This window comes from Streptomyces sp. rh34, from assembly GCF_002551245.1.
In the GTDB taxonomy this organism is placed as follows: Bacteria; Actinomycetota; Actinomycetes; order Streptomycetales; family Streptomycetaceae; genus Streptomyces.
Genome location: NZ_NTGZ01000023.1, coordinates 1 through 50,192, shown reverse-complemented (window position 1 = coordinate 50,192; position 50,192 = coordinate 1). Strand labels below are relative to the sequence as shown.

Sequence of the window (50,192 nt, the reverse complement as noted above, 5' to 3'; positions counted from 1 at the left end):
AGACAGCGCAGGTCCCGGCGCAGCGGCACGCCCGCCCGGTCGTCCGTCTTGGCGAGGACGAGGGCGGCGACGGGCAGCAGCAGCGCGCCGAGGAGCATCAGGGTGAACGCGGCCCCGCCGTGGGCGAAGACGAAGTCGCCGGCGACCAGGCGGTGCCGCCCGATCGCGGCGGCCAGCAGGGGGCCCGCGACCGCGCCGAGCGCGACGAGCACCCGGACGACGGCCTGGAGGTGCTCGGTGGTCCGGGCCTGCCGGAACGCCTCGGTCTCCTGGTCGATCAGGGTGTGCCCGGTGTTCGCGGCGACCCCGGCGGCGTAACCGGCGAGCAGGGCGATGGCGATCCCGGTCGCGGTGTCCGGCACCAGGCCGAGCGCGAGAAGCGCGAGGCCGGTGACGGCGGTGGCCAGCGCCAGCAGACGGCGGCGCGACAGGGTGGGCAGCACGTGGCGCGCGGTGCGGATGCCAAGGGCGGTGCCGCCGGTCAGTCCGAGGACCAGCAGCGCGAACGTCGCGGGCCCGCCGCCGAGGTCGTAGGCGTGCAGTACGGCGACGGCCGCGGCCGCGGCGACGGCTCCGGCGAGGGCCGCGCAGACCGCGACCAGCAGGGGAACGGCGCCGGTGCGGCCCTTGTCGGGGCCGTTGCCGGTGGCCGGGCGGCGCAGGCCCTCCAGCGGGGAGCGCGGCCGGGGCGTCTGCGTGGCCGGGAACTGCAGGAAGTACAGGATGGAGATGGAGGCGGAGAAGAGCCCTGCCGCGACATAGGACCCCAGGGCCGCCTGGTGGAAGGAGAACCACTCCAGGCCCGAGCCGAGGAGGTTGCCGACCAACGTGGCGGCCAGCAGGGCCACCGCGGCGGCGGGCACGGCGAGGAAGTTCGTACGCAGCGAGAGGCGGCGCAGGGCGTCGAGGTGGTCGGGCAGGGGGCGTACGGCCGCGCCTTCGAGGGGCGGGGCGGGCAGCAGTGCCGGGGCGGCGCTGTCCTTGGCCACGGCCCACAGGCGCTCAGCGGCGCCGGTCACGAAGACGGTGATGAGGATCATCATGAGCGCCTTGTCGGGCGTCCAGTCGATCCACAGCGGGGCGACGACCAGGAGCGCCAGGCGCAGCCCGTCCACCCCGATCATCAGCCATCGCCGGTCCAGCTTTCCGCCGGGCCCCGTGAGGGACGTCAGAGGCCCCAGGAGTACGGCTCCGAAGAACAGGGTGGAAAGGATCCGGGCACCGAAGACGGCGGCGACGGCGAAGGCCGCCCCGCGGTATCCGGTGCCGAATGAGCCCTCAAGGACCGCCGCTTGCAGCGACAGCAGCACCAGCACGAGAAGGGCGAGTGCATCGCCGATACCGCCGACGAGCTGGGCGCTCCACAACCGCTTCAGCGGGGGAATACGCAACAGGGCCCGTACGGCGCGCTCGCGTGAGTCTGCGGCAAGTGTGTCGGAGGTGGGGCTCACGACCGTTGGCTGCTCGGCTCGCGTCATCCGCCCAGCCTATCGGCAGCGGCGCGGTCGCTGTCGGCCCGTCCGAACATATGGACGCAGACAGCTTCCGGCCATCGTGCGCGAGCCCCTCTTACGCGCCGCCGCCGCGTACGCCTGCGCACCACCTCCCGGCACGCCTGCGCGCCACGCCTGCGCACGACTTCCCGGCATGCCTGCGCACCACCGCCCGGCACCTGGATCACTGGGATCGGGGTGCCGGGCGGCTGGGTGCGATCAGCGCGATGCCGGGGTCAGTCGTCCGACGGGGCGGAGGTGGCGGCCGAAGCCGTCTTCTTCGCCGTCGCCGTCTTCTTGGCGGCCGTCTTGGCGGGCGTCGCCTTCTTGGCCGTCGTCGTCTTCTTCGCCGCGGTCTTCTTGGCGGCCGTGGTCTTGGTGGCCGTCGTCTTCTTCGCGGCCGTCTTCTTGGCCGTCGCCTTCTTCGCCGGGGCCTTCTTGGCCGTCTTCTTCTTGGCGGGCCCCTTGGCGCGCTTCTCGGCGAGCAGCTCGTAGCCGCGCTCCGGCGTGATGTCCTCGACGCTGTCGTCGGTCCGCAGCGTCGCGTTCGTCTCGCCGTCGGTGACGTACGCGCCGAAGCGGCCGTCCTTCACCACGACCGGCGCACCGCTGACCGGGTCGGTGCCCAGCTCCTTCAGCGGCGGCTTGGCCGCGGCCCGGCCGCGCTGCTTGGGCTGCGCGTAGATCGCGAGGGCCTCTTCGAGGGTGATGTCGAAGAGCTGGTCCTCGGAGGTCAACGACCGGGAGTCGGTGCCCTTCTTCAGATACGGGCCGTAGCGGCCGTTCTGCGCGGTGATCTCGACGCCCTCGGCGTCCTCGCCGACGACGCGCGGCAGCGACATCAGCTTGAGGGCGTCGGCGAGGGTGACCGTGTCCAGGGACATGGACTTGAAGAGGGAGGCGGTCCGCGGCTTCACCGCGTTCTTGCCGGTCTTCGGCGTCCCCTCGGGCAGCACCTCGGTGACGTACGGGCCGTAGCGGCCGTCCTTGGCGATGATCTGGTTGCCGCTGACCGGGTCGGCGCCCAGCTCGAAGTCGCCGCTGGGCTTCGCCAGCAGCTCCTCCGCGAGCTCCACGGTCAGCTCGTCGGGTGCCAGGTCCTCGGGCACGTCGGCACGCTGGTGGCCCTCGGCACCCTTCTCGCCCCGCTCGATGTACGGGCCGTAGCGGCCGACACGGAGCTTGATGTCGTTGCCGACCGGGAAGGAGGAGATCTCCCGGGCGTCGATCGCGCCGAGGTCGGTGACCAGGGCCTTCAGGCCGCCGAGGTGGTCGCCGTCGCCGTTGCCCGCGTCGGAGGCCGCTCCGACCGCGGCGGTGTCGTCACCGGGCTGGACCCCGAAGTAGAAGCGCTTGAGCCACGGCACGGACTGGGCCTCACCCCGCGAGATGCGGTCGAGGTCGTCCTCCATGCGGGCGGTGAAGTCGTAGTCGACGAGCCGGCCGAAGTGCTTCTCCAGCAGGTTGACCACGGCGAAGGACAGGAAGGACGGGACGAGCGCCGTGCCCTTCTTGAAGACGTAACCGCGGTCCAGGATCGTCCCGATGATCGAGGCGTACGTGGAGGGGCGGCCGATCTCTCGCTCTTCGAGCTCCTTGACCAGCGAGGCCTCGGTGTACCGGGCCGGGGGCTTGGTGGCGTGCCCGTCGACCGTGATCTCGTCGGCGGACAGCGCGTCGCCCTCGGCCACCTGCGGCAGCCGGCGCTCGCGGTCGTCCAGCTCGGCGTTCGGGTCGTCGGCGCCCTCGACGTACGCCTTCATGAAGCCGTGGAAGGTGATCGTCTTGCCGGACGCGGAGAACTCGGCGTCCCGGCCGTCGCTCGCCCGGCCACCGATCTTGACGGTGACGGAGTTGCCGACGGCGTCCTTCATCTGGGAGGCGACGGTCCGCTTCCAGATCAGCTCGTAGAGCCGGAACTGGTCGCCGGTGAGCCCGGTCTCGGCAGGGGTGCGGAAGCGGTCGCCGGAGGGTCGGATCGCCTCGTGCGCCTCCTGCGCGTTCTTGACCTTCCCGGCGTACGTACGCGGCTTCTCGGGGAGGTAGCTCGCCCCGTACAACTGCGTGACCTGGGCCCGGGCCGCGGAGATCGCGGTGTCGGAGAGGGTCGTGGAGTCCGTACGCATATAGGTGATGAAGCCGTTCTCGTACAGCTTCTGCGCCACCTGCATGGTCGCCTTCGCCCCGAAGCCCAGCTTGCGGCTCGCCTCCTGCTGGAGGGTCGTGGTCCGGAAGGGGGCGTACGGGGAGCGCCGGTACGGCTTCGACTCGACGGACCGGACCGCGAAGGAGGAGTCGGCGAGCGCGGCGGCCAGGGCGCGGGCGTTCGTCTCGTCCAGGTGCAGGGTCTGGGCGGAGCCGGCCTTCAGCTGCCCGTCGGGGCCGAAGTCGCGGCCCTGGGCGATCCGGCGGCCGTCGACCGCGCTGAGGCGTGCGGTGAGGGTCGAGGGGTCGGAGGCGTCACCGGTGCGGCCGGTGGCGAACTTTCCGGTCAGGTCCCAGTACTCGGCGGAGCGGAAGGCGATGCGCTCGCGCTCCCGCTCGACGACGAGCCGGGTGGCGACGGACTGGACGCGGCCCGCCGAGAGCTTCGGCATGACCTTCTTCCACAGGACCGGCGAGACCTCGTAGCCGTAGAGGCGGTCGAGGATGCGGCGGGTCTCCTGGGCGTCGACCATGCGCTGGTTGAGCTCGCGCGGGTTGGCGACGGCGGCCCGGATCGCGTCCTTGGTGATCTCGTGGAAGACCATCCGGTGGACCGGGACCTTGGGCCTGAGCACTTCCTGGAGGTGCCACGCGATGGCTTCGCCCTCGCGGTCCTCATCGGTGGCGAGGAAGAGTTCGTCGGACTCGGCCAGCAGCTGCTTGAGCTTCCTGACCTGGGCCTTCTTATCGGCGTTGACGACATAGATGGGCTGGAAGTCGTGTTCGACGTCCACCCCGAGGCGGCGTACCTCGCCGGTGTACTCGTCCGGGACCTCGGCCGCGCCGTTCGGGAGGTCGCGGATGTGCCCGACGCTCGCCTCGACGACGTATCCGGGGCCGAGATAGCCCTTGATCGTCTTCGCCTTGGCAGGCGACTCGACGATGACGAGTCGGCGGCCGCCCTGTGCGGTCTCGCTGGTCGGGGACAACTTCGCTCTTCTCTCCGGTCGACACTCGATGGGCATCCGGGCAGCGTCATGACGCTGCCAGGGTGCTGTCGCTGCGGAGTGTGACGGTACAACCCGCCCCCGTGTCAAACGGCAAAAGCCCGCAACGGCCACTCGAACGGTAACCCGACTTCCGCCATTCCTGCCGCCCGGACCGCCGGGTCCGGGCCACGCGGAGGCTTGGCCGGTGCCTTTTCGGAGGTGGTCGCGGTGTCCGCCGGGCGTCCTGTCGGCCCGGGCGCCGCCCCGCCGGGGGCGGGGATCAGACGAGCGTGAAGCACCACACGCCGAGGCCGAGGAAAACGAGGCCGAAGAGCGTCGTGAGTGCGGTGGAGGCGACGGGGCTCACACCGTGCGCCACCGGCGCGCGGTGCAGGGCTCGCGCCCCTGTCCAGAGCAGGAGGGCGGCGCCGAACAGCGCCAGGGCCGTACCGGCGAAGACTGCTGAGACGCTCTCCATGTCGTACTCCTGGACCGTCGTGGCGAACCGCCCGGGACCGGCCGGCCGGTCCCGGAGCCGGACCTCGACGGCCCGGCACGGGGAGGTTGTCACCCCGGGGCATCGCCCACACGAACCCGGGATGAACAGCACTCCCCCGCCGACCAGCGGAACACCATCGGCCGCATACGGAGCACGCGGCGGCCGTACACGACCGGAATGCGTGGTCCGGGCGCGCCGGAGAGCGCGCCGCGCCGGAACGCACTGGCGACAGGGGCGACACCGCCCGACCGGGGAGCGTCCCCACTCCGTACCGGAAGGCGGTCACGGTCACGGTCGCAGGGCGCGGACTCCAGGTCGCCGGTCGCCGTACCTCCGCGCACTCCGCGGTCTACCGGCCCCGCGGCACGACGTCGGGCGCCGGCTCCAGGAAGCCCTCCTCGACCAGCAGCCGGATCGCCTGCGGGGTGCGGTCGCGCAGGAGCACCGGATCTTCCGCCATCAACTGCGCGATGGCGTCCAGGATCCGCCCGGCGGGCAGCGAGCCGTCGCACACGCCCGCGAACCCTGCGGCCACCGCGTCGACCTTGGTCGCCCGCATCATGCCGCGGTGCTGACGCAGCACCACATGCTCGGGATCCTCCGCGCCCGGCAGACCGACCTGCTCCTGCACGACCTCGGCGGCGAGAGCGAAGTGCCCGGCGAGCAGCGCCGCGTCGTCCTGGTCGCGGAGGTAGTCCTGGCGGGCGAAGTGCTCCTGGACGGCCTGTCCGAGCGGCTGCTGCACCGCGTGCGGCCATTCCTCGACGACGATCGAGGGGTTCCCGGCCGCCGCGGCGGCGGATTTGCGCAGGGTGATCCAGCCGAATCCGACGGCCGTGGCGCCCCGCGCCTCGAACGCGTCGAGCCACGCCTCGTACCGCTCGGCGTACTCGGCGGGGTCGCCACGGTGGTCGCCGCTGTCGCGCAGCCACAGCTCGGCGTACTGCGTGACGTCCTGGACCTCGCGCTGGACGATCCAGGCATCACAGCCGAACGGCACCCAGGAGCGCAGCCGGTCCTGCCACTCCTCGCCCTCCACGTGCTGCCAGTTGGCGAGGAACTGGGCGTAACCCCCCTCGTTCAGATGGTCGCCGGACTGCTGCACCAGCGTGCGGCACAGGTCGTCGCCGCCCATGCCGCCGTCCCGGTAGGTGAGGCGGGCGCCGGGCGAGATGACGAAAGGCGGGTTGGAGACGATCAGGTCGAACGTGTCGGAGCCCACCGGCTCGAAGAGGGAGCCCTCGCGCAGGTCGGCGGGGGCGGCGCCGGACAGGGCGAGGGTGAGCCGGGTGAACTCCAGGGCACGGGGGTTGAGGTCGGTGGCGGCGACCCGGGTCGCGTGCTGGGCGGCGTGCAGCGCCTGGATGCCGGAGCCCGTACCGAGGTCGAGGGCCGAGGCGACCGGCGCCCGGACGGTGATCCCGGCGAGGGTGGTGGAGGCCCCGCCGACCCCGAGGACCACGCCCTCCTCGCGCGAGCCGATCCCGCCCGCACCGCCGACCGCGCACCCGAGGTCGGACACGATGAACCAGTCCTCCCCGTCCGGCCCCCCGTACGGCCGTACGTCGACGCCCGCGCGGACCGTCCCGTCGGCGTGGCTCACCCAGCCGTCCGCGACGCACTCGGCGAGCGGCAGGGCGGCACGGGCCCGCTCCTCGGCGACGGGACGCTGCAGAAGGAAGAGCCGCACCAGCGTGTCGAGCGGGGCGTCGCCCCGGGTGGCCCGCAGGGCGGGGACCGTCTCGCTGCGGGCGAGGGCGGCATAGGCGGGCGCGCCGAGGCGGTCGAGGAGCCCGTCCGCGGTGAAGTCCGCGGCGAGCAGGGCCTCACGGAGGGCGGCGGCGTGGTCGGGTGCGGGAAGGCTGCTCTTACTCACCCACCCATTGTGTCCGCTCCCACCGACAACGGCAGCGGCCCGGGCACCCACCGGGTGTCCGGGCCGGGAGAACGGCGCTCAGTCCTTCTTCTCCGAGGAGTCCTTGTCCGCGGACTCCTTCTCCGTCGAGTCCTTCTCCGTCGAGTCCTTCTTGTCGGGGGCCGTGCCCTCCGGGGCCGCGTCGGAGCCGGCCGCCCCGGAGCCGGAGGGACCGGTCGAGGCAGTCGGCTTCTGGCAGCCCTTCTGCTTCGACATCGCGACGCCGACCTCGCCGGACTGGAGCTTCTTCAGAGCCTGGTCACCGCTGGTGCTGATCTTGTTCAGCTCGTCGGCGATGCCCTTCAGTCCGTCGGCGAACTTCGCCTGGTCCTTGGTGTCGAGCGCGTCGACCTCGGTCTTGAGGTCGGCGTACGCCTTGGAGGAGGCGTTGAGCTCCTTCACCGCTTCCTTCTGCGTGGTCTCACCGTCGTCGACCGGCGGCGGGCCGGCCGAGTCCACGGCGGTGCCCAGCGACTTGTACGCCTGGGAGATCTGCTGGAAGGCGGCCGAGTCGGTCTTCTGGACGTCGGCGGGCTTGCTGTTGTCCGCGGTCTGCTGCTGGATGGAGGCGTTGGCGTTGGCGATCTTCTGCAGTTGCGGCTGAACCTGGTCGCAGACCTTCTTGGCCCAGTCGTTGACCTTGTTGTCGCTGTCGTCGCTGCAGCCCGACAGCGTCAGTACGAGTACCGCACCGCCGGACAGTGCGGCTGCGAGCTTCTTGTTCACCGGATTGGTCCCTTCCAATGCTCTCGGCCCCGGAACTTACACGCCGAGGGGGCGACAGCCGGGTGCCGGTCATCCGGTGTGCATGCTTTTGAAGCCATTTGCACCAAGGGAAATGAGGGAGATGCCACTCGCACAGAGAATCGGACACACGATCGGTCACTCACGCGATCGGGCACTCATCCGAAAGGCTGCTCCGCATCATCACCTCCCATCGCCCCGCACTGATCCACACCGATCCCACCGATCCCACCGACGCAGGCGACGCCGGACGAGGACGGAAGGGGGGCGCTCGAGGAGGGCGGAGGAGGGCGATGAAGAAGCAGACGAAGCAGACGAAGGCGGACGGCACGTCAGCACGCACCGTCCGCCCACTCCTTGATCACACGTCACGTCGGCCGACGCCGGGCGCTCCTCCCTCCCGCGTGCGTCTCACGGAGCCGCCGTACAGACGACCCACGGGCCCGCATGCAGGTACGGACCCGGATCACGGGGCCACCGCGGGATCCGGCGCGGGGACCGAGGGACCGCCGTCCCCCGGGGTGTCGTCGTCGCCCACGGCGATGCCGCGCCGCTTGGAGACGTAGACCGCGGCGACGATGACGCCGATGGCGATGACGGCCACCAGCGCCCGCACCCAGGGATTCGCGTCCGCTCCGTAGCTGAACTGCACGATCGCCGGGGCGATGAGCAGGGCGACCAGGTTCATCACCTTGAGCAGCGGGTTGATCGCCGGGCCCGCCGTGTCCTTGAACGGGTCGCCGACCGTGTCCCCGATGACAGTCGCGGCATGGGCCTCGCTGCCCTTGCCGCCGTGGTGGCCGTCCTCGACGAGTTTCTTGGCGTTGTCCCAGGCGCCGCCGGAGTTGGCGAGGAACACGGCCATCAGTGTGCCCGTGGCGATCGCGCCGGCGAGGTACGAGCCGAGGGCGCCGACGCCGAGGGTGAAGCCGACCGCGATCGGCGCCAGCACCGCCAGCAGTCCCGGCGTGGCCAGTTCGCGCAGGGCGTCCCGGGTGCAGATGTCGACGACGCGCCCGTACTCGGGCTTCTCCGAGTAGTCCATGATCCCGGGATGCTCGCGGAACTGCCGCCTGACCTCGTAGACCACCGCTCCGGCCGACCGGGACACGGCGTTGATGGCCAGCCCGGAGAACAGGAACACGACCGCGGCGCCCAGGATCAGGCCGACGAGGTTGTTGGGCTGCGAGATGTCCAGGCTCAGCCCCAGCTCGCCCGCCCCGGCCCCGACCTCGTCGACCGCCGTGGCGATGGCGTCGCGGTAGGACCCGAAGAGGGCCGCCGCCGCCAGGACGGCGGTGGCGATGGCGATGCCCTTGGTGATGGCCTTGGTCGTGTTGCCGACCGCGTCCAGGTCGGTGAGCACCTGGGCGCCGGCCCCCGTGACGTCCCCGGACATCTCGGCGATGCCCTGGGCGTTGTCCGAGACCGGCCCGAAGGTGTCCATGGCCACGATGACGCCCACCGTGGTGAGGAGCCCCGTCCCGGCGAGCGCGACCGCGAAGAGCGCCAGCATGATCGACGTACCGCCCAGCAGGAACGCCCCGTAGACGCCGAGGCTGATCAGCAGCGCGGTGTACACGGCCGATTCCAGGCCGATGGAGATGCCCGCCAGCACCACGGTGGCCGGGCCGGTGAGCGCGGACTTCCCGATGTCCCTGACCGGGCGGCGGTTGGTCTCGGTGAAGTAGCCGGTGAGCTGCTGGATGAGCGCGGCCAGGGCGATACCGATGGCCACCGCGACCAGGGCGAAGATGCGCGGATCGCCGCCGTGTCCGGCGATCGCCTCGTCGGTGACCCCGTCCAGCTCCGCGTACGAGGAGGGCAGATAGGCGAAGGCGGCGACGGCCACCAGGGCGAGCGAGATCACCGCGGAGATGAAGAAGCCGCGGTTGATCGCGGTCATCCCGCTGCGGTCGGCGCGGCGCGGGGCCACCGCGAAGATCCCGATCATCGCGGTGACGACGCCGATCGCCGGGACCATCAAGGGGAAGGCGAGACCGGAGTCGCCGAACGCGGCCGTACCGAGGATGAGCGCCGCGACGAGCGTCACGGCGTACGACTCGAAGAGATCGGCCGCCATGCCCGCGCAGTCACCGACGTTGTCGCCCACGTTGTCGGCGATGGTGGCGGCGTTGCGCGGATCGTCCTCCGGAATGCCCTGCTCCACCTTGCCCACCAGGTCGGCGCCCACGTCCGCCGCCTTGGTGAAGATCCCGCCGCCGACCCTCATGAACATGGCGATCAGCGCCGCGCCGAGACCGAACCCCTCCAGTACCTTGGGCGCGTCGGCGGCATAGACGAGCACCACGCAGGAGGCCCCGAGCAGACCGAGCCCCACCGTGATCATTCCGACCACACCACCGGTACGGAAAGCGATCTTCATCGCTTTGTGCGAGACAGCGGTGAGATCCTTTTCCGGTTCTCCTTCCGCTGGAGTCGCCTCACGCGCGGCCGCGGCCACCCGCACATTGCTCCGCACGGCGAGCCGCATACCGATGTATCCGGTCGCCGCCGAGAAAAGCGCACCCACCAGGAAGAAGAGGGAACGCCCCGCGCGTTGCGACCAGTTGTCGGCCGGCAGCAGGAACAACAGGAAGAACACGACGACGGAGAAGACACCGACCGTGCGCAGTTGTCGGGCCAGATAGGCGTTCGCGCCTTCCTGCACCGCCGCGGCGATCTCCTTCATGCGCTCGGTGCCCTCGCCGGCCGCCAGGACCTGGCGTACGAGCAGCTGGGCGACGATCAGCGCGGCGACGGCGACGACCGCCACCACGATGACGATCAGCCGGTTGCCGTCGGTGAGTACCGCCGCCGCGAGGGAGACGGGTCGGTCGGAAAGTGCGGATTCTTGCGTCAGTACTGCCATGGGGGTGGTGAAGAACTCCGCCATACGTCCTCCTTGACGCTCAGCGCTCAAGTCGTGGACGGATTGTAGGGAGCGGAACCTGATCAGAACAGTGGATGGGAAGAGAATTGATCGCTCTCCCCCCAACGCCGAGAGATCAGCGGAGAGATTCTGCTCGAATGCAGTAATGAGGCAGGCGGATTACACGAAGAGAATCAAGAAAAAAGGCCCTGCTCAGCAGGGCCCGGGGAAACCAAACATCGCTCGTGCGCCTCATAACCCACGGTTCTCAACGCCTCGGGACCGCAGGAAGGTCCCCAGCGCCTCAGACGCAGTCCTCAGCACCTGGAATCACGGACAGAGGCACCGGGGGCCCGGGCACACTCCGCGAACACGCACAGAGGCGCGGAGTACGGGCTCAGGCGCGGAAGCAGCAGATGCAGCACGGGTGCGGGGAGCAGCAGATGCAGGCACAGGCGCAGCTGCCGGGAGCAGCAGGCGCAGGAAGCAGCAGGTCCAGGCCCTCAGGGGCGTACCGCGGCGTCCGCCGTCGGCCAGCTCATGCGGATCACTCCGCCGCCCGCACCGGAGCGGACCTCCACGTCGTCGACGAGACCGCTGATGACCGCGAGGCCCATCTCGTCCTCGCCCTCAGCACCGTCCATCTCGGAGTCGGGGCGGTCCGGCCCCGCTCCGGAAGCGTGGGAGCCGTCACGCGCCCCGGACGCGGCGGAATCCCCGCCGGGGCCGGGAACGCTGTCCCCGACCTCGATGGAGAACGCCTTCTCCTCCTCGGTCAACGCGACGCTGACCGGCTCGGTGATGCCGTGGCTGCGGTGCAGCCCGACCGCGCGGCTGCACGCCTCTCCGACGGCGAGCCTGACCTCGTCGAGCACCGCCTCGTCGACGCCGGCCCTGCGCGCCACGGCGGCCGCCACCAGGCGGGCCGTCCTGACATGTTCAGGCTGAGCGCTGAAGCGGAGTTCAACGGTGGCCATGCCATCCCCCTCGAACGTTCGGGCGTACGCCTCAGAGGCCCCGGGCGTGTCGCCCGGCACCCCTGCTCTCCTTCTCCGGAAGCCGACAAAGCCGACAGCCGACCCTAGGGTCGACCGCCTGCCCGTCGCGGCCCACGCGCTGCCGCTGTCGGCCTGTTCACTGCCTGCCGACCGGCCCGGGGGCCGGTCCGCTCCGACCTCAGTCGGTGGCGGCGACAGCCTCGTCGACCGTGGTGTGAATCGGGAACACCTTGGTCAGACCTGTGATCCGGAAGATCTTGAGAATGCGCTCCTGGTTGCAGACCAGGCGCAACGAGCCCTCATGGGCCCGCACACGCTTCAAGCCGCCCACGAGCACGCCGAGGCCGGTGGAGTCGAGAAAGTCGACGCCTTCCATGTCGACAACCAAGTGATAGCTGCCGTCATTCACCAACTCGACCAACTGCTCGCGCAGCTTGGGCGCGGTATACACATCAATCTCGCCACCGACCTCGACGACCGTACGGTCGCCACCAGGGCCGGACACATTGCGAGTCGACAGGGACAGGTCCACGGATCCTCCAGCACCTTGCTATCGAGCGGTCGCCCCTCGCTCTCCCCGACGGAGGCCAGGGGACGGATCGCCAGCCGCGATGGCATTCAATCACTTACCAGCAGCCATGCACGACGCCTTGGGACCATTGTCCGTCACGCCAGTGACACACTCGGTGCCGATGGCCAAGAATCACCGTCCCGGACGACCACCCGAGAGTGGGGACATGCGCCCCTCTCCCGCCATGATCCTCGACCGGCTCGCCGCAGGGGCGGGCCGGGCCGCGCGCATCACTCATACGGAGCACCTGCCCCCGCGATCGGGAACCCATGCCATCTGGCCGGATCGCATCCGGCCAGAAGTGATCTCGGCGATCGAGAAGGCCGGGATCGCCCATCCGTGGGCGCACCAGGCGGCCGCGGCCGAGCACGCGCTGGACGGCGAATCGGTCGTGATCGCCACCGGTACGGCCTCCGGGAAGTCCCTCGCGTACCTCGCGCCGGTCCTGAGCACCCTCCTGGACGGCTCCGAGGCCCCCAACGGCCGCGGGGCCACCGCCCTGTACCTCGCCCCCACCAAGGCCCTGGCGGCCGACCAGCGGCGCTCGGTGAAGGCGCTCGCGGCACCGCTCGGCAACGCCATCAGGCCGGCGGTCTACGACGGCGACACCCCGGTCGAGGAACGCGAATGGGTGCGGCAGTACGCCAACTACGTCCTGACCAACCCCGACATGCTGCACCGCGGGATCCTGCCGTCCCACCCCCGCTGGGCGTCCTTCCTGCGTGCCCTGCGGTTCGTCGTGATCGACGAGTGCCACACCTACCGGGGTGTCTTTGGCTCCCACGTCGCCCAGGTCCTGCGCCGCCTACGCCGCCTGTGCGCCCGCTACGGGGCCGATCCGGTCTTCCTGCTGGCGTCGGCCACGGCGGCGGATCCCGCGGTCGCAGCCGGGCGTCTGACGGGCCTGCCGGTCCGGGAGGTGTCGGACGACGCCTCCCCGCGCGGCGAGCTGGTCTTCGCCCTGTGGGAGCCCCCGCTGACCGACCTGCACGGCGAGAAGGGCGCACCCGTTCGCCGGACCGCGACGGCCGAGACCGCCGACCTGCTCACCGACCTGACCCTCCAGGGCGTCCGCTCGGTCGCCTTCGTACGCTCCCGGCGCGGCGCGGAACTGATCTCGGTGATCGCCAAGGAACGCCTCGCGGAGGTCGACCCCTCGCTGCCGAAGCGGGTCGCCGCCTATCGAGGGGGTTACCTCCCCGAGGAGCGCCGGGCCCTGGAGCGAGCGCTGCACTCCGGGGAACTGCTCGGCCTCGCGGCCACCACCGCCCTGGAGCTGGGCATCGACGTCTCCGGCCTCGGCGCGGTCGTCATCTCCGGCTACCCGGGCACACGGGCGTCCCTCTGGCAACAGGCGGGCCGCGCCGGCCGCTCGGGCCAGGGCGCCCTGGCCGTTCTCGTGGCCCGGGACGACCCGCTGGACACGTATCTGGTCCACCACCCCGAGGCGCTCTTCCAGCAGCCCGTCGAGTCGACGGTGCTGGACCCGGACAACCCCTACGTCCTCGCCCCCCACCTCTGCGCCGCGGCCGCCGAGCTGCCCCTCACCGAGCCCGACATCGCCCTCTTCGGCCCGGCCGTGCCCGAGCTGCTGCCCCAACTGGAGGCGGCGAAGCTGCTGCGCAGACGGGCGTCGGGCTGGCACTGGACCCGGCGCGAACGGGCCGCCGACCTGGCCGACATCCGGGGCGGGGGCGGCCGTCCCGTCCAGATCGTCGAGGAGGGCACCGGCCGGCTGCTGGGCACCGTCGACGCGGCCGCCGCCCACACGGCCGTCCACGAGGGGGCCGTCCATCTGCACCAGGGCCGCACCCACCTGGTCCGAAAGCTGGACCTGGAGGACTCCGTGGCCCTGGTCGAGCAGGCCGAACCGCCGTACTCGACGGTCGCCCGCGACACCACGGCCATCACCGTCCTGGAGACCGACACCGAGATTCCCTGGGGCCAGGGCCGGCTCTGCTACGGCTCCGTCGAGGTCACCAACCAGGTCGTCTCCTTCCTCCGCCGCAAACTGATCACCGGCGAGGTCCTGGGCGAGACCAAGCTCGACCTGCCGCCCCGCACGCTGCGCACCCGCGCCGTCTGGTGGACGGTCACCGAGGACCAGCTCGACGCGGCCCGCGTCAATCCGGAGATCCTCGGCGGCGCGCTCCATGCCGCCGAACACGCGTCGATCGGGCTCCTCCCCCTCTTCGCCACGTGCGACCGCTGGGACATCGGCGGCGTGTCCGTACCGCTGCACCCGGACACCCTGCTGCCGACGGTCTTCGTGTACGACGGCCACCCGGGAGGAGCCGGATTCGCCGAGCGGGCCTTCCACACCGCCCGTACGTGGCTGACGGCGACCCGGGAGGCCATCGCGTCCTGCGAGTGCGAGGCGGGCTGCCCCTCCTGCATCCAGTCCCCCAAGTGCGGCAACGGCAACGAGCCCCTGCACAAACGCGGAGCCGTACGCCTGCTCACCGAACTCCTCAGGACCGCACCCCCGGAGCCGGACGGACCGACCACGCCGGACGCACCGACCACGCCGAAGGGATGAGCCGTCAGAACAGCACCGCCGGACAGCCGGCCGACGACGACGCTTCCACGAGTCCCTGACAGAACGCCCTGTCGGGAGGCTCTGCCCGGACGCACGGTCCCTGGAGGCGCGCTGTCAGGAGGTCACGTCCGTCGATGATGCCACCGGGCCCACGGGCGCCCGCACGGGCCGGGTGCGGAACACGCGGTCCGGGCGAGCCCGGCCGGGACATCAGCCGGTGGTCCGTGGTCCGGTTCGGGGATTGCCCGACGGGCCCGCCCCGGGATCGGCCGGAGATCCGGCGCCAGGGTCGGCGGGAGGCCCGGCCCGGGCCCTGACGGCAGGTAGGTAGGGCCCGAATCCCGAGCGGGCGGTCACATCGGCGATCTCCCCCTGCACCACGCAGCGAACGAGCACGGCACCCTGTGCCAGGGCTACCCGCCGGGCCGTCTCACACGCGACCACCACCCCTTCCAACGCCCGGCCCGCAGCCGCGAGGGCCGCCAGATCCGCGGCCCCGCCCGCCCGGTGACGGGCAGCCACAACCTGTCCCAGCGCGAGCACCACGGCGAACACGGTGCAAAGACCGGTCGCGGTGACAGCCACCCACACCGTCGCCATACCTCGGTCCGCGCCACGCCCCGCACGCTGGATCGCGATCCGGCGTGCGACCCGGGCTGCGATCCGAACCACTCGCCGGCCCACACCCCGGTCCGTACCCCTGCCCGCGCCACGCCCCATGCCCCGCCCCCTACCCCTCTCCTCGCCCTTGCCCTCGTCCTCCCCTCCGTCCCAACCCCACAGCCGAAACCGGCCCCGGCACCGACACCCGTTCAGCCCCTGGCCCCCTGACTCCCTCGCCCTCATGGCGCGGCGCCCCCGACCGTGTCCTCCGCCAGGGCGGCCGCCTCGGCGCTCAACGTCAGGGCCAGCACGCCCGGCCCCGGGGTCGGGGACTCCACCCGGACGTGCCACAGGTCTCCCGCCCTCCCCACCTCGACCCGGGCACCGTGGGGCGCCGCGTCACGCGCGGTTTCCAGAACCGCCGCCTCCGGCTCCGAACGGGCGGCCGCCCGTGCCCCCGCCCGCGCCGCGTCCACGCACCGGATCTGGTCCGATGCCGCCATCAACGCCCACAGCAGCGCCATGGCGAAGGCGACCAGCACCGGAATGACCACGGCCGCCTCCGCGGTCACCGCGCCCCTGTCGCCACCCCCGTAGCCGCTCGTGGTCGGGCGCCGCGGCAGCCCCCGGGGAAGGCCGCGGTCCGACGCCACGGTCCCCTCCCCCGGCCAGGGCCCCGACAGGACCTCAGAACTTCGCATCGAGCGCGTCCTCGACCAGCGACTGCAGCGCCGACAGCACCGGCCCGCTGTTCACCACCTTGTAGAGCACCGCGGCGAAGGCGCACGCGGCGATGGTTCCCACCGCGTACTCGGACGTGGTCATCCCTCGGTCGGACCGACCGAGCCGCCCCGCCCACCGTGCGGCCCACTTCGCCGTCCGGTCCGGCACACCTGTGGACAGCCGGCCTCCGAGCAGAACGTCAACGGCCCGGTCCCAGAACTTCGTTTCCATTTCATCCCCCGATGAGCATCGATAACGAGCGGGCGCCCGAACGGAACACCCGTGAATGACAGCGAAATGAATGACAGCGACCAGTCATCGCCGGCCGCGAGCCGCGCACAGGCTCACCAGCCCGGGCGGCCGGTCGCGAGCAGATCGCCGGCCAGGCCGATGATCACCGGCGCCACCCCGACCGCCAGGAAGGCGGGGAGGAAGCAGAGGCCGACCGGCGCGGTGATCAGCACTCCGGCCCGTTGCACGCGCGCCACCGCCGCAGCGCCTCGTTCGGCGCGCATCGACTCGGCCAGTCTGGCAACCGGCTCTGCGGCCGGGGCTCCCGTCGAACCTGCCCGGTGCAGACAGCGGGCCAGCGGGCCTGCGCCCGGTATCTCCCCGAACCGGCCCCACGCCTCGGCCGGTTCGCCGCCGAGGCGGATCTCTGCGGCGGTCCGGGCGAGCCGATCGCCGACCGGGCCGCCGAGGGACTCGCCCACCTCCTCGGCCGCCTCCCGGGGGCCTGCCCCGACCGCGATACAGGCCGCCAGCAGATCCGCGGCCAGCGGAAGCTGCCCGGCGATCACGGCCCGCTCCCGAGGGGTACCGCCGGGACGAGTGGGGGTCCGGGTTCGCTGCCACCGCCACGTCACGTACGCCGCGGCCGAACCGACCGCGCAGCCCAAAACACCACTGACCAGAATCCATCCGGCCAACCAGGCCCCGGCCGGAGCAGCCCACCGCCGAGCGGCCTCGGAGAGACCCGATCCACTGCTCGCCCGTAACGGTGCGCCCAGCAGGCTCCACCTGCCGGGCCGTGCCACGATGGCCGTCCCCAGCAACAGTGCGCCCCGCCCGCGAACCGCCCGTCTCCGCAATCTGGCGGCGGTCACGGCGGCCAGCTGCGCCGCCGCGCCCAGCGCCGCCGCCGACATCCCCAGGCTGTGGAGAACTTCTCCGCCCGCCGCGTTCACACCGTCTCCCCTCCGCGCACGATCCGGCAGGCCCAGTACAGCCCGGCCGCCTCCAGGAACGCCCCCACCGCCAGGCAGGCCAGACCGCCCGGGGTATGCAGCAGTACCCGCAAGGGTTCGGCTCCGAGCGCCGCTCCCAGCCCCAGGCCCGCGATCGGGAGCAGCGCCAGGACCACGACCGTCGACCAGGCTCCCGCCAGTTGGGCGCGTAGCTCCTCCCGTCTGCGCCGGTCCTCCCGCAGCGCGGCCTCCAGGCGCTCCAGACCGGCCGCCAACCCGGCCCCGCCGTCCGCGGCCACTCGCCAGCACGCGGCCATCCCGGACAGGCCCTCCAGCCCCGGGCCCGCCGCCGCCTGCCGCAGCGCCGCCGGCACATCGCCACCGAACCGCGCCGCCGCCAACACCGCGGCCTCCGCCTCCCCCAGTCGGCCGCCCGAAGCGGGTCTCGCCAGGAAGCCGTCCTCCGCCAGGCCTTCGCGCAGCGCGACCAGCAACGCCTGTCCCGGCTCGCGGCCGGCTCTCAGCTCCCCGACCACGGCTCCGCACAACGCCGCCACCGCGGTCGCGGCCCGCTCCGCCTCCCGCGCTCCCGCCCGCCTCCGCAGCCACCGGCGCACCAACGGAACCGCCACGGCCCCCGCGATCAGCGGCAGCACCGAACCGCCCACCACCGCAAGCAGCACCGCGACCGGAACGCACCACCACTCCCGACGCCCCCGGGCCGCCTCCGTCACACGCCTCAGAGCCTTGAGCAGGCATGGCCACCGGCTCCATGTCGGACGTGACTCGGTGGGAGCGTCCACGAACAGCACGCGCGCCCGCCGAACATTCGTGTCCCGCACCATCGCGAGCCACACCGCTGAGCCCGCGCAGAGAGCCACCGCATGGGCCGCGTACGCGGATGTCGCCCCCGTCACAGCGCGCCCCCGATCAGCGACCGCAGCCGTTCCCATCCCCGCTCCGGAACAAATCCGCCGATGCCCCAGCTCAGGGCCGGAACCGTGAGGACCAGACCCGCCGCGTCCCGCTCCAGGACGTGCACCTCGGCAACCCGCCGTTGCCCCGCGCGGTCCCGCACGAGATGCACGACCACCGAGAGCGCTGCCGCCAACTGGCTGTGCAGGGCCACCCGGTCGAGACCGGCCGCGGTGCCCAGAGCCTCCAGCCGGGCCGGTACATGCTCGGCGGCATTGGCGTGGACGGTGCCGCACCCGCCTTCGTGTCCGGTGTTCAGGGCGGCCAACAACTGGGTGACTTCAGCGCCCCGCACCTCTCCGACCACCAACCGGTCGGGCCGCATGCGCAGTGCCTGCCGCACCAGATCCCGCAACGTCACCCGGCCCGCACCCTCCTGATTGGCCGGACGGGACTCCAGGCGGACCACATGCGGGTGGTCCGGCCGCAGCTCGGCGGAGTCCTCGGCGAGCACGATCCTCTCGTTCGCGCCGACCGCGCCCAGCAGACTGGCGAGGAGCGTCGTCTTGCCCGCCCCGGTGCCGCCGCTGATCACATAGGAGATCCGCGCTTCGACGAGGGCCCGCAGGATCCGGTCTCCGCCCGGCGGCACCGTGCCCGCGTCCACCAACTCCGCCAGCGAGAAGGCCCGTGGCCGCACCACCCGCAGGGAGAGGCAGGTCGAGCCGACGGACACCGGGGGCAGCACGGCGTGCATCCGTGTGCCGTCAGGCAGCCGTGCGTCCACCCATGGCCGTGCGTCGTCCAACCTCCTGCCGGCCACCGCGGCGAGACGCTGGGCCAGCCTCCGCACCGCCGCCGCGTCCGGGAAGGTGACGCCCGTCAACTGGAGCCCACCGCCCCGGTCCACCCACACCCTGTCCGGCGCGGAGACCAGCACATCGGTCACCTCCGGATCCGCGAGCAACGGCTCCAGCACTCCCGTGCCGACGAGCTCGCCGCGCAGCTCTGCCGCGGCCCCGAGCACCTCGGCATCCCCCAGCAACCGCCCCTGCGCCCGTAGTGCGGCGGCCACCCCGGCCGGGGTGGGAGCGGCACCGCTGCGTGCCAGCCGCTGGCGTACGGCGTCGAGCAGTTCGTCCGTCATGCCGTCCCTCCCCCGGGCGGGCCGGTCACGGGGCTTGTGTCACCGGCCGCCGCAACCTGTTCCCAGAAGGCCGAACAGAACCGGGCCAGCGGGCCCCGGGCACTGCCGCCGGGCGGAGTCCCATCGTCCTGGGAGACCAGAAGGCCCGGTTCCGGCGGAAGTTCACCGACGAGCGGGAGGCCGATGGCCCGGGCGACCCATCGCCCGTCCAGACCTGACGCATACGGCCCCCTGGGCACCACCCGCAGGTCGTCCAACACCATTCGGGCCGTCGCCGCGACGCGCCTGGCCGCTGCTACCGCGCGCAGTTCGCCCGGCACCACGAGCAGGCCGAGATCGAGTTGGGCCAACGCTTCGGCGACGCCCTCGTCGACCCGGCGCGGGAGGTCCACGACCACCACACCGCCGAGCCTCCGAGCGGCGGCCAGCACCGCACGCATCGCCTGCGGCGGGATCACCACCTCGTCGTCCCGGCCCCAACTCAGCACCCGCAGCCCGTGGAGCGCGGGCAGCGAGTCCTCAAGGGCTCCGCCTCCGAGACGGCCCTTCGATTGCGCGAAATCCGGCCACCGCAGGCCTTCGGCACGTTCGCCGCCGAGCAGGACGTCGATCCCGCCTCCCAGCGGGTCGGCGTCGATCAGCATCGTCCGCCCACCGGACCTCGCCGCACTCACGGCGAGGGCGCAGGCCAGCGTTGACGCGCCGGAGCCGCCCCTGCCGCCCATCACACCGACGGTGAACGCGGGGCGTCCCACGCCTTCGGCGGCGTTGGCGATCTGATCGACGAGCCAGCCCTCGGAATCGGGCAGTCGCAGCACATACTCGGCCCCGATCTCCACCGCGCGCCGCCACACGTCCGGGTCGTCCTGGTCCCGGCCCACCAGCATCACCCCCTTCCGCCGGCCGGCGCCCCGACAACGCGCGGCGGCGTCATCTCCCACCAGCACCATCGGAGCCCGCTCCCAGCCGCCACGACGCCCGGGTGGCCCGTGATGAACTTCCGGCTCGGCTCCGGCCGCCGCGCACAGCCGCAGCAGGTCGTCGAGCAGTTCCACGTCCTCCGTCACGATCAGCGGGCCTCCGCGCCGCCCCTCGGCGCCCGCCGCTCCTTCTCCTGCGATGGATCCAGCCACGATCTCCGCCCCCTTCTCGCTGCCCCTTCAGTGCGGTTCGCGGTGTTCTCGGAGCGTTTCCGAGATGCGCGATTCCGGCACCCGCGGACTTCGCGGGTGGAATCAACGTGCAGCACCGCGGAAAACCATGTGGATCTTGATGAAAAACTGTGGACAACTTCGGGCCTGTGAATAACTTCGTAACCCGAACCAGCGACTTCCGCAGCGCAGCCCTCTGGCTACACACTGTGACGAGGCGAGACGCACGGCACCAGCTCGCACGATCAGGCCGATGGCGGCCGGAAGGGAGGCTCAGGTGGCTTCCACCCCCTGAAACGCGTCCGGACATGCGACGACCCCCGCCGGGGGGGAGAGCGGGGGTCGTCCCCACGGCCGACTCGGGGGGGGGAGGAGTCGGACCGGGTTAGCACGGTCGCGAACGATCCGTGACTTCCATGGTGTACCCGAGGGCCTTCTCAGGCAAACCCACACGCCGGATTTTACGCCGAATGGTGGGCCCCTATGCTCAGCGTTGTGGAAAACTGCTTCTCGCCGCGCACAGCAGCCTTCTTTGACCTGGACAAGACGGTCATTGCGAAGTCTTCGACGCTGACCTTCAGCAAGTCCTTCTACCAAGGCGGACTGATCAACCGCCGCGCTGTACTGCGCACCGCGTACGCACAGTTTGTGTTCCTCGCCGGGGGCGCCGATCACGACCAGATGGAGCGGATGCGTGAATATCTCTCCGCCCTCTGCAAGGGGTGGAACGTCCAGCAGGTCAAGGAGATCGTCGCCGAGACCCTGCACGACCTGATCGACCCGATCATCTACGACGAGGCCGCCACCCTCATCGAAGAACACCACACAGCGGGGCGCGATGTGGTCATCGTTTCGACCTCGGGCGCCGAAGTCGTCGAGCCCATCGGCGAATTGCTCGGCGCGGACCGCGTCGTCGCCACGCGCATGGTCGTCGGCGACGACGGCTGCTTCACGGGCGAGGTCGAGTACTACGCCTACGGGCCGACCAAGGCCGAGGCCGTGAAGGCGCTCGCGATCTCGGAGGGGTACGACCTTTCGCGCTGCTACGCCTACAGCGACTCCGCGACCGATGTACCGATGCTGGAGTCGGTCGGCCACCCACACGCGGTCAACCCCGACCGCGCGCTGCGCCGCGAAGCGACCCTTCGCGAGTGGCCGATTCTCGTCTTCAATCGCCCGGTCCGACTCAAGCAGCGGCTGCCCGCCTTCTCGATGCCGCCCCGTCCCGCCCTCGTGGCGGCGGCCGCGGTCGGCGCGGCGGCGGTCACCGCCGGGCTGGTCTGGTACGCCAGCCGTCGGCGCATCGTCGGCGCTACCCCGCCCGGGTGAATCGAGGCAAGGCGCGACAGAGGGGAAGGCGGGGGGCGCCACCGGAGTTGCGCACTGCCTGATTCGCCCTTGATTGAACCTAAAAGTAAAGAAGCGGGACCAGGGCTTTCCCTTCCCCTGGTCCTGGAGTACAAAGGATTTAACGGCCCGCGAGACCAAGGACATCCGCGAGGATGACCTGTAACGCAGAACGGCCCCACGGACCGAGCACGAAAGCCGAGTACCCACGCGACGTCGACCCGTCGATTACGGGCCAGCCGCACCAGGTGACGGGCAAAGCACCCGACCTGATGGGCAAACTACGAGGACGCTTGGTAACTGGGCGGACGTGCCAGCGGCGGCACCGCACATCGGTGCCGCCGCAACCCTTGCCCCCTGCTCCCCCTGCCCCCCTGGCCATCGCCCTTCGGTCGCCCGGGAGGCGACCTCCTCCGCGCCGTCCGATGCCCGCCGCATCGGGCCTGAGGCCGTATCAGCCGAGGCAGATCACGCCTTGATGCGGCCTGCGTCTCTGAGGCCACGTCGACCTCTGGGCCGCGCCCCACTCCTGAGGCCACCCCTGAGGTCCGATCGGCCACCTGAGGCCCCGGCGACCCCTGGACCACGTCACCGCCGAGGCGCGGCACCAGCGCACCAGCACCCGACCGAGGCGGCACCGGCCAGGCCGCGACGGGGCCCTCAGGCGGCGCCGCGCTGAAGCGCCTCGCACACCGCCGTCGACTCGCGCACACCCAGCTCGACGGAGCGCCCGCAGTGGGCCATCCAGGCGGCCATGCCCTCCGGGGTTCCGGCCGTGTAGCCCTCGAACGCCGCGACATAGGCCGCCCGCCCCTGCTCCGCGTGCCCCACCTCGGCCGGGCAGATCGACTTCGGATCCAGCCCACTGCCGATCAGCACGATGCGCTCAGCCGTCCGGGCCACCAGGCCGTTGTGCGAGCCGAACGGGCGCAACGCCAGCAGCTCGCCGTGCACCACGGCGGCCGTGACCAGCGCAGGGGCGCTGCCGCCCGCGATGATCAGTTGCGAGAGCCCTTCGAGTCGTCCGGCGACCTCCTCGGCCCCTGGGAGCGGTGCCTCGATCAGCGGCTCGTCGACGGGCTCACCCGTCAGCCGAGGACGCCCCACCGCGTCGTCGGGAGTCGCCCCACCGGCTGCCACCAGATGCAACCGGGCCAGCACCCGCAGCGGCGACTGCCGCCAGATGGAGAGGAGTTGCCCAGCTTCCGCGGTGAGCCTCAGCGCGGCGCCGATCACGCGCGCCTCGTCCTCACCGCTGAAGTCGGTTCGCCGACGCACCTCCTCGAGGTTCCAGTCGGCACCGGCCAGCGCGGCCGAACCGCGAGAACCCCGCAGCGCGGCTTCGGCCGTGACCTCGTTGCTGCGGCGCCGCATGACGCGATGACCGTAGACCCGGTCGACGGCCTTGCGCACGGAGTCCACGGCATCGGGAACGCCGGGCAGGGAACCGAGCGCGGCAAGCGGGTCTGAGGCAGTCGTACTCATAAGTAGCGAGGCTACGCGCCCACCGCACTCGCACCACCCTCAAGTGGCCTTCTTCACGAACAGAGACAGCGCACCGCAATGGAGCCGCTACCCTAGGTGAACATGAAGATCGCTTTCGTCGGGAAGGGCGGCAGCGGAAAGACCACGCTGTCCTCGCTCTTCATCCGCCACCTCGCCGCCAACGAAGCCCACGTCATCGCCGTGGACGCCGACATCAACCAGCATCTGGGGGCCGCTCTCGGCCTGGACGAGGCGGAGGCCGCCGCGCTGCCCGCCATGGGTGCGCACCTCCCCCTCATCAAGGACTACCTACGGGGCGCCAACCCCCGTATCGCTTCCGCCGAGACGATGATCAAGACGACTCCGCCCGGCGAGGGTTCCCGACTGCTGCGGGTCCGTGAGGACAACCCGATCTTCGCGGCCTGCGCGCGCACGGTGCGGCTCGACGACGGGGACATCCGGCTGATGGCGACGGGGCCCTTCACGGAGTCCGACCTCGGAGTGGCCTGCTACCACTCCAAGGTCGGGGCCGTGGAACTCTGCCTCAACCACCTGGTCGACGGTCCCGACGAGTACGTCGTGGTCGACATGACGGCGGGCTCGGACTCGTTCGCCTCGGGCATGTTCACGCGCTTCGACATGACCTTCCTGGTTGCGGAGCCGACCCGCAAGGGGGTGTCGGTGTACCGCCAGTACAAGGAGTACGCACGCGACTTCGGCGTCGCCCTGAAGGTCGTCGGGAACAAGGTGCAGGGCCCGGACGATCTGGAGTTCCTGCGTGCGGAGGTCGGCGACGACCTGCTGATCGGGATCGGCCACTCCGACTGGGTGCGGTCGATGGAGAAGGGACGGCCGTCCCGGTTCGAGTTGCTGGAGGCCGACAACCGGATGGCCCTGCAGACGCTGCAGGACACCGCCGAGGACTCGTACGGGCTGCGCGACTGGGAGCGCTACACACGCCAGATGGTGCACTTCCACCTGAAGAACGCCGAGAGCTGGGGCAACGAGAAGACCGGCGCCGACCTGGCCGCCCAGGTCGACCCCGCCTTCGTGCTCGACGAACGGCACGCAGGAGCGGGCGCGACCGCACCCGTCTGACGCGTCGCGTGTGCACGTGGGGCCACCGCGTTCGCCGGCTCCACCATTTTCGCCAACTGGGGCCGCCACCCCCCTCGTCACCCCCACGCCCCGCTTCCCGCGCTCGCCGTCCCACTCCGTCCGCCCCTCCACACACATGCGCCGGCCACCGGAAGGTGGCCGGCGCATGGTCGGCGAAAGAGGTCGTGCCCCGCGGTCGGCCGACGCTCCGGCCGATTGTTCCTTCGGTGTTCAGCCAGTCGCACCCGCAGGAGCCGAACCTGTGTCACCCTGGCCCGCCGCCTCGTCCGGAGCCTGGCCCAGCGCCTTCCCGGCATCCCCGCCCGGGACCTTTTCCGTGCCCTTCTCCGCGCCCTTTTCCGCGGGCCGCGCGGCCGCCGGCTGGGTGCCGAGGTAGGACGACCAGCCCGTCTTCGGCGCCTCGCCGACGCCGAGCGTGGTGAGCTTGGCCAGCGTCTTCGGGTCCTGCGCGTCCAGCCAGTCGGCGAGCTGCCGGAAGGAGACGCAGCGCACGCCCTCCTTGGTACACACCTGCGCGATGGTCTCCTCGATGGCGCGCATGTAGGTGCCGCCGTTCCAGGACTCGAAGTGGTTGCCGATGATCAGGGGCGCCCGGTTGCCGGTGTACGAGCGGTCAAAGGCCTGAAGCAGCCCGTCCCGCATCTGGTCGCCCCAGTACTCGTGCTGGGAGGGGTCCCCCTGGGTGGCCGTGCCGGACTGGTTGACCATGAAGTTGTAGTCCATCGAGAGCGTCTCGAAGGCACGGCCCGGCATCGGAACGAGCTGGAGCGGAATGTCCCAGACCCCGTCCTTCTTCTTGGGCCAGACCTGATTGCCGACGCCGCTGGAGTCGTAGCGGAAGCCCATGGTGCGGGCGGCGGCGACCATGTTCTTCTGGCCTTCGAGGCAGGGGGTGCGGGCGCCGACCAGTTCCTTGTCGTAGTCGAAGGGGAGCGGGGCCTCGTCCTTCAGCTCCGGCGTGTTGGTCTTCCAGCTCTTGACGAAAGCTTTCGCCTGGCTGATCTCGCTCTTCCACTCATCGACGGACCAGGTCCCGACGCCACCGTCCTTGCCGCAGAAGTGGCCGTTGAAGTGGGTGCCGATCTCGTTGCCTTCCAGCCAGGCGGCACGCACCTCGGCGAGGGTGTCGCGGATGCCCTCGGTGTCGTTGAAGCCGATGTCGGAACGGCCCGGCGCGTGCTGGGGCGGGTGGTAGAGGTCCTTCTTGTCCTCCGGCAGCAGGTACACGCCACTGAGGAAGTACGTCATCTTGGCGTTGTACTTTTTGGCCACGCCGCGGAAGTGCGAGAAGAGCTTCTGGCTGTCCTCTCCGGCACCGTCCCACGAGAACACCACGAACTGGGGAGGCTTCTCGCCGGGCGCCAGGCGTTCGACGGCCGGCATCTTCGGCTGGTTCCCGGTGAAAGCGGTGGACCCGTCCCCGATGAGCTTGACCGCGTTCTTCGGGGCGGCGGCGGCCGGGGGATTCTCCTTGGCGCCATGGGAGCCCTTCTCCACGTCGGCTCCGGCGCCCCCGGACGCGGACCCTCCGGACCCGGCTCCGGAACAGCCCGCGAGAACGGCGACCAAGGCCGTGGACATGGCGCCCAAGGCGATCCTCTTCGTGGCGGCCATCATCCGCCCACCCTCTTCCTTGCAGGTAATTTGCGTCGAAGTGCCGACACGGCGCGGCCAAATTCGCACGCTGTTCCACACAGCAAGGGCGACATACCGAATGAAAAGCTGCCTATTCACTGATAAGAGTTATCGACTAGCCCGAACGCCTCCGGTCTGAACCGGACGAGCCCCGGGCCCGTGCATCCAGGCGACCCCGTTCCGCCTCGCACCCCGACCACCCGACCCACTCGACACGCCTCGACGCACCTCGACGGGGACGTAACCGCCGTGCACCACGCGTCGTTCGGCGACCCTCGGCCGCGGAACGGGATCATGGCTCCATACACGAAGACACAGGTCTAAACCAATTCCCGGCAGGCCCTTGTCACCTGGCCCCGCGCCTGATGAGCTATGCCCCGGGACACAACGGACACCCTGGGACTGGGAGAAGTCGTGAGCAACGAGAGCCTGGCCAACCTGCTTCGGGAAGAGCGGAAATTCGCTCCGCCTGCTGAGCTGGCCGCCAACGCCAACGTCACCGCAGAGGCGTACGAGCAGGCCGAGGCGGACCGGCTGGGCTTCTGGGCCGAGCAGGCCCGCCGCCTGACGTGGGACACCGAACCGACCGAGACCCTCGACTGGAGCAACCCGCCCTTCGCGAAATGGTTCGCGGACGGCAAGCTGAACGTCGCGTACAACTGCGTGGACCGTCACGTCGAGGCGGGCAACGGCGACCGGGTCGCCATTCACTTCGAGGGCGAGCCGGGCGACAGCCGGGCCATCACCTACGCGGAGCTGAAGGACGAGGTCTCCCGGGCCGCCAACGCGCTGACCGAGCTGGGCGTCGGCAAGGGCGACCGGGTCGCCGTCTACCTGCCGATGATCCCCGAGGCCGCGATCGCGATGCTGGCGTGTGCCCGTATCGGCGCCGCGCACTCCGTGGTCTTCGGCGGCTTCTCGGCCGACGCCATCGCCGCCCGCATCAAGGACGCGGACGCCAAGGTCGTCATCACGGCCGACGGCGGCTACCGCCGCGGCAAGCCGTCCGCGCTCAAGCCCGCCGTCGACGACGCCGTCTCCCGGTTCGAGAACGTCGAGCACGTCCTCGTCGTCCGCCGCACCGGCCAGGACACCGCGTGGACCGAGGGCCGCGACGTCTGGTGGCACGAGATCACCGCCCGGCAGTCCGCCGAGCACACCCCCGAGGCCTTCGAGGCCGAGCAGCCGCTCTTCATCCTCTACACCTCGGGCACCACGGGTAAGCCGAAGGGCATCCTGCACACCTCCGGCGGCTACCTCACCCAGGCGTCGTACACGCACCACGCGGTCTTCGACCTCAAGCCGGAGTCCGACGTCTACTGGTGCACCGCCGACATCGGCTGGGTGACCGGGCACTCCTACATCGTCTACGGGCCGCTGGCCAACGGTGCGACGCAGGTCATGTACGAGGGCACCCCGGACACCCCGCACCAGGGCCGCTTCTGGGAGATCGTGCAGAAGTACGGCGTCACGATCCTCTACACCGCCCCGACGGCGATCCGTACGTTCATGAAGTGGGGCGACGACATCCCCGCCAAGTTCGACCTGAGCAGCCTCCGCGTCCTCGGTTCGGTCGGTGAGCCGATCAACCCCGAGGCGTGGATGTGGTACCGGAAGAACATCGGCGCCGACGCGTGCCCCATCGTGGACACCTGGTGGCAGACCGAGACCGGCGCGATGATGATCTCGCCGCTGCCCGGTGTGACGGAGACGAAGCCGGGAAGCGCCCAGCGCGCGCTGCCGGGCATCGCCGCCACCGTCGTCGACGACGACGCCAACGAGGTGCCGGACGGCGGGGGCGGCTACCTCGTCCTCACCGAGCCGTGGCCCTCGATGCTGCGCACCATCTGGGGCGACGACCAGCGGTTCATCGACACCTACTGGTCGCGTTTCGAGGGCAAGTACTTCGCGGGCGACGGTGCGAAGAAGGACGAGGACGGCGATATCTGGCTGCTCGGCCGGGTCGACGACGTCATGCTCGTCTCGGGGCACAACATCTCCACCACCGAGGTCGAGTCCGCCCTCGTCTCCCACCCGTCGGTCGCCGAGGCCGCCGTGGTCGGCGCCGCCGACGAGACGACCGGCCAGGCCATCGTGGCGTTCGTGATCCTGCGCGGCACCGCCAGCGCCTCCGACGAACTGGTCGCCGACCTGCGCAACCACGTCGGCACGACGCTCGGCCCGATCGCCAAGCCCAAGAGGGTGCTGCCGGTCGCCGAGCTGCCGAAGACCCGCTCCGGCAAGATCATGCGCCGGCTGCTCCGCGACGTCGCCGAGAACCGCGAGCTGGGCGACGTCACCACGCTGACCGACTCCTCGGTGATGGACCTGATCACCACCCAGCTGCCGTCCTCCTCGTCCGAGGACTGACCGGACTGACAGCACAGGACAGGACAGAACAGAGTTGTGATGAGTACGGCTCCGATGGGCATCCGGCAACGCGCCGGGTGCCCATCGGGCATTTAGTCTGAAGATCACCTAATACGGCCCCACTCTTTACGCCCCCGGTAGAGTGGGCGCTTCACCACAACTGCAGAGAACATCTCCACAGGGGCGCCGGGAAGTCTGGTCGGCATGTCCATCAGTCATGCCCTCATGCCGCCCCTGACCTGGAGGTCCTCTCGTGGCACCGCCCAACCCGCCCACGCCCGCGCCGCCCGCACCGCCCCGGCGCCCGCTGCTCGGCCGGCTCTCCCTCACCGAGCGGAACTACGTGGCGGAAGCACTCCGCACCGAGACGGTCGGCGGGGTGCTCCTGCTGGCTGCGGCGGTCGCCGCGCTCGTCTGGGCCAACGCCTTCGGCGGCTCCTACGAAACGGTCAGCAAGTTCCACTTCGGCATCGAGGCCATCGGCCTGGACCTCTCCGTCGCGCACTGGGCGGCGGACGGGCTGCTCGCGGTCTTCTTCTTCGTCGCCGGCGTCGAGCTCAAGCGCGAACTGGTGGCGGGCGAACTCCGCGATCCGAAGGCCGCGGCCCTCCCGGTGGTGGCGGCCCTGTGCGGCATGGCGGTGCCCGCCCTCGTCTACTTCCTCACCGTGGTCGTCGGCGGCGGCTCGACGAACGGCTGGGCGGTCCCGACAGCCACCGACATCGCCTTCGCGCTCGCCGTCCTCGCGGTGATCGGCACCTCGCTGCCGTCCGCGCTGCGGGCCTTCCTGCTGACCCTGGCCGTCGTCGACGACCTCTTCGCGATCCTGATCATCGCGGTGTTCTTCACCTCGGACCTGAACTTCCTGGCGCTCGGCGGGGCCGTCCTCGGCCTGGCCGCCTTCTACCTGCTCCTGCGCTTCGACGTCCGGGGCTGGTACGTCTACGTGCCGCTCGCCCTGGTCATCTGGGGCCTGATGTACAACAGCGGCATCCACGCCACCATCGCCGGTGTGGCGATGGGCCTGATGCTGCGCTGCAGCCGTCGCGAGGGCGAGAAGCACTCCCCCGGCGAGCACATCGAACACCTGGTCCGCCCGCTGTCGGCCGGGATCGCCGTCCCGCTGTTCGCCCTGTTCTCGGCCGGGGTCGCGCTGAACGGCGAAGCGCTGGCCGGCGTCTTCACCCGGCCCGAAACGCTCGGCGTCGTCCTCGGTCTCGTCGTCGGCAAGACCGTCGGCATCTTCGGCGGCACCTACCTCGCCGCCCGCTTCACCAAGGCGGAGCTCAACAAGGATCTGGCCTGGGCAGACGTCCTGGCACTCGCCGCACTCGCCGGGATCGGGTTCACCGTCTCGCTGCTCATCGGCGAGCTCGCCTTCGAGGGCGACCCCGAGATGATCAACGAGATCAAGGCCGCCGTACTCCTCGGTTCGCTGATGGCGGCCCTGCTCGCCTGCGTACTGCTCAAGCTTCGGGTACGCAGGTACAAGGAGCTGTACGAGGCCGAGGAGCTGGACGAGGACGAATCCGGGGTACCCGACATCTACGAGCAGGATGATCCGGAATACCACCTGCGGATGGCCGCCATCCTGGAGCGAAAGGCGACAGAACACCGCCGTCTCGCCGAAGAGCGGGCGGGGGCAGCGCGCAACGAGCCGAACAGTCCGGCATGATCTGACATCGGATGTGTCGAAGACGGAGAGGGAGTCAAGGATGAGCGACCCCGGCAACTACGCGGGCAGTGCGGACCGCAGCATCGGGCAGCTGGTCGCCTCGGCGACGGCCGAGATGTCCGCACTGGTGCACGACGAGATCGCCCTCGCCAAGGCGGAGGTGCGGCAGGACGTCAAGCGCGGGGCGATCGGCAGCGCGGCGTTCATCGCCGCGGGCGTGCTGCTGCTGTTCACGATGCCGATGCTGAGCTTCGCGGCCGCGTACGGGATCCACAACCTGGGCCTGGGCCTGGCGTGGTCCTTCCTGATCGTGGCCGGTGCCTTCATCCTCCTGGCCGTCCTGATCGGATTCATCGGCCTGCGGAAGTTCAAGAAGATCAAGCCGCCGGAGAAGTCCATCGCCTCCGCCAAGCAGACGGCCGCCGTCCTGCAGAAGGCCAAGCCGCACCCGCGCCCGTCGATCACGGCCGACGCGATCATCGAGCGCTCCGGCAGCAGCCTGGCGAAGAAGGGCATCGAGGGCGGCTCCGGTAAGGACTCCGGTAAGGACAGGGCCGGCGCTGTGGCACGCTCGTCCACATGACGGTTCCCGATTCCAGCGCATTCGGCCCGACGGGTCCGGTGGCCCCGGAGGGTTCGGCCGCCCCGGCCACGAGCCCGGCGGGCCGGGCCGCCACCGGGGGCCCGGTGCGTATCGACGGCCCCTGGACCCACCGCGACGTGGCGGCCAACGGTGCACGGTTCCACATCGCGGAGATGGGCGAGGGGCCGCTGGTGCTCCTGCTGCACGGCTTCCCGCAGTTCTGGTGGACCTGGCGCCACCAGCTGACCGCGCTCGCCGACGCGGGCTTCCGGGCGGTCGCGATGGACCTGCGCGGGGTGGGCGGCAGCGACCGCACCCCGCGCGGTTACGACCCCGCCAACCTGGCCCTCGACGTCACCGGGGTGATCCGCTCCCTCGGCGAGCCCGACGCGGCCCTGGTCGGCCACGACCTCGGCGGCTACCTCGCCTGGACCGCCGCCGTGATGCGACCCAAGCTGGTCCGCCGGCTCGCCGTCTCCTCCATGCCGCACCCGCGTCGCTGGCGCTCGTCGATGCTGTCCGACTTCGCGCAGTCGCGGGCCGGTTCGTACGTCTGGGGTTTCCAGCGCCCATGGCTGCCGGAACGTCAGCTCCTCGCGGACGACGCCGCCCTGGTCGGGAGCCTCATCCAGGACTGGGCGGGCCCCCACACCCCGGAGTTCCCCGACGAGGAGGCCCTGGACGTCTACCGGCGGGCGATGAGCATCCCCTCCACCGCCCATTGCTCGATCGAGCCGTACCGCTGGATGGTGCGGTCGATGGCGCGTCCGGACGGTATCCAGTTCAACCGGCGGATGAAGCGCCCGGTCCGGGTGCCCACGCTGCACCTGCACGGGTCGCTCGATCCGGCGGTCCGCACCCGTAGTTCGGCCGGGTCCGGCCAGTACGTCGAGGCGCCCTACCGGTGGCGACTTTTCGACGGTGTCGGGCACTTCCCCCACGAGGAGGATCCGATCGGCTTCTCCACCGAACTCATCAACTGGCTCAAGGACCCCGAGCCCGATCGGTAGCCACCCGCCCGGCGTGGGCACGCGTGTCCGACGAACAGCCAATTGCCTGCCGCATAGGCCAATTGGCTGACTCGCACACGATTACCGACCTTGGGTCACGGGCACACGTCGGGGTATGGGCTGGACGCACGACTTCACTGACGAAGCACGCAACCGCCGCTCCACCGCGTCAGCCGGTGTGAGCACTCATGAGGGGGGCGGCCCCCGCGGCCGGGTGCACGATGTGCATGACCTTCACCGTTCCCGTCTCGGGATTCCGCGCATCCTCCGCCGTCGGGCCCGCTGGGTCTCGGCACGGCTCCGCCACCCTCGTAACTGACTTTTTCCGGCGCTGACCCACCAGGTACTGCGGGACAGCCCTCAGAGGGCGCAGCCCTGGCTGTCGACCTGCTGGTTGGCCTCGCGGCCGATCTCGATGTCCTCGCGGATCTCGTCGGCCGTCAGCGCGTAGCCGGTCTCCGGGTCGTCGAGCGACTTGGCGAACACCACTCCGTACACCTTTCCGTCCGGAGTGAGCAGCGGGCCGCCCGAGTTGCCCTGGCGCACCGTCGCGTAGAGCGAGTACACATCACGGCGCACCGTGCCCCGGTGGTAGATGTCCGGGCCGTCGGCGTCGATGCGGGCGCGGACGCGGGCCGAACGCACGTCGTACGCGCCGTTCTCGGGGAAGCCCGCGACGATCGCGCTGTCGCCGGTCTCCGCGTCGTCGTCCCGGCCGGTGAACTGCAGCGGCCTGGCCCGGAGATCGGGGACGTCCAGGACCGCGATGTCGCGCTGCCAGTCGTAGAGGACGACCTTCGCGTCGTACAGCCGGCCTTCGCCGCCGATCTGCACGGTGGGCTCCTCCACGCCGCCGACCACATGGGCGTTGGTCATCACCCGGCGCTCGGAGAAGACGAAGCCGGTGCCTTCGAGGACCTTGCCGCAGCTCGGGGCCGTGCCCACGACCTTGACGATCGACTTCTTGGCGCGGGCGGCGACCGGGCTGCCCACGAGGGCCGGGTCCGGGGCCTTGACCTCGGTGATCGGTTCGTTGGCGAACGGGCTGAAGACCTGCGGGAAGCCGTTCTGCGCGAGGACGGAGGAGAAGTCCTGGAACCAGCTGGGCGCCTGCTCCGGCATCACCCGGTCGACCCCGAGCAGGACCGAGGAGCTGCGGACCTCTTTGCCGAGGGTCGGCAGCGAGGTGCCCGCCAGCAGCAGGCCGATCATCCAGGCCACCAGCAGCATGGCCACCACATTGACCAGGGCGCCGCCGGTGGCGTCCAGGGCGCGCGCGGGCGACCACGTGATGTACCGGCGGAGCTTGTTGCCCAGGTGGGTGGTGAAGGCCTGGCCGATCGAGGCGCAGACGATCACGATGACGACCGCGCCGATGGCGACGGCGGTGGAGACCTCGGCGTCCTCGGTCAACCGGTCCCAGATGACCGGCAGCAGGTAGACGGCGACGAGGCCGCCCCCGAGGAAGCCGATCACCGACAGGATGCCGACGACGAAACCCTGGCGATAGCCGATGACCGCGAACCACACGGCAGCCAGCAGCAGCAGGATGTCCAGCACGTTCACCGTCTGTACCCTCGCAGTTTCGTCACCTGGCCCGTCGGTGGTGACGGGGTCCGGGCCGGACCCGGAACAGCGCAGCAGGACAGCCAGCGTGTCATGCGCGCCAGTCGAGCGGCACCTGCCTGTCCCTGTCCCAGGGCCGTTCCCATCCCGCGTAGTGCACAATCCGGTCGATCACTCCGGCCGTGAACCCCCAGACCAGGGCCGATTCGACCAGGAATGCCGGGCCGCTGTGCCCGCTCGGGTGGACGGCCGTGGCCCGGTTCGCGGGATCCGTGAGATCCGCCACGGGGACCGTGAAGACCCGGGCCGTCTCGGCCGGATCGACCACCCCGACCGGGCTGGGCGCGCGCCACCAGCCGAGCACGGGCGTCACGACGAAGCTGCTGACCGGGATGTAGAGCCGGGGCAGCACGCCGAAGATCTGTACGCCCCGGGGGTCGAGCCCGGTCTCCTCCTCGGCCTCGCGCAGCGCCGCTCGCAGGGGCCCGGTGGTGGCCTGGTCGCCGTCCTCGGGGTCCAGGGCGCCGCCGGGGAACGACGGCTGCCCGGCGTGGGAGCGCAGGGTCCCGGAGCGCTCCATCAGCAGCAGCTCCGGCCCGCGCTCCCCCTCGCCGAACAGGACCAGGACGGCGGACTGCCGGCCCGCCCCGCTCTCGGGCGGCAGGAAGCGGCTGAGCTGCTGCGGCCGGACGCTGCGCGCGGCGCGGGCGACGGGGTCGAGCCATGCGGGGATGCCGTCGGTGGTCACGGCGACCCCGGCGTCGGCCACCCCGCCCATCGGTCCCGGCGCTCCCGGGCTTCCGTTCCTCAGCGCCTCGGCGGAGCCGTTCCCGGCTCGTGCCATGCCGTGTGTGTACGCGTGCGTCATGGGCACCCCCGTTGAGTCACAACGCCTGTCGTCGGCCATTTCGTTCCGAGCCGTTCCGTCCTGAGGAGTGAAGGCGAGGGCGAGGGGGTGACCCTCACCCCGCCCCGAGCGCGGGTGCGGGCTTTCCCGGGTAGTCGGCGGGCGGGCTGAGCCGCTGGCCCGGATAGCCGCCCATCTCGTACTTCAGGAGCTTCCCGGCCTTCTCCGGATCGGTCTCGCCCTCCCCGTACGAAGGGCAGAGCGGGGCGATGGGGCAGGCCCCGCAGGCGGGCTTGCGGGCGTGGCAGATCCGGCGGCCGTGGAACACCACCCGGTGCGAGAGCATCGTCCACTCGCTCTTCGGGAAGATCCCGGCGACGACCGCCTCGACCTTCACCGGGTCCTCCTCGTCGGTCCACTTCCAGCGCCGCACCAGACGACCGAAGTGCGTGTCGACGGTGATGCCGGGGACGCCGAAGGCGTTGCCCAGGACCACGTTGGCGGTCTTGCGGCCGACGCCTGGCAGCTTCACCAGGTCCTCCAGACGTCCCGGGACCTCACCGCCGAACTCGTCCCGGAGCGCGGCCGAGAGGCCGAGCAGCGACTTGGTCTTCGCCCGGAAGAACCCGGTCGGCCGGATGATCTCCTCCATCTCCTCCGGCACGGCCGCCGCCATGTCCTCGGGCGTGGGGTAGGCGGCGAAGAGCGCGGGGGTGGTCTGGTTGACCCTCAGGTCGGTGGTCTGGGCGGAGAGGACCGTGGCCACGAGGAGCTCGAACGGGTTACGGAAGTCCAGCTCGGGATGGGCGTACGGATAGACCTCGGCGAGCTCGCGGTTGATCCGGCGCGCCCGGCGGACCATTGCGAGGTGCGACTCCGCCTTCGGCGCCTTGCGCACCGCGGCAGCCTTGGCCGCAGCCGCCGTACGCGCGGTGGCCGCCGTGGCCGTGGCCTCCTTGCGCGTCGTGGCCTCCTTGCGCGCCGCGGCAGCCTCGCCCGGTTTACCGGACGTGCCGGATTCACCGGATTCGCCGGGTGTGGATGATGACGACGATGGCACTGCGGACCTCCTGGCCGACTTCCGGAGCGGCTTCTTCCCTGGCTCTCCGGGGGAGCCGTGCGCGCCTCCGAGGGAGCCATTCGCGGCAATCCCGGGGCGCGGCCGAGGCTGTTCGCCCACAGCGGAATTACTGCCCTTCAGCACCTCGTCGACCCCCTTGGACCGCGCTCTCCCCGGCGTTCTGGACACCCGGCCAGCCTAGAGCCAGGCACCGACAACCACCGCTGCCACGGCACATCCGCCCCCGATCGGCCCCCTGCCGTAGGGTCCGGCACGCCCGTGCGTCAAACTGGTTTGTGATTGATCGCACTGTTTTACCGTCCGGCATGATGGGGACCACGGTTCCCTGGACAGGCCGACAAGGAGAGAATTCGTGGACGACGTTCTGCGGCGCGCCCCGCTTTTCGCGGCGCTCGATGATGAGCAGGCCGCGGAGCTCCGCGCCTCGATGAGTGAGGTGACCCTCGCGCGCGGAGACGCGCTGTTCCACGAGGGCGACCAGGGTGACCGCCTGTACGTGGTCACCGAGGGCAAGGTGAAGCTCCACCGCACCTCACCCGACGGGCGCGAGAACATGCTGGCCGTGCTCGGCCCCGGCGAGCTGATCGGGGAGCTGTCGCTCTTCGACCCCGGCCCGCGCACGGCGACCGCCTCCGCGCTGACCGAGGTCAAGCTGCTCGGCCTCGGCCACGGCGACCTGCAGCCCTGGCTGAACGCCCGGCCCGAGGTGGCCACCGCTCTGCTGCGCGCGGTCGCCCGGCGGCTGCGCAAGACCAACGACCAGATGTCCGACCTGGTCTTCTCCGATGTGCCGGGCCGTGTCGCCCGCGCCCTCCTGGACCTGTCGCGCCGCTTCGGCGTCCAGTCCGAGGAAGGCATCCACGTCGTGCACGACCTCACCCAGGAGGAGCTGGCCCAGCTGGTCGGCGCCTCCCGCGAGACGGTCAACAAGGCGCTCGCGGACTTCGCGGGCCGCGGCTGGCTGCGTCTTGAGGCCCGGGCGGTCATCCTGCTGGACGTGGAGCGGCTGGCGAAGCGTTCGCGCTGACCCCGTCTCCGTACGCGAAGGGCCCCGCCGACCGGGTACGTACCCCGTACCTCCGTCGGCGGGGCCCTTCGCCGTGCACGGGCCGGCTCAGCTCTGGATCAGCCCGTGCTCGGTCAGGTACTCCAGCTGTGCCCGCACCGACAGCTCGGCGGCCGGCCACAGGGAACGGTCCACCTCGGCGTACACCTTCGCCACCACCTCCGACGGCGTACGGTGCCCGGCCTCCACCGCCGTCTCCACCTGGGCGAGGCGGTGCGCGCGGTGGGCCAGGTAGAACTCCACCGCCCCCTGCGCGTCCTCCAGCACCGGACCGTGGCCCGGCAGCACCGTGTGGACGCCGTCGTCGACCGTCAGCGACCGCAGCCGCCTGAGCGAGTCCAGGTAGTCGCCGAGCCGCCCGTCCGGGTGCGCGACCACCGTCGTGCCGCGGCCGAGGATCGTGTCGCCCGTCAGCACCGCCCGGTCGGCGGGCAGATGGAACGAGAGCGAGTCCGCGGTGTGCCCGGGCGTCGGCACGACGCGCAGCTCCAGGCCGCCGGTGGTGATCACGTCGCCCGCCGCGAGGCCCTCGTCGCCCAGCCGCAGCTCGGCGTCCAGGGCCCGCACCTTCGTCCCCGTCAGCTCCGCGAACCGGCCCGCGCCCTCCGCGTGGTCCGGGTGGCCATGGGTGAGCAGCGTGAGGCCCACGCGCCGCCCGGACCGCTCCACCGCCTCGATCACCGCCCTCAGGTGGACGTCGTCGAGCGGCCCGGGATCGATGACGACCGCGAGACCGGAGTCGGGCTCGGCCACGATCCAGGTGTTCGTCCCGTCGAGCGTCATCGCGGACGGGTTGGGCGCGAGGACGTTGACCGTACGGGCGGTCGCGGGGCCGGAGACCACGGTTCCGCGCGGCTGTCCGGGCAGGGCTGCCGCGTCGCTCACGCTCCACCACCTCCGCCCGCCGCGGGCACGTGCTTGGTGAACTCGTCGTGCCCCGGCCAGCTCAGCACCAGCTCACCGCCCTCCAGGCGGGCCTGCGCGAGGACCGGGGTCATGTCCTGCCCGTCGGCCGCCCCGAGCGCCTCGGCGGCCGTCCTGAACGGCGCGAGGGCCCGCAGCGTGGTCACGGTGGGCGGCATCATCAGCAGCTCACCCAGGTCATAGCGGCGGGCCGCCTCGGCGGGGGCGATCCACACCGTGCGGTCGGCCTCGGTGGAGACGTCCCGGGTGCGCTGCCCCTCGGGGAGCGCGGCGACGAAGAACCAGGTGTCGTACCGGCGAGGTTCGAACTCCGGGGTGATCCAGCGCGCCCAGGCGCCCAGCAGGTCCGAGCGCAGCACCAGGCCGCGCCGGTCCAGGAACTCCGCGAAGGACAGGTCCCGGGCGACCAGCGCCTCCCGGTCGGCCTCCCAGTCCTCCCCGGTCGTGTCGCCGACCACGGTTCCGGCGGTCGGCCCGGCGAGGAGGACGCCCGCCTCCTCGAACGTCTCGCGCACCGCCGCGCAGACGACGGCCTGCGCCTCGGTGACCGTCGCCACGCCGAGCCGGGCGGCCCAGTGCTCCAGCGGGGGCCCGGCCCACCCGATCAGCCGGTCGTCGTCGCGCGGATCGACTCCGCCACCCGGATAGGCGTACGCGCCTCCGGCGAATGCCATGGAGGTCCGCCGGCGCAACATGTGCACGACAGGACCACCGGGCGCTCCGGTCCCGCCCGGACCGCCACCCGTCCCGTTCGCCTCGGGCCCGCCCGGATCGCGGAGCAGCATCACGGTGGCGGCCCGCCTGGGTGCCACGGCCGTCAGCTCACCGGCGGCGAGGGCCCGGATCCGGTCGGGCCATTCCGGGGGGTACCACTGACCTTGGGACATGGCCGGAGGCTATCCGGAACCGCGCCGATGTTCGAGAGGCTCCCCGATCGTCGCGGTGGCCCGGCATGCCCCGTACTCGCCCGGCACGCCCCGTACCCACACGACCGATCCCGCCCGGTCGAGGTGACCGGACGGGATCGGAAGGACGAGCGACGAGGGGTACTCAGGCGTCGACGAGTTCCACCTGGACCTCGACCTCGACCGGCGCGTCCAGCGGCAGCACGGCGACGCCCACGGCGCTGCGGGCGTGCACGCCCTTGTCGCCGAGGACGGCGCCCAGCAGCTCGCTGGCGCCGTTGATCACGGCGGGCTGGCCGGTGAAGTCGGACGCCGAGGCGACGAAGCCCACGACCTTCACGACGCTCCTGATCCGGTCCAGGTCGCCGGCGATCGACTTCACGGCGGCCAGCGCGTTGAGCGCGCAGGTCTTCGCGAGCTCCTTCGCCTCGTCCGGCGTGACCTCGGCGCCGACCTTGCCGGTGACGGCGAGCTTGCCGTCCACCATCGGCAGCTGGCCCGAGGTGTACACGTACACCCCGGACCGCACGGCCGGCTGGTACGAGGCCAGCGGCGGCACGACGGCGGGCAGGGTCAGGCCGAGCTCGGCGAGCCGCGCCTCGACGGCGCCCGCCACTACGCCTTCTCCCGCTTCAGGTAGGCCACGAGCTGCTCGGGGTTGTTCGGGCCGGGAACGACCTGGACCAGCTCCCAGCCGTCCTCGCCCCAGGTGTCCAGAATCTGCTTGGTCGCGTGCACGAGAAGCGGCACGGTCGCGTATTCCCACTTGGTCATGGGCCCGACTGTAACGCCTGGCACGTACGGTCCCGTGCGTAGGCCGGGGCCGGACTGGTTAGGCTCGAATACGTGAGCAGGTTCCAGGTCGTCAGCGGCAAGGGCGGCACCGGTAAGACCACGGTCGCCGCCGCCCTCGCGCTCGCCCTCGCGACCGAGGGCAGGCGCACCCTCCTCGTCGAGGTCGAGGGCAGGCAGGGCATCGCCCAGCTCTTCGGTTCCGACGCGCTCCCCTACGAGGAGCGCAAGATCGCCGTCGCGCCGGGCGGCGGCGAGGTGCACGCGCTGGCGATCGACGCCGAGCGCGCGCTCCTCGACTACCTCCAGATGTTCTACAAGCTGGGCAGCGCGGGCCGGGCGCTGAAGAAGCTCGGCGCGATCGACTTCGCCACCACCATCGCGCCCGGCGTCCGGGACGTCCTGCTGACCGGCAAGGCGTGCGAAGCCGTACGCCGCAAGGACAAGCAGGGCCGGTTCGTCTACGACCACGTGATCATGGACGCCCCGCCGACCGGCCGGATCACCCGCTTCCTGAACGTCAACGACGAGGTCGCCGGGCTGGCCCGGATCGGCCCCATACACAACCAGGCCCAGGCCGTGATGCGGCTCCTGAAGTCCCCGCAGACCGCGGTCCACCTGGTGACCCTCCTGGAGGAGATGCCGGTCCAGGAGACCGCGGACGGCATCGCCGAGCTGCGCGCCGCCGAACTGCCCGTGGGCAGCGTCTTCGTGAACATGGTCCGCCCGCACCTGCTCGACGAGGACGCCCTGCGCACCGCCGCCGACGGCCGCCGCAAGGAGATCGCCAGAACGCTGACCCGGGCCGGAGTAACCGGTTCCGCAGCGCTCGTGCGTCCCCTGGTCGAGCAGGCGGCCGAGCACGCCGAGCGGGTCGGCCTGGAGCGGGAGCAGCGCGCGGTACTGGCCGGTCTCGGGCTGCCGACGGCGGAGCTGCCGTTGATCGGTGACGGGGTGGATCTCGCCACGCTGCACGACCTGGCCACGGAGCTCCGTAAGCAGGGCGCGGGGGAAGAGGGGGACGCATGACAGCGGACACATCCGGTACGGCCGCGGCCGAGGCGGGTCTGGACACGGACGCGTTGCTGGACGACCCCGGCATCCGGATCATCGTGTGCTGCGGCTCCGGCGGGGTCGGCAAGACCACGACCGCCGCCGCCCTCGGCGTACGGGCCGCCGAACGCGGCCGGAAGGTCGTCGTCCTCACCATCGACCCGGCCCGCCGGCTCGCCCAGTCCATGGGCATCGACCGGCTGGACAACGTGCCGAGGCGGGTCGACGGCATCGACGGCGAGGGCGAACTGCACGCCATGATGCTCGACATGAAGCGGACCTTCGACGAGACCGTCGAGGCGCACGCGGACGCCGAACGGGCCAGGGCGATCCTGGAGAACCCCTTCTACCAGTCCCTGTCGGCCGGGTTCGCCGGTACGCAGGAGTACATGGCGATGGAGAAGCTCGGGCAGCTGCGGGCGCGCGACGCGTGGGACCTGATCGTCGTCGACACCCCTCCCTCGCGCTCCGCGCTGGACTTCCTGGACGCGCCGAAGCGGCTCGGGTCGTTCCTCGACGGGAAGTTCATCCGGCTGCTGATGGCGCCCGCGAGGGTGGGCGGCCGGGCCGGGATGAAATTCCTCAATGTCGGTATGTCGATGATGAGCGGAACGCTGGGCAAGCTGCTCGGGGGTCAGTTCCTGCGGGACGTCCAGACGTTCGTCGCCGCGATGGACACCATGTTCGGTGGCTTCCGCAGCCGCGCGGACGCCACGTACAAGCTGCTCCAGGCGCCCGGCACGGCCTTTCTCGTGGTGGCGACGCCGGAGCAGGACGCGCTGCGCGAGGCCGCCTATTTCGTGGAACGGCTGGCCGCCGAGAAGATGCCGCTGGCCGGTCTGGTCCTCAACCGTGTGCACGGCAGCGAGGCTTCGCGGCTCTCGGCCGAGCAGGCTCTGGCCGCCGCGGAAAATCTTGACGACACCCGCATTGTGGATCAGAGGGCCGGGAAAGCTGGCCTTGGTGACCAGGAAGCCCCTGACCCGGCGGTCACTGCTTCCGGACCGACCGAGCCGCTCCTCTCCCCCGAGGCCGGCCGGGCGTCCGGGCCCGAGCCCGCAGCCGAGCACCAGGACACGACGGAGAACGAGCCGCCCCACGAGAACATCGCGACACCCGCGACCGGCCCCGCCGAAGCGACCGGCCCCGCCCGAGCGACCACTGACGAGATCGTCGACGTTGCCCTCGGCGTCGAGGAACTGACGGCGGGTCTGCTGCGTCTGCACGCCGAGCGCATGCAGATCGTCGCCCGCGAGCACCGCACCCGCGACCGCTTCACCGCGCTGCACCCCGAGGTGCCGGTGACGGCCGTGGCAGCGCTGCCCGGCGACGTCCACGACCTGGACGGCCTCCGGGCCATCGGCGACCGCCTGGCGGACGGTTCCGCGCCGACCCCTGCCGGAGCGGCGTAGACACCGTTCACCGGGGCGGCGTAACACCGCCACCGAGGCAGCTCAAGCACCATCCGGAGCCACGCGGCCCTGATCAGGTGGCACAGCGGCCCCGACCTGGCGGCACACGGGCCGGCCCGGCGGCGTCGACGCCTACCCGACCGCCGCGTACGTCTCGTGCAGTTCCTCGTCCTCCAGCCCGATGACTCCGGGCAGAATGCCGGTGGACCGCTCGTATTCGCTGCGCGCGGTCTCCAGCAGTCGGCGCCAGGACGTGACGGTGGGCCGGCGCCGCAGCAGTGCGCGGCGCTCCCGCTCCGTCATTCCGCCCCACACGCCGAATTCGACGCGATTGTCGAGCGCATCGGCCAGGCACTCGGTCCGCACCGGACATCCGGTGCACACCGCCTTGGCTCTGTTCTGCGCTGCCCCTTGTACGAACAGTTCATCCGGATCGGTAGTGCGGCAGGCTGCCTGCGCACTCCAGTCGGTTACCCAGCCCATGCCGGCGCCGTCCTCTCCCGAATCGAGGCTCCCCCACGGCGGTAGCGGCATATTCACCGCTGCCAGTTGAGGACGTTACGGAAGGTGGGGACAGCACAACACCCCCTTCGGGCCCAATCTTGAATGGTCCGAACGGACTATGCGTATGCGGCAGATCACCCAGGGGAGTGAGCCGAGGACATGCGCGACTATCTCCGCGAAAAGGGGACAGTGCACTCAAGTTGCAAGGGACTTCTCGTGACATACGGGGCGATTTCGGGAGCGCCTCGATGGCTACGCGAAGGACAATGCGGTTGCTCATCCGCCGGGTGAAGAATGACCAGAAGATGTGCATGGGATGGCAGGGGACTTGATACGGAACCGGACTGCTGTGACAGTTGAGAACAGCTTAGGCCAAGGCCTGTCCGTCTGTCCGGCGAATGAGAACGCGGGCGCCCCGCGTCCGCGCACCCGCGCCGCGATGCCCGGCACGCTCCCGCCGGGAAGGCCGCGGCCGGTCCCGCCAGGCCGGCGCCGGACAGGCGGTCTGCAGGCGGTCGGCAGGCGGTGGGACCCGCCCGGATGTCACGGTCCGGTACCCGAACGCTCCGAGAGACCCCTGCTCCTGCGACACGTTCATCACTACGGATTAGGCTGCCCCCTATGCCAAAGAAGCGCTCGGGCGGGGGTCTCACCACGACCCAGCAGGCCGCCAAGTTCCTCGGTGTCGCCGCGCTCTCCGGAGCTGTCCTGGCAGGCATCGCGCTGCCCGCAGCCGGAGCGCTGGGGCTCGCCGCCAAGGGGACGGTCGAAGGATTCGACGAGATCCCCTCCAACCTCAAGACTCCACCGCTCAGCCAACGGACCACGATCCAGGACCGCGACGGCGGCACCATCGCCACGGTGTACTCCCGCGACCGCACGGTCGTCCCGCTCAAGGACATCTCGCCGTACATGCAGGCCGCGATCATCGCGATCGAGGACTCCCGCTTCTACGAGCACGGCGCGGTCGACCTCAAGGGCATCCTCCGCGCGATGAACCGCAACGTGCAGGCGGGCGGGGCCGCGCAGGGTGCGTCGACCCTCACCCAGCAGTACGTGAAGAACGTCTTCGTCGAGGAGGCGGGCGACGACCCGGAGAAGGTCGCCCAGGCCACGCAGCAGACGCTCGGCCGCAAGGTCCGTGAGCTGAAGTACGCGATCCAGGTCGAGGAGGAGCTCGGCAAGAAGAAGATCCTGGAGAACTACCTCAACATCACGTTCTTCGGGCAGCAGGCGTACGGCATCGAGGCCGCCTCCCAGCGCTACTTCTCCAAGCGCGCCAAGGACCTCAAGGTGGAGGAGGCCGCGCTGCTCGCCGGCCTCGTCCAGTCACCGAGCCGCTACGACCCGGTCAACGACATCGAGGAAGCGACCAAGCGCCGCAACGTCGTGCTGGCGCGGATGGCCGCGGTCAAGGACATCTCGCGGGCCGAGGCCGACAAGGCCATGGAGACGCCCATCAAGCTGAAGGTCTCCCGGCCGAAGAACGGCTGCATCACCGCCGTCAGCGGCTCCGGCTTCTTCTGCGACTACGTCCGCAAGACGATCCTCACCGACCCCGCCTTCGGCAAGACCGACGAGGAGCGGGCCAAGCTCTGGAACCTCGGCGGCCTGACCATCCGGACCACGCTGGACCCGCGCGCCCAGAAGGCCGCCAACGAGGCGGCCACCGCGAAGGTCAACAAGGACGACAAGTTCGCGGCGTCCGTGGTGCAGGTCCGGCCGGGCAGCGGCAAGATCCTCTCCATGGGCCAGTCCCGCCCCTACGGCCTGGACCAGAAGCAGAACGAGACCGTGCTGAACCTCGCCGTCAGCAACAAGATGGGCGGCAGCACGTACGGCTTCCAGGTCGGCTCGACGTTCAAGCCGTTCACCGCGGCCGCGGCGCTGGAGAAGGGCATCAGCCCGGCGACGACGTTCTCGACGGACTGGAAGATGACGCTCAAGGAGCGGGACTTCCGGAACTGCTCCGGCTCCCCTGCCGGTTACGCGGACTGGCCCCTGCAGAACGAGCTGGAGTCCGAGAAGGGCACCTGGGACATGACGAGCGCGCTCGGCAAGTCCATCAACACCTACTTCGCGCTGCTGGAACAGAAGGTCGGCCTCTGCGAGACCGTGGAGATGGCCAAGAAGGTCGGCTACGAGCGGGGTGACGGCAAGAAGATCGTCGAGGCCCCCTCGATCACCCTCGGCGGCGAGGTGAGCACCCCGCTCTCCATGGCCGGCGCCTACGCCGCGTTCGCCAACCGGGGCACGTACTGCACGCCGATCGCCATCGAGTCCATCAAGGACCCGCAGGGCAAGAAGATCCCCGTGCCGAAGACATCCTGCTCGCGGGCGATGAGCGAGAAGACCGCGGACACGATCAACCAGATGCTCAAGGGCGTCGTCGAGGACGGCACCGGCACCCGGGCCGGACTCAGCGACCGGGACAACGCGGGCAAGACCGGTACGACCAACGACCGCAAGGACGCCTGGTTCGTCGGGTACACGCCGAACCTCTCCACCGCGGTGTGGGTCGGTGACGACGTCGGCGAGAAGAGCTCGATGTTCAACGTCACCATCGGCGGCCAGTACTACGACAAGGTCTGCGGCGGCTGTCTGCCCGGTCCGATCTGGCGCATCGCGATGACCGGAGCGCTGGACGCGTCGGAGACTCCCGGGTTCAACCAGGTCGCCGTCCCCCGGGGCAAGGAGAAGAAGGAGAAGGACGAGGAGAAGGGCGACCGGGACCGGGACCGCGACCGCGGCGGCGACGACGACCGCGATGACGCCAAGCCCGGCCGCGGCAACGACCGCTTCCCCGGCATCGAACTCCCGGACGGCGTGATCGGCGGACCGGGCGGTGGCGGCGGGCGTGGCCAGAACGGCCCCTGACCCGCATGCGTACCCCTGCCCGTACCCGTACGGATAGCGGAAAAGGGTGGGCGCCCCGGTCCTGGACCGGGGCGCCCACCCTTTTCTCCGTCTTCCCCGCCTACCTCAGCCGGCGAGGAGCTTCTTCACCGCGCCGGCGACCCGGCCGCCCTCGGCGAGCCCGGCGACCTTCGGGTTGACGATCTTCATGACGGCGCCCATCGCACGCGGCCCCTCGGCCCCGGCGGCCTTCGCCTCCTCGACGGCGGACGCCACGATCGCGTTCAGCTCGTCGTCGGAGAGCTGCTTGGGCAGGTAGCCGTCGAGCAGCTCGCCCTCCGCCTTCTCCCGCTCGGCCTGCTCGGTCCGGCCGCCCTGGGCGAAGGCCTCGGCCGCCTCCCGGCGCTTCTTCGCCTCCCTCGCGATCACCTTCCGCACCTCGTCGTCGGAGAGCTCGCGCGCCGACTTGCCGCTGACCTCTTCCTTGGTGATCGCGGTGAGGGTGAGCCGAAGCGTGGACGAGGTCAGCTCGTCACGCGCCTTCATGGCCGTGTGAAGGTCTTCCTTGAGCTTGGACTTGAGCGTGGTCATGCCGCGATTGTGACAGGTGCGGGGCCCGGCCCGCCCACCGGTTTTCCGGCCGCCCCACCGGTTTTCCGCTCACGGTTCCGCTTCTGCGACGATGGGCGCATGCGCGCACGCTACGGAGTACCCCTGAAAGTCACGGCAGTCGGCGCGGCGGTAGGCGCGGCCGGACTCGCCTACGCCGCCGGGTTCGAGGCCCGCTCGTTCCGACTGCGACGAGTCACCGTTCCCGTACTCCCGTACGGGGCGCGTCCGTTGCGCGTACTCCAGGTCTCCGACATCCACATGGTGAGCGGTCAGCGCAAGAAGCGCGCCTGGCTCCAGTCGCTCGCCGGACTGCGCCCCGACTTCGTCGTGAACACCGGCGACAACCTCTCCGACCCGGAGGCCGTGCCGGAGGTGCTCGACGCACTCGGCCCGCTGATGGAGTTCCCGGGGGTGTACGTCTTCGGCTCCAACGACTACTACGGCCCCAAGCTCCGCAACCCCGCGCGCTACCTCCTGGAGAAGACCCGGGGCAAGCACGGCCTCAACGGCAACGCCCCCGCGGTCGGCGTCGTCCACAACCCGTGGGAGCCGATGCGCGACGCCTTCGACGAGGCGGGCTGGCTGAACCTGTCGAACACGCGGGGCCGGCTCAAGCTCGACGGCCTGGAGCTGGCGTTCACCGGCCTGGACGACCCGCACATCAAGCGGGACCGTTACGCCGAGGTCCAGGGCGGCCCTCCGAGCGGCGCCGACCTCTCCATCGGCGTGGTCCACGCCCCGTACCTGCGCTCCCTGGACGCCTTCACGGCCGACGGCTACCCCTTGATCCTGGCGGGCCACACGCACGGCGGCCAGCTGTGCATCCCGTTCTACGGGGCGCTGGTCACCAACTGCGACCTGGACACCGACCGGGTCAAGGGCCTGTCCAGCCACACGGTCGGCGACCGGCGCGCCTACCTCCACGTCTCCGCGGGCTGCGGCACCAACCGCTACACCCCGGTCCGCTTCGCCTGCCCGCCCGAGGTCACCCTGCTGACACTGACGCCGAAGGCCTGAGCAAGGGCCCGCGGGGCGGGGCGGGGGTCCCGGCGCCGAGGCGTCCGGCAAGGAGGCACGCGGGGCGGGCGGACGAATCGCGGGGGTCTTCCCACCCGCTTACGGTACAAATCATGACCGCGCCCCGGACCGCCCTGCTCCCCCGCCCCCGGGCGGGAGAGGCGCTCCCGGACCCCACCGTCCCCCGGCGCCCCTGGGCCACGGCCCTGCGCGCGACCGCGTGCGGGGCAGCGGCCGCGGGCCCGGTCATCGCCCTGGCGACCGGCTACGCGCCACCGACGCCGATCCACTTCACGGTCCTGGCGAACTTCCTCATCGCGGGTGCTTTCGGGTGGTCGGCCGTACATTCCTGGCGGGGCGGTCCGCCGCTGTCGCCGCGGCTGTCGGGCGGGGTGCTCCTGCTCGCCGCGGTCACCGGCCTGATGTACCACCTGGTACTGGTGAACTACGGCGGCTCCCCGATGAGCGCCCCCCGGGCCTGCCCGTCCACAGGGACCTGCTGGTCCACCGCCGCGAGCTTCCTGCTCCACACGGCGACCCCCCTGACCGTCGCCGCGGACTGGCTCCTGCTGACGGCCCCCCGGACCCTGCGCCTGGCCCACATCCCGCTCTGGCTGTCCGCCCCCGCGGCCTACCTGGCCCTCACCCTGACCCGCGGAGCCCTGCTCTCCCCCGGCGCCCCGGCCCGCTACCCGTACCCGTTCCTCGACGTCGACACGTACGGCTACGCAGGCGCCCTCACCCAGTCCCTCGCCCTCGGCCTCCTCTTCGCCGCCCTGGGCGTCCTGATCACCACCGTGGACCACCTCCGGCCGAACGTGACGGGGTGGTTCCAGCACCGGAGAAACCGGATTTCGCCTCCGGGCGCCGGTGGGCTAAAGTAATCGATGTCGCCGGGAGTCCGGTGGACATCGGGGTGTAGCGCAGCTTGGCAGCGCGCTTCGTTCGGGACGAAGAGGTCGTGGGTTCAAATCCCGCCACCCCGACAGCTAAGTACCAGGTCAGGGCCGGTTTTCCTTCAGGGAGACCGGCCCTGACTGCGTTGCATCTGGGTGTGATCTTGAAACGGGGTGGCGCCGCTCGGCGGCGCGCTGCTGTAAGAGCCGGTCGAGGATCGGGGCCGGGGAGCGCGGGGCGAGGAGCAGCCGGTCCTCCAGGGACTCGTGCCAGACCTCGGTGAGCTGGTCCATGAGGAGCGCGCGCATGGTGTCCGTCACGTGGGTGTACCGGGCGCTGACCGATCCGTCCTCGTGGCCCAGGCGCTCGTCCACGAGAACCTTCGGGCAGCCCAGCTCCTCCAGGAGCGTGCGGTGGCCGTGGCGGAGCCCGTGACGGGTCAGCCGGCCCTTGATCGACAGCCAGCACGCCTCAGCTGGCCCTCAGCGCGAACGCACCGCGGCCCCGGAGCCCAGGAAGCTGGGCCCGGGCAGCGGCATTCCCCGGCCCGGTCTCAGGTGGCGGGGCGCTCGGCCGCGACGAGGAGGGTGGCGGCGGGCCGGGGGCCGTCGCCAGCGGGCAGCTCCTCGACGCGGATGTCGGTGAACCCGGCCTGGGCCAGGACCTTGGTCCACACGTGCTCCTGCAGCACCCACCGGTGCATGGTGGCGCTCTCGCCCCCCGGGGTCTTCGCCGGCACCTCGGCGGCCGTGACATCCGGCTGCGCGGGCTTGCCGGACAGGTAGTGGGCGAGGGTGGAGAAGACTAGGTGCCCACCGGGGCGGAGCGCCTCAGCGGCGGCCGGGAGCAACTCGCGGGGGTCGGTGAAGTCCACCGCCCCGAAGAGGCTGTAAAGCACGTCATAGGAGCCCGGGTTCACGCGAAGGTGGGCGACGACGTCCGCGTGGACGAAGTGCAGGCGCGGGGCGAGGTCGGCGTACAGGGCGGTGGCCATACTGTGCTGGGCCGTGGACGCGTCCACGGCATCGATCCGGTTCGGAGCGTGGTGCACGGCCAGGTGCGCGGCGTGGCGGGCGGCGCCAGCGCCGAGGTCGGCCACGGTCTTGCCGGTGAGGTCGCCGAGGACTTCCGGGCCCGGCCCGTCCTGCTGATCCCAGGTCCAGCGGAAGGAGTCGGGGACGGCGTGGTCCTTCGCGGCGCGGGCCCGGCCGTAGTAGTGCCATAGGTCTGTGGTCGTGGTCGTCACCCGCGTCATCCTGGCGGCACCGCGCGGAGGCTGCTGCCGGTCCGGGCGAAAGTCACCCGGGCGCGCCTCAACGGCCCGAGCCGTGGGCCCGGACCGACGAGGGCATCAGGTGAGGGTCAGTGCGAGTCGTTGCCCGGGTGGCAGGGGCCGCAGTCGGCAGCGTCCTCCCACAGCGGGAGGTCCACCTCCCAACCGGCGCGGGCGACGAGGTGGGCGGTCTTGATGACCGACCCGTCGTTCTTCATCTCGACCTCGGGCACGTGGTGCAGGAAGTACCCGCCGTTGTACTTGTCGCACAGCTCGGCGTAGGCGACGGTGTCCAGGATGATCGTGTGGGCGCCGATGTCGACCAGCTTGCTCGGGACGAGTCCCAGGCCCTGGCCCCGGAGGGACATGGCAGTGAGCAGGTAGGCGTAGCCCTGGCCGAGGACGCGGGTGGCCATGACGGAGTCGTACGGGTAGTCCCGCATCAGCAGGCCGACCTGCTTCTCCCAGAGGCCCGCCGGCACGATGTCACGGGGGGAGCGGGCCGGTCCGGTCACCGGGTCGGTGGCGACGGGGGTGTCGACTGCGGTTGCCATGGTGCCTCCTTTGGATGGTGCCCCACGAGGTGTGGGCGATGTAACGAGAACACCGCATTCGGCACCCGGCCGGTGATCAACTGGGTTCCCTTGCAAGGTGTTTGCACGTGGTGCAAGCGGTCTCGACGGACGCCGCCGCGCGGCCGTACCGTGGTGGCCCCCGGTCGTGTAGCAGGGGGAGGGACCAGTGCCCGGTGACCCGCTCTGGAACAGCGCGAAGGTTAGGGAGTTAGTCGCCCGGCGACAACCGGGCGGACTCGTACGGTTGGGCCGTGAGCACCGAGAATGGACGCTCGCCGAACTCGGCGAGCACCTGGGGTGCTCGGCGGCGACGGTCTCGCGGATGGAACGCCGCACCCGGGTCACCGACCTGACGCTCATTCACCGGGCCGCCTCCACGGTGGGCGTTCCTCGACACGTCCTGGTGAGTTCTCTGGCGCCCCCCGCTCCTTCCGGACTGGCCAGCACTAGAGTGTCGGCCAGTCCGCACGCCGAGGAGGACCCGATGCGCCGCCGCTCGTTGCTCGCCGCCACGGCGACCGTACCGGCCGCCATGCTGCTCGGCATGGACCGGGCTTTGGCCGACACCCCGCCGCCCACGGGCAGGGGTGCCCTGGACGCCCGTTTGGCCTCCGCCCGCGACCTCTACGACAAGGGGGCCCACACACAGCTCCTCGGTCTGCTGCCGGGCCTCCTGGCCGACGGGCACGCCGCTGCCTCCTCGCGCCGCGAGCTGGACCAGGCCCGAATTTCCTCCGTCTATAGCCTGAGCGCCGCCCTCCTGATCAAGCTCGGCTCGTACGAGCAGGCTCGCCTCACCGCCGACCGCGCGCGCACCTGGGCCGAAGTGTCCGGGTCCCCGCTCGCCGCCGCTGCTGCCTCCCGCGAGCTCGCAATCGTGCTGCGCCACCAGGACCGGGGCGAGGAAGCCCAAACCCTCATGGAGTCGGCCGCGGCCCGGGTGGAGGCGACAGGGCTGCGGACGGACGCGGCCTCGTCGGCCTACGCGCAGATGCTGTGCACCCTGGCCTACACCGCCGCCCGGGGAGGCCGGCGCGCGGAGGCCCTGGCCATGGCCGAGGAGGCACGGCGGGCCGCACGGCGCCTGCCGCTCCAGG

Annotated in this window: 43 protein-coding genes, 1 tRNA gene and 1 pseudogene; 16 read left to right on the top strand and 29 right to left on the bottom strand. The window is 71.1% G+C overall.

Annotated elements, in window-relative coordinates:
* The 8 genes and pseudogenes from CR470_RS07875 to CR470_RS07840 all read right to left on the bottom strand — a co-directional run.
* Window positions 1-1,478: pseudogene (locus CR470_RS07875) on the bottom strand (dTMP kinase); the annotation flags it as partial.
* A gap of 251 nt (window positions 1,479-1,729) precedes the next feature.
* Window positions 1,730-4,627, bottom strand: a complete 2,898-nt coding sequence (topA, locus tag CR470_RS07870) for a type I DNA topoisomerase (protein ID WP_097866837.1) — start codon at window positions 4,625-4,627, stop codon at window positions 1,730-1,732.
* Between the two features lie 280 nt (window positions 4,628-4,907).
* Complete coding sequence (locus CR470_RS07865; protein WP_097866842.1) at window positions 4,908-5,105, bottom strand: hypothetical protein; 198 nt, start codon at window positions 5,103-5,105, stop codon at window positions 4,908-4,910.
* Between the two features lie 370 nt (window positions 5,106-5,475).
* A complete protein-coding gene (locus tag CR470_RS07860) occupies window positions 5,476-7,002 on the bottom strand; it encodes a DUF7059 domain-containing protein (protein WP_097866836.1) in 1,527 nt (508 codons plus the stop codon).
* Between the two features lie 78 nt (window positions 7,003-7,080).
* Complete coding sequence (locus CR470_RS07855; RefSeq protein WP_097866835.1) at window positions 7,081-7,767, bottom strand: small secreted protein; 687 nt, start codon at window positions 7,765-7,767, stop codon at window positions 7,081-7,083.
* Window positions 7,768-8,251: 484 nt separating this feature from the next.
* Window positions 8,252-10,681 carry a sodium-translocating pyrophosphatase gene (locus CR470_RS07850; RefSeq protein ID WP_097866834.1) on the bottom strand — a complete coding sequence of 810 codons (2,430 nt, stop codon included), beginning with the start codon at window positions 10,679-10,681 and terminating at the stop codon, window positions 8,252-8,254.
* 479 nt (window positions 10,682-11,160) lie between these two features.
* Window positions 11,161-11,634: an ATP-binding protein gene (locus CR470_RS07845; RefSeq protein ID WP_097866841.1), complete on the bottom strand. Its 474-nt coding sequence runs from the start codon at window positions 11,632-11,634 to the stop codon at window positions 11,161-11,163.
* Between the two features lie 199 nt (window positions 11,635-11,833).
* Window positions 11,834-12,187, bottom strand: a complete 354-nt coding sequence (locus CR470_RS07840; RefSeq protein ID WP_003967428.1) for an STAS domain-containing protein — start codon at window positions 12,185-12,187, stop codon at window positions 11,834-11,836.
* Window positions 12,188-12,266: 79 nt separating this feature from the next.
* Here CR470_RS07840 and CR470_RS07835 point away from each other — a divergent pair, with 79 nt between their 5' ends.
* Window positions 12,267-14,765 carry a DEAD/DEAH box helicase gene (locus tag CR470_RS07835; protein WP_097866833.1) on the top strand — a complete coding sequence of 833 codons (2,499 nt, stop codon included), beginning with the start codon at window positions 12,267-12,269 and terminating at the stop codon, window positions 14,763-14,765.
* A 210-nt stretch (window positions 14,766-14,975) separates the two neighbouring features.
* Here CR470_RS07835 and CR470_RS07830 read toward each other — a convergent pair whose 3' ends face one another.
* The 7 genes from CR470_RS07830 to ssd all read right to left on the bottom strand — a co-directional run bounded on the left by CR470_RS07830 (window position 14,976) and on the right by ssd (window position 20,473).
* Window positions 14,976-15,365, bottom strand: a complete 390-nt coding sequence (locus CR470_RS07830) for an Rv3654c family TadE-like protein (protein WP_097866832.1) — start codon at window positions 15,363-15,365, stop codon at window positions 14,976-14,978.
* Window positions 15,366-15,607: 242 nt separating this feature from the next.
* Complete coding sequence (locus tag CR470_RS07825) at window positions 15,608-16,069, bottom strand: TadE family type IV pilus minor pilin (RefSeq protein ID WP_097866831.1); 462 nt, start codon at window positions 16,067-16,069, stop codon at window positions 15,608-15,610.
* Window positions 16,056-16,322, bottom strand: a complete 267-nt coding sequence (locus CR470_RS07820) for a DUF4244 domain-containing protein (protein WP_097866830.1) — start codon at window positions 16,320-16,322, stop codon at window positions 16,056-16,058. The genes CR470_RS07825 and CR470_RS07820 overlap by 14 nt, the downstream gene beginning before the upstream one ends.
* A gap of 113 nt (window positions 16,323-16,435) precedes the next feature.
* Window positions 16,436-17,278, bottom strand: coding sequence for a type II secretion system F family protein (locus CR470_RS07815; protein WP_097866829.1), 843 nt, complete (start codon window positions 17,276-17,278; stop codon window positions 16,436-16,438).
* The gene (locus tag CR470_RS07810; RefSeq protein WP_097866840.1) at window positions 17,275-18,195 is read right to left on the bottom strand and encodes a type II secretion system F family protein; all 921 of its coding nucleotides are present in this window, start codon (window positions 18,193-18,195) and stop codon (window positions 17,275-17,277) included. Before CR470_RS07810 ends, CR470_RS07815 begins: the two co-directional genes overlap by 4 nt.
* Window positions 18,192-19,340, bottom strand: coding sequence for a TadA family conjugal transfer-associated ATPase (locus CR470_RS07805; RefSeq protein ID WP_097866828.1), 1,149 nt, complete (start codon window positions 19,338-19,340; stop codon window positions 18,192-18,194). Before CR470_RS07805 ends, CR470_RS07810 begins: the two co-directional genes overlap by 4 nt.
* The gene (ssd, locus tag CR470_RS07800) at window positions 19,337-20,473 is read right to left on the bottom strand and encodes a septum site-determining protein Ssd (RefSeq protein ID WP_179892178.1); all 1,137 of its coding nucleotides are present in this window, start codon (window positions 20,471-20,473) and stop codon (window positions 19,337-19,339) included. Before ssd ends, CR470_RS07805 begins: the two co-directional genes overlap by 4 nt.
* Window positions 20,474-20,974: 501 nt before the next feature.
* Here ssd and CR470_RS07795 point away from each other — a divergent pair.
* Entirely contained in the window at window positions 20,975-21,820 is an 846-nt protein-coding gene (locus tag CR470_RS07795; RefSeq protein ID WP_097866827.1) for an HAD family hydrolase, read from the top strand.
* A 678-nt stretch (window positions 21,821-22,498) separates the two neighbouring features.
* Here the strand turns inward: CR470_RS07795 and CR470_RS07790 are convergent.
* A complete protein-coding gene (locus tag CR470_RS07790) occupies window positions 22,499-23,323 on the bottom strand; it encodes an oxidoreductase (protein ID WP_097866826.1) in 825 nt (274 codons plus the stop codon).
* Between the two features lie 102 nt (window positions 23,324-23,425).
* On the opposite strand from CR470_RS07790, the gene CR470_RS07785 reads away from it, so the two are divergent.
* Entirely contained in the window at window positions 23,426-24,421 is a 996-nt protein-coding gene (locus CR470_RS07785; RefSeq protein ID WP_097866838.1) for a nucleotide-binding protein, read from the top strand.
* 231 nt (window positions 24,422-24,652) lie between these two features.
* Here the strand turns inward: CR470_RS07785 and CR470_RS07780 are convergent, their stop codons facing one another.
* Complete coding sequence (locus tag CR470_RS07780) at window positions 24,653-26,059, bottom strand: hypothetical protein (protein ID WP_097866825.1); 1,407 nt, start codon at window positions 26,057-26,059, stop codon at window positions 24,653-24,655.
* A gap of 390 nt (window positions 26,060-26,449) precedes the next feature.
* On the opposite strand from CR470_RS07780, the gene acs reads away from it, so the two are divergent.
* From acs to CR470_RS40395, 5 genes are all read left to right on the top strand, one after another.
* Window positions 26,450-28,447, top strand: a complete 1,998-nt coding sequence (acs, locus tag CR470_RS07775) for an acetate--CoA ligase (RefSeq protein WP_097866824.1) — start codon at window positions 26,450-26,452, stop codon at window positions 28,445-28,447.
* A 253-nt stretch (window positions 28,448-28,700) separates the two neighbouring features.
* Complete coding sequence (gene nhaA / locus CR470_RS07770) at window positions 28,701-30,122, top strand: Na+/H+ antiporter NhaA (RefSeq protein WP_097866823.1); 1,422 nt, start codon at window positions 28,701-28,703, stop codon at window positions 30,120-30,122.
* A 40-nt stretch (window positions 30,123-30,162) separates the two neighbouring features.
* The gene (locus CR470_RS07765) at window positions 30,163-30,705 is read left to right on the top strand and encodes a phage holin family protein (RefSeq protein ID WP_097866822.1); all 543 of its coding nucleotides are present in this window, start codon (window positions 30,163-30,165) and stop codon (window positions 30,703-30,705) included.
* Window positions 30,702-31,715: an alpha/beta fold hydrolase gene (locus tag CR470_RS07760; RefSeq protein ID WP_097866821.1), complete on the top strand. Its 1,014-nt coding sequence runs from the start codon at window positions 30,702-30,704 to the stop codon at window positions 31,713-31,715. Before CR470_RS07765 ends, CR470_RS07760 begins: the two co-directional genes overlap by 4 nt.
* 115 nt (window positions 31,716-31,830) lie before the next feature.
* On the top strand, window positions 31,831-32,034 hold the full coding sequence (locus CR470_RS40395; protein WP_073740733.1) for a hypothetical protein: 204 nt from the start codon (window positions 31,831-31,833) through the stop codon (window positions 32,032-32,034).
* A 41-nt stretch (window positions 32,035-32,075) separates the two neighbouring features.
* On the opposite strand, the gene CR470_RS07750 is transcribed toward CR470_RS40395, so the two are convergent.
* The 3 genes from CR470_RS07750 to nth form a co-directional block, all read right to left on the bottom strand.
* Window positions 32,076-33,281 carry a MarP family serine protease gene (locus CR470_RS07750; protein ID WP_097866820.1) on the bottom strand — a complete coding sequence of 402 codons (1,206 nt, stop codon included), beginning with the start codon at window positions 33,279-33,281 and terminating at the stop codon, window positions 32,076-32,078.
* Between the two features lie 91 nt (window positions 33,282-33,372).
* Window positions 33,373-34,149: an NUDIX hydrolase gene (locus CR470_RS07745; protein WP_179892177.1), complete on the bottom strand. Its 777-nt coding sequence runs from the start codon at window positions 34,147-34,149 to the stop codon at window positions 33,373-33,375.
* Window positions 34,150-34,243: 94 nt separating this feature from the next.
* On the bottom strand, window positions 34,244-35,026 hold the full coding sequence (nth, locus tag CR470_RS07740; RefSeq protein WP_257138495.1) for an endonuclease III: 783 nt from the start codon (window positions 35,024-35,026) through the stop codon (window positions 34,244-34,246).
* Between the two features lie 535 nt (window positions 35,027-35,561).
* Between nth and CR470_RS07735 the strand changes: the two genes are divergently transcribed.
* The gene (locus tag CR470_RS07735) at window positions 35,562-36,236 is read left to right on the top strand and encodes a Crp/Fnr family transcriptional regulator (RefSeq protein ID WP_003967450.1); all 675 of its coding nucleotides are present in this window, start codon (window positions 35,562-35,564) and stop codon (window positions 36,234-36,236) included.
* Window positions 36,237-36,323: 87 nt separating this feature from the next.
* Here CR470_RS07735 and CR470_RS07730 read toward each other — a convergent pair whose 3' ends face one another.
* The 4 genes from CR470_RS07730 to CR470_RS07715 all read right to left on the bottom strand — a co-directional run bounded on the left by CR470_RS07730 (window position 36,324) and on the right by CR470_RS07715 (window position 38,878).
* A complete protein-coding gene (locus tag CR470_RS07730; protein ID WP_097866817.1) occupies window positions 36,324-37,160 on the bottom strand; it encodes an MBL fold metallo-hydrolase in 837 nt (278 codons plus the stop codon).
* Window positions 37,157-38,086, bottom strand: a complete 930-nt coding sequence (locus CR470_RS07725) for an NUDIX hydrolase (RefSeq protein ID WP_097866816.1) — start codon at window positions 38,084-38,086, stop codon at window positions 37,157-37,159. The genes CR470_RS07730 and CR470_RS07725 overlap by 4 nt, the downstream gene beginning before the upstream one ends.
* 163 nt (window positions 38,087-38,249) lie before the next feature.
* A complete protein-coding gene (locus CR470_RS07720; protein ID WP_097866815.1) occupies window positions 38,250-38,720 on the bottom strand; it encodes a RidA family protein in 471 nt (156 codons plus the stop codon).
* Window positions 38,720-38,878: a DUF4177 domain-containing protein gene (locus tag CR470_RS07715; protein ID WP_003967454.1), complete on the bottom strand. Its 159-nt coding sequence runs from the start codon at window positions 38,876-38,878 to the stop codon at window positions 38,720-38,722. The genes CR470_RS07720 and CR470_RS07715 overlap by 1 nt, the downstream gene beginning before the upstream one ends.
* 72 nt (window positions 38,879-38,950) lie before the next feature.
* Here CR470_RS07715 and CR470_RS07710 point away from each other — a divergent pair, with 72 nt between their 5' ends.
* Window positions 38,951-39,925, top strand: coding sequence for an ArsA family ATPase (locus CR470_RS07710; RefSeq protein ID WP_097866814.1), 975 nt, complete (start codon window positions 38,951-38,953; stop codon window positions 39,923-39,925).
* Complete coding sequence (locus tag CR470_RS07705; protein WP_097866813.1) at window positions 39,922-41,361, top strand: ArsA family ATPase; 1,440 nt, start codon at window positions 39,922-39,924, stop codon at window positions 41,359-41,361. The genes CR470_RS07710 and CR470_RS07705 overlap by 4 nt, the downstream gene beginning before the upstream one ends.
* A gap of 132 nt (window positions 41,362-41,493) precedes the next feature.
* On the opposite strand, the gene CR470_RS07700 is transcribed toward CR470_RS07705, so the two are convergent.
* Window positions 41,494-41,844 (bottom strand): WhiB family transcriptional regulator, encoded by a 351-nt coding sequence (locus tag CR470_RS07700; RefSeq protein WP_006126397.1) that lies wholly within the window; start codon window positions 41,842-41,844, stop codon window positions 41,494-41,496.
* Window positions 41,845-42,486: 642 nt separating this feature from the next.
* Between CR470_RS07700 and CR470_RS07690 the strand changes: the two genes are divergently transcribed.
* Window positions 42,487-44,742, top strand: a complete 2,256-nt coding sequence (locus CR470_RS07690; RefSeq protein WP_097866812.1) for a transglycosylase domain-containing protein — start codon at window positions 42,487-42,489, stop codon at window positions 44,740-44,742.
* Between the two features lie 105 nt (window positions 44,743-44,847).
* Here CR470_RS07690 and CR470_RS07685 read toward each other — a convergent pair whose 3' ends face one another.
* On the bottom strand, window positions 44,848-45,312 hold the full coding sequence (locus tag CR470_RS07685) for a GatB/YqeY domain-containing protein (RefSeq protein ID WP_097866811.1): 465 nt from the start codon (window positions 45,310-45,312) through the stop codon (window positions 44,848-44,850).
* A gap of 99 nt (window positions 45,313-45,411) precedes the next feature.
* Between CR470_RS07685 and CR470_RS07680 the strand changes: the two genes are divergently transcribed.
* From CR470_RS07680 to CR470_RS07670, 3 genes are all read left to right on the top strand, one after another.
* Window positions 45,412-46,350 (top strand): metallophosphoesterase, encoded by a 939-nt coding sequence (locus tag CR470_RS07680; protein ID WP_097866810.1) that lies wholly within the window; start codon window positions 45,412-45,414, stop codon window positions 46,348-46,350.
* Window positions 46,351-46,463: 113 nt separating this feature from the next.
* Window positions 46,464-47,234 carry a Pr6Pr family membrane protein gene (locus CR470_RS07675; RefSeq protein ID WP_097866809.1) on the top strand — a complete coding sequence of 257 codons (771 nt, stop codon included), beginning with the start codon at window positions 46,464-46,466 and terminating at the stop codon, window positions 47,232-47,234.
* Window positions 47,235-47,262: 28 nt separating this feature from the next.
* A tRNA-Pro gene (locus CR470_RS07670) sits at window positions 47,263-47,336 on the top strand.
* Window positions 47,337-47,351: 15 nt separating this feature from the next.
* Here CR470_RS07670 and CR470_RS07665 read toward each other — a convergent pair.
* From CR470_RS07665 to CR470_RS07655, 3 genes are all read right to left on the bottom strand, one after another.
* A complete protein-coding gene (locus CR470_RS07665) occupies window positions 47,352-47,690 on the bottom strand; it encodes a site-specific integrase (RefSeq protein ID WP_257138494.1) in 339 nt (112 codons plus the stop codon).
* 110 nt (window positions 47,691-47,800) lie between these two features.
* On the bottom strand, window positions 47,801-48,502 hold the full coding sequence (locus CR470_RS07660; RefSeq protein WP_097866807.1) for a class I SAM-dependent methyltransferase: 702 nt from the start codon (window positions 48,500-48,502) through the stop codon (window positions 47,801-47,803).
* A 107-nt stretch (window positions 48,503-48,609) separates the two neighbouring features.
* Complete coding sequence (locus CR470_RS07655; protein ID WP_097866806.1) at window positions 48,610-49,074, bottom strand: glycine-rich domain-containing protein; 465 nt, start codon at window positions 49,072-49,074, stop codon at window positions 48,610-48,612.
* A 187-nt stretch (window positions 49,075-49,261) separates the two neighbouring features.
* Between CR470_RS07655 and CR470_RS07650 the strand changes: the two genes are divergently transcribed.
* The coding region (locus CR470_RS07650; RefSeq protein ID WP_107489450.1) for a helix-turn-helix domain-containing protein at window positions 49,262-50,192 on the top strand (931 nt) is incomplete at its 3' end.

Coding starts and splice junctions, on each gene's coding strand:
- CR470_RS07865 (WP_097866842.1), bottom strand. CDS start 5,105: ATGGAGAGCGTCTCAGCAGTCTTCGCCGGTACGGCCCTGGCGCTGTTC.
- CR470_RS07715 (WP_003967454.1), bottom strand. CDS start 38,878: ATGACCAAGTGGGAATACGCGACCGTGCCGCTTCTCGTGCACGCGACC.
- CR470_RS07850 (WP_097866834.1), bottom strand. CDS start 10,681: ATGGCGGAGTTCTTCACCACCCCCATGGCAGTACTGACGCAAGAATCC.
- CR470_RS07660 (WP_097866807.1), bottom strand. CDS start 48,502: ATGACGCGGGTGACGACCACGACCACAGACCTATGGCACTACTACGGC.
- CR470_RS07785 (WP_097866838.1), top strand. CDS start 23,426: ATGAAGATCGCTTTCGTCGGGAAGGGCGGCAGCGGAAAGACCACGCTG.
- CR470_RS07825 (WP_097866831.1), bottom strand. CDS start 16,069: ATGCGAAGTTCTGAGGTCCTGTCGGGGCCCTGGCCGGGGGAGGGGACC.
- CR470_RS07830 (WP_097866832.1), bottom strand. CDS start 15,365: ATGGCGACGGTGTGGGTGGCTGTCACCGCGACCGGTCTTTGCACCGTG.
- CR470_RS07765 (WP_097866822.1), top strand. CDS start 30,163: ATGAGCGACCCCGGCAACTACGCGGGCAGTGCGGACCGCAGCATCGGG.
- CR470_RS07700 (WP_006126397.1), bottom strand. CDS start 41,844: ATGGGCTGGGTAACCGACTGGAGTGCGCAGGCAGCCTGCCGCACTACC.
- CR470_RS07675 (WP_097866809.1), top strand. CDS start 46,464: ATGACCGCGCCCCGGACCGCCCTGCTCCCCCGCCCCCGGGCGGGAGAG.
- CR470_RS07725 (WP_097866816.1), bottom strand. CDS start 38,086: ATGTCCCAAGGTCAGTGGTACCCCCCGGAATGGCCCGACCGGATCCGG.
- CR470_RS07760 (WP_097866821.1), top strand. CDS start 30,702: ATGACGGTTCCCGATTCCAGCGCATTCGGCCCGACGGGTCCGGTGGCC.
- CR470_RS07845 (WP_097866841.1), bottom strand. CDS start 11,634: ATGGCCACCGTTGAACTCCGCTTCAGCGCTCAGCCTGAACATGTCAGG.
- CR470_RS07820 (WP_097866830.1), bottom strand. CDS start 16,322: ATGGAAACGAAGTTCTGGGACCGGGCCGTTGACGTTCTGCTCGGAGGC.
- CR470_RS07690 (WP_097866812.1), top strand. CDS start 42,487: ATGCCAAAGAAGCGCTCGGGCGGGGGTCTCACCACGACCCAGCAGGCC.
- CR470_RS07655 (WP_097866806.1), bottom strand. CDS start 49,074: ATGGCAACCGCAGTCGACACCCCCGTCGCCACCGACCCGGTGACCGGA.
- CR470_RS07805 (WP_097866828.1), bottom strand. CDS start 19,340: ATGACGGACGAACTGCTCGACGCCGTACGCCAGCGGCTGGCACGCAGC.
- CR470_RS07835 (WP_097866833.1), top strand. CDS start 12,267: ATGGCATTCAATCACTTACCAGCAGCCATGCACGACGCCTTGGGACCA.
- CR470_RS07705 (WP_097866813.1), top strand. CDS start 39,922: ATGACAGCGGACACATCCGGTACGGCCGCGGCCGAGGCGGGTCTGGAC.
- CR470_RS07680 (WP_097866810.1), top strand. CDS start 45,412: ATGCGCGCACGCTACGGAGTACCCCTGAAAGTCACGGCAGTCGGCGCG.
- CR470_RS07745 (WP_179892177.1), bottom strand. CDS start 34,149: ATGACGCACGCGTACACACACGGCATGGCACGAGCCGGGAACGGCTCC.
- CR470_RS07685 (WP_097866811.1), bottom strand. CDS start 45,312: ATGACCACGCTCAAGTCCAAGCTCAAGGAAGACCTTCACACGGCCATG.
- CR470_RS40395 (WP_073740733.1), top strand. CDS start 31,831: ATGGGCTGGACGCACGACTTCACTGACGAAGCACGCAACCGCCGCTCC.
- CR470_RS07780 (WP_097866825.1), bottom strand. CDS start 26,059: ATGATGGCCGCCACGAAGAGGATCGCCTTGGGCGCCATGTCCACGGCC.
- acs (WP_097866824.1), top strand. CDS start 26,450: ATGCCCCGGGACACAACGGACACCCTGGGACTGGGAGAAGTCGTGAGC.
- CR470_RS07790 (WP_097866826.1), bottom strand. CDS start 23,323: ATGAGTACGACTGCCTCAGACCCGCTTGCCGCGCTCGGTTCCCTGCCC.
- CR470_RS07795 (WP_097866827.1), top strand. CDS start 20,975: ATGCTCAGCGTTGTGGAAAACTGCTTCTCGCCGCGCACAGCAGCCTTC.